Source organism: Rhizobium sp. BT-226 (assembly GCF_025847085.2).
GTDB classification, from domain to species: domain Bacteria; phylum Pseudomonadota; class Alphaproteobacteria; order Rhizobiales; family Rhizobiaceae; genus Rhizobium; species Rhizobium sophorae.
In genome coordinates this window covers 1,846,111-1,903,324 of the sequence record NZ_JAOYTI010000001.1, presented here as the reverse complement: position 1 = coordinate 1,903,324, position 57,214 = coordinate 1,846,111, and the positions used below count along the sequence as shown (strand labels likewise).

Here is a 57,214-nt window from a genome sequence, read left to right as displayed (position 1 = left end):
TGGGCGTGCTGGCCGCGCTGACCGGCGTCTGGCTCACCGGTGGAGACAACAACATCTTCACCCAGATCGGTCTTGTGGTGCTAGTCGGCCTATCCGCCAAGAACGCGATCCTGATCGTGGAATTCGCCCGCGAACTGGAGTTCGAGGGAAGAACGCCGCGGGAGGCCGCGATCGAGGCCAGCCGCCTTCGCCTTCGCCCGATCCTCATGACCTCGCTCGCCTTCATCATGGGTGTTGTGCCGCTCGTCGTCTCCACCGGCGCCGGCGCGGAAATGCGCGCGGCCATGGGTGTCGCGGTCTTCTCGGGCATGATCGGCGTGACCTTCTTCGGCATCTTCATGACGCCGGTGTTCTATGTGCTGCTGCGGCGGCTGACGGGCAACCGTCCGCTCATCCAGCACAAGCCGGACGAACACAAGGAAGAAGAGGCGGAGGTCATCCGGCTCGCGGCGGAATAAACGGAATTCAACCTTCCTTTGTCGAGTAAATCGGGCGGGAACTTCGGTTCTCGCCCGTATCGTTTTCAAGGAGTGTGCGCGGCCTTCGAACAACGCCCTCCAGGGCGTGTGACAAAAATGCGTTACGTCCGTCAAAACGGTTTGCAACGATGGACGAGGGGACTATCAAAGACGGACAACAGTTGGGAGGACTGAATGACGAGTTCGAGAGAAGGTCATGACGGCAGGCGGATCGCCTTTCTCGGCACCGGCCTGATGGGCGCGCCGATGGCTCGCCGGCTGCTTGGCGAGGGCTTTGCCGTCACCGTCTGGAATCGCGATGCCGGCAAGGCCGAGCCGCTTGCGGGAGACGGCGCGATCTGCGCGAAAACACCGGCGGATGCCGTCTCGGGCGCCGACGTCGTCATCACTATGCTGACCAACGCCGAGGCGGTGAAGGACGTGTTGTTCGACCGCGGAGCGGCCGATGCGATGGCGCCTGGCACAACCGTCATCGACATGAGTTCGATCGCCCCGCATTTCGCCCGCGACCATTCGGCGAGGCTTGCCGACCGCGGCATCCATCATGTCGATGCGCCGGTATCAGGCGGCGTCGTCGGGGCGGAAGCCGGTACGCTCGCGATCATGGCGGGCGGTGACAAGGACGTGGTCGACGGGCTTGCCGATGTCTTTGCGCCTATGGGGCGCGTGACCCGCGTCGGCCCAAGCGGGGCAGGCCAGCTTGCCAAGCTTGCCAACCAGCAGATCGTCGCGGTGACGATCGGCGCCGTCGCCGAAGCGATGATGCTGATCGAAGCGGGCGGCGGCTCGCAGGCGGCCTTCCGGGACGCCATTCGCGGCGGCTTTGCCGAGAGCCGTATCCTCGAACTGCACGGCAAGCGCATGGTCGAGCGGCAGTTTACGCCAGGTGGTTCGTCCAGCAACCAGTTGAAGGATCTGAATGCCGCCATGGAGACGGCCAAGACCCTGTCGTTGACGCTGCCGCTGACTGCGGCGGTGCATGCCGAATTCAGCGAATTCGTCGCCAATGGCAATGGCGAAAAGGATCACAGCGGCCTGCTCCTCCATCTCGAAGAGAAGAACGCCCGGCCGGGAGGAAAGAAGTGACGGACAGCCATTCGCCGAAGCGGCGCCTACGTTCGCAGGACTGGTTCGACAATCCCGATCATATCGACATGGCAGCGCTCTATCTCGAGCGCTTCATGAATTACGGCATCACGCCGGAAGAGCTGCGCTCCGGCAAGCCGATCATCGGGATTGCCCAGAGCGGCAGTGATCTTACGCCCTGCAACAGAGTGCATGTCGAACTTGCCAAGCGCGTGCGCGACGGCATTCGCGATGCCGGCGGCATTCCGATCGAGTTTCCGACACATCCGATCTTCGAGAATTGCAAGCGCCCGACGGCCGCACTCGACCGCAATCTCGCTTATCTCGGTCTCGTCGAAATCCTCTATGGCTATCCGCTCGACGGTGTCGTTCTGACCACCGGCTGCGACAAGACCACGCCTTCGGCGATCATGGCGGCTTCGACGGTCGATATCCCGGCGATCGTGCTCTCCGGCGGCCCGATGCTCGACGGCTGGCACGAGGGGGAGCTGGCGGGCTCCGGCACGGTGATCTGGCGGATGCGGCGGAAATATGCGGCAGGCGAGATCGATCGGGAGGAATTCCTGCAGGCGGCGCTCGATTCTGCGCCTTCCGTCGGCCACTGCAATACGATGGGCACCGCTTCGACAATGAATGCGCTGGCCGAGGCGCTCGGCCTTTCGCTGACCGGCTGTGGCGCCATTCCGGCCGCTTACCGCGAGCGCGGCCAGATGGCCTACCGCACCGGGCGACGCGCCGTCGAAATCGTGTTCGAGGATCTGAAGCCGTCGGATATCCTGACGCGCGAGGCTTTCCTCAATGCGATCCGCACCAATTCGGCGATCGGCGGTTCGACCAACGCGCAGCCGCATCTGGCTGCGATGGCGAAGCACGCCGGCGTCGAACTGTATCCCGACGACTGGCAGGTGCACGGTTTCGATATCCCGCTGCTGGCTAATGTCCAGCCGGCCGGCGCCTATCTCGGCGAGCGCTTCCATCGCGCCGGCGGCACGCCGGCGATAATGTGGGAACTGCTGCAGGCCGGAAAGCTCGATGGCAACTGTCGCACGGTGACGGGCAGGACGATGGCCGAGAACCTAGAGGGCAAGGAAGCGCGCGACCGCGAGGTCATCACGCCGTTCGCTGAGCCGCTGAAGGAGCGGGCAGGCTTCCTCGTTCTCAAGGGTAATCTCTTCGATTTCGCGATCATGAAGATGAGCGTGGTCTCGGAGGATTTCCGCCGGCGCTATCTTGAGGAACCCGGGCACGAAGGCGTCTTCGAGGGTAGGGCGGTGGTCTTCGACGGTTCCGAGGACTATCACAAGCGCATCAACGATCCCGAACTCGGCATCGACGAGAATACCATCCTCGTCATCCGCGGCGCCGGGCCGATCGGCTGGCCGGGTTCGGCTGAGGTCGTCAACATGCAGCCGCCGGATCATCTCCTGAAGCGCGGCATCCGCAGCCTGCCGACGATCGGCGACGGCCGCCAGTCGGGCACGGCGGACAGTCCCTCGATCCTCAACGCCTCGCCGGAAAGTGCCGCCGGAGGCGGCCTCGCCTGGCTTCGTACCGGCGATATCATCCGCATCGACTTCAATCACGGGCGCTGCGACATGCTGGTCGAGGACGCCGAGATCGAACGGCGCAAGGGTGATGGCATCCCGCCAGTGCCGCCGGATGCCACCCCGTGGCAGCAGATCTACCGCCGCTCGGTTACGCAATTGTCGGACGGCGCGGTTCTGGAGGGAGCGACGGAATTCCGCCAGATCGCAAAAAACCCGCCGCGGCACAATCACTGATCTTGAAGGTGCCGCAGACTGCAAGTTCTTTGATCCAAAAGGGGAAAGTCGTAACGAACAGTTCACCTAGTCACTAGTTCGGTCATCAGGACAAGGCTTCATTAATGCCGGCTTGAGACCATATTGCCGTTATGCAAGCTTCTAAGGCTGGGACCGCTTTGCCAGAGAACAAAGCCACACGATCCGAACACGAGTTTCAGGATCTTCTGCGTCGGCTCGAACTCGCTCTCGATGCATCCCGGATCGGTGTCTGGGAGCACAGCATCGAGCAGGACGGGATCTTGTGGGATGCGCAGATGCATCGTCTCTATGAAACCGGCGAGACCTGCCGGCTGGTGCCGGCATCGCTTTGGTCGAACGCCATCCATCCCGATGATCGCGAGCGGGCCGAACGCGACTTCGAGCAGGCGATCGCGACGCGCGGCGCCTATAATTCACAATTCCGGATCGTATTGCCGAGCGGCGAAATCCGCCATCTGCGTTCGCGCGCGCATTTCTATGTCGATGCAGAGGGTCTGCCCTCCTTCATCGGCGCCGAATGGGATGTGACGGCCGACGTCCTGCTCAACGCGGAACTCGCGCGGCAGAAGGTGGTGGCCGAGGCGAGGGCGCTGGCGCTGGAAGAAAGCAAAGCCCGCATCGAGCATGTCGCCGATCACGACTATCTTACGGGCCTGCCGAATCGGCGCCTTCTCGACAAGCGGCTGGCGGAACTGCCGGCCGACAAGAGAATCACGACACTTGGCGTGCTGCATCTCGACCTCGACCAGTTCAAGCAGATCAACGACAGCCACGGTCATGCGGCAGGCGACGCCGTGCTCAGGGCCGCGGCCCTTCGCGTCACTGCTGCCATTCCTGCGAATGGCATGGTCGCCCGTGTCGGCGGCGATGAATTCGTCATCGTGCTGGTCAATTTCACCGATCTCACCGAGCTGAAGCTGATCACCGAAGACGTCCAGCGCCGGCTGCGGAAGAAGATCCGCTTCGGCCAGGAGATGCTGCAATCCGGCGCCTCGATCGGCGTTTCCTGGAGCGGCGATCGGCGGGCGCGCAACCTGCTTGCCGAATCCGATCTGGCGCTCTACCAGGCCAAGAAGCTCGGGCGCAACCGCGTCGAATTCTTCACACGGCAATTGCAGGAGGATCTGCGCTCCAAGCGTCGCCTCGCCGAAGAGCTGAAGCTCGGGCTGGAGCGCGGCGAGATCCTTCCCTATTATCAGGTGCAGCTCGACGCCCGAACCCGAGAAGTCATCGGCTTCGAGGCGCTGGCGCGCTGGAAACATCCCGAGAAGGGCGTGCTCGCCCCGGGGGTATTCCTGAAGATCGCCGACGAGCACGGACTTGCGGCGGAGATCGACGCGGCGATCCTCAAAAGCGTTCTCGAAGACCGGCTGTTCTGGCTGTTGCACGGCCTTGCGGTTCCGCGCATCGCCGTCAATATCTCGGCGTCGCGCCTTGCCGATCCGGCGCTACTCGACAAGCTGAGGAAACTCGACATCCCGCCCGGCGTGATCGTCTTCGAACTTGTGGAGACGATTTTCCTCGACGACAGCGACGAAAAACTGCTCGATCATATCGGCGATATCAAACAGATGGGCATCGACATCGAGATCGACGACTTCGGATCCGGCCATGCTTCGCTCATCGGTCTCGTCAAGCTGCGGCCGAAGCGGCTGAAGATCGACCGGCAGCTCGTCAACGAGGTCGTCACCTCCGCCGAGCAGCGGCGCGTGGTGGGTTCGATCGTGGAAATCGCCAAGGCACTCGATGTCGAGGTGATCGCCGAAGGCATCGAGACCGAGGCGCATGCCGTCGTGCTGGCGCAGCTCGGCTGCGACGGTCTGCAGGGTTATGCGTTCGGTTATCCCGCACCGGCGGCCGAGACAGACCGTCTTTTCTCATCGACGACGAGCGGGATCGAAAAGCAGAAGACCGCAATGGGCAGCTGAATGGCAGATGATCTGTCCACGGGCGACCTTCGGTGCGGCTTTTTATTCGCATCGGCTGGAAAGATAATTGAGGTGCAAGTAATTTTCTTGAGCTTGCAACGGCATTGTTTCATGGTAATGCGGAAACGAAGCTTTCTGTATTGCATCGAAAAATGATTATACGCGTCAAGTCCATGAGCGCGGCTCTCCATCGTTCGCAGGTGCAATCGGGAGCTGGGGCCTGACAATTGCTTTGCCGTTGCCGGGATGGGCTTGCGGGACATTCAATCTGGGAAAGTTGCATGAATTCGGAATTTGCCGTTCGTTCGATGCGGCCCGGCGAACTGGAACTCGTGCTCGAATGGGCGCGTCAGGAAGGCTGGAACCCTGGCCTCGACGATTCGCTTGCATTCAACGAGGCCGATCCGTCGGGATTTTTCGTCGGCTCCATCGGTGAAGTTCCCGTCGGTTCGATCTCGGTCGTCAAATATGGCGACACTTTTGCCTTCCTTGGCCTCTACATCGTCCATCCCGATTTTCGCGGCAAGGGTTACGGCAAGGCGATCTGGGCGACGGGCATCGCCAGCGCGGGAGACCGCACGATCGGTCTCGACGGCGTTGCCGCACAGCAGGACAACTACCGCAAGGCCGGCTTCGAACCCGCCTATTCCACCATTCGTTACGGTGGTGTCGCTACTTCCTTGCCTGTCTCCACGCTTGCCGCGCAGCCGGTGCTGGATTCACGCCTCGAAGGCCTGCAGCGATATGATTCGGCGATCTTTCCGCAGCCGCGGGATGCCTTTCTCGCCGCCTGGTGCACCGCCCGCAAGGGCCGTCGTTCGGCGGTGGTGCGCAAGAGCCACAAGATCCGCGGTTACGGCACGATCCGCCGCTGCTACGAGGGCTACAAGATCGGCCCGCTCTTTGCCAACGATGCCGACAGCGCCGCGGCGCTGCTTGCCGAATTGATCCCCGAGGCGAAGGGGGCCGCGGTCTTCATCGACATTCCCGCAGGGAACCGCGAGGCGGTCGCGCTTGCCGAAGGCATCGGTCTTCAACCGGTATTCGAGACGACACGCATGTATCGCGGACCGGCACCGGCCATCCCACTGAAGCACGTCTTCGGCGTGACGACGCTGGAGCTTGGTTAAAGCCTTTCCCGACCAGGAAGGCTTTAATCCATGGGTGAGGCGGGCACGGTCGGCGACGAAGCTTTCGGACGGCCCTTTTCGGCGATCGCGATGCCGCCCAAGGTCAGCACCAGTGCGATCACATGGAAAGACTGCAGCTGCTCGCCGATCAGGGCGACGGAGAGCAGCGTTCCGAACACCGGCACGAGATTGATGAAGAGGCCGGCCCGGTTGGCGCCGATGGCCACGACGCCCTTGATATAGAGGATTTGCGCCACCAGCGAGGGGAAGATCGCCGTGTAGAGAGTGATGACCCAGCCGGCCTGGTCCGGCCACTGCGCGGCACCCCGCCCGGCCTCCCAGAGGAGCAGCGGCAGCGAGGTCAGCATGGCGGCGAGCGCCGGGACCGCCATCAGCGTGCGCCAGTCGAGCGGCGGCTTCCAGCGCAGGAAGATCGTGTAGACCGAATAGGCGGCAATGGCGATCAGCATCAGCCCGTCGCCGCGGTTGAGGCTGAGTTGCAGCAGCGTTGCGAGGTCGCCATGCGCGGCGGTCAGAGCGACGCCGATCAGCGTCATGCCGAAGCCGAGACATTGCGCCAGCGAGATGCCGGTACGAAAGAACATGAAATTCAGCAGGAAGATCAGCATCGGGATGCCGGCCTGCTCGATGGCGACGTTGATCGCGGTCGTATATTGCACGGCCGAATAAAGCATGGCGTTGAAAAGGGTGTAGCCGATGACGCCGTAGAAGAGGAGCAGCGGCAGGTTCTTCCTCACCACCGGCCAGTCCTTCCGCAGCTGCGGTACCGAAATTGCGGCGATCATCGCGACGGCGAGGAACCAGCGCAGGAAGGTCAGCATCATCGGGCTGATATGCCCGAGCGCGAGTTTGCCGGCGACGGAATTGCCGCCCCAGCAGAGGGTGGCGACAACGAGGCAGATATAGGCCGTGGCTTGCAAGAGCGTTCTTCCCGTCTTTCCGCGATCGCCGAGCGGCGTTTTGTGACGGGAAATAGCCTGTCGGCTGCTGATTTGTCACGTAAAAAGCCCAATCTACTGTGACAACAGGGTCGCTTTCCAAAAAACAAAGCTCTATAGATGCGCGGGTTTGAGCAGGTGCGCGGTTCCGCGCCGGTAACAGGAAGAGTTGGATGACGAACGTAGTCGTGGTCGGTTCGCAATGGGGTGACGAAGGCAAGGGCAAGATTGTCGACTGGCTTTCGGAGCGTGCGGATATCGTTGTGCGCTATCAGGGCGGACACAATGCCGGCCATACCCTCGTTATCGACGGCACGAGCTATAAGCTCTCGCTGCTGCCGTCCGGCGTCGTGCGCCCGGGCAAGATGGCCGTCATCGGCAACGGTGTCGTCGTCGATCCGCATGCGCTGATCGCCGAGATCGGCCGGCTGGAGGCGCAGGGCGTGATGGTCACGCCTGACAATCTGCGCATTGCAGACAATGCGACGCTCATCCTGTCGCTGCACCGCGAGCTCGACGCGATGCGCGAGGATGCGGCGTCGAACAGCGGCACCAAGATCGGCACGACGCGCCGCGGCATCGGTCCGGCCTATGAAGACAAGGTCGGCCGCCGCGCCATCCGCGTCATGGATCTTGCCGATCTCGAGAGTCTTTCCGGCAAGGTCGACCGTATCCTGACGCATCACAATGCGCTTCGCCGCGGCCTCGGCGTTGCCGAAGTCAGCCATGAGGCGATCATGGAAGAGCTGACCTCGATCGCCGATCGGGTACTGCCGTTCCGTGACACCGTCTGGCTCTTCCTCGACAAGGAGCGCCGCAAGGGCTCCCGTATCCTCTTCGAAGGGGCACAGGGCAGCCTGCTCGATATCGACCACGGCACCTACCCCTTCGTGACCTCGTCGAACACCGTGGCCGGCCAGGCGGCAGCCGGTTCCGGCATGGGGCCTGGCTCGCTCGGCTATATCCTCGGCATCACCAAGGCCTATACGACACGCGTCGGCGAAGGCCCGTTCCCGACCGAGCTGAAGGACGCGATCGGTGAGTTCCTTGGCGAAAAAGGTCACGAGTTCGGCGTGGTGACCGGACGCAAGCGGCGCTGCGGCTGGTTCGATGCCGCATTGGTGCGTCAATCGATCGCCACCAACGGCATCACCGGCATCGCGCTCACCAAGCTCGACGTGCTCGATGGCCTCGAGGAATTGAAGATCTGCGTCGGCTATATGCTCGACGGCGAACAGATTGATCATCTTCCCGCAAGCCAGGGAGCGCAGGCTAGGGTCGAACCGATCTACATAACGCTGGAAGGGTGGAAGGAATCGACCGTCGGCGCCCGCAGTTGGGCGGACCTGCCGGCACAGGCGATCAAATATGTTCGCCAGGTCGAAGAGCTGATCGGGGCGCCTGTCGCGCTCCTTTCCACCAGCCCGGAGCGGGATGACACGATACTTGTGACCGATCCATTTGAGGATTAAGCTCACGGGTCACTGTGGAGGATGGTTCGGTAGGGTACCGGGCTTCTTGAGAAAGTACTGATGGCGGATTTTATTGCAGTCATTCGGCGGGCCGTCGACGGCCTGGCTGAAAATACCCCCGAGATGCGGGTGAAGGTCTACGAACGTGCGCGCGGCGCAGTGCAGCGGCAGCTCGAGAATATGAAGCCGCGTCCGCCGGAAGCCATGCTGCAACGCCAGCTCGAAAAGCTCGAGGCTGCCATCCGCGAAGTGGAAGGCGAACACTCCGAGGCGATGCCGCTCGATGAGCCGGTTGCGGCTGTCACCGCGCCGGAATCTTTCGCAGAACAAGCGGTTCCCGACGAAAGCGAACCGGCGCCGGCGCCGGAGACGGCTGTCGAGGAACCGGTCTACGAAGCCTATGCGGAACCGCAGGCGGCCGAGGCAGTAGACGAGCCCGATCACGTGGAGGCCGCCGCACCAGAGGAGGCTGAGGAAGAGGTCGCTGCCGAGGAGCCTCTTTCCCCTGAAGCATCCGTTTCGGCGGAAACCCCTGTTTCCGCTGAGACACCGGTTTCGCCGGAAACATCCGGTGCGGCCGAGACATACTGGCATCCCTCGCATGAGGAGGAAGCGCCGGCCGAGGAATGGCATGCCCGCGAGGCGCGCGACGTCGCTGCCGAAGACGTGTCGGCCGAACATGACGGCTGGGAAGCGCCACCTGCCGAGCATCGCGATGAGCAAGCCGACGAAGACCGTGCCGACGAGCAGCATCCCCTGGAAGCCGACGAGAACGCGGACGAACCTGCGGCCGTGGAAAGCGAGGAGCCGGAGGCCGAGGAGGCTTCCGAGCCCGTCGAGCCGTTGCAGCCGATCACCCGCGGCATAGACCACGCATCCAATCGCCTGGTGGAGCCGGTCGCCGATTTCGATCGTCCGCAGGAGTTCGTCGAGCACAGCCGCGAGGAGCCGTTGCAGGCCGAAGCTGCCGCGCATTTCGACCCCGTCTGGACCGAGCCCGTTGCCGAAACGCCGGCTCCGGCGCCCAAGGATGCCGAGACCGAATGGGCGGAAGAGGAACTCCGGCAATATTCGGAGACGGCGCCGGCGCCGATTACCGCCGATGCCTCGGCGCGCGCCTTCGAGGAGGTGATATCGAGCCTCGAAAAGGTGGCACCCGCGGCCGTCATGCCGACCGCCAAGGAAAGTTTTTCCTGGGAGACCGCCGCCTTCGACGATCTGCCGCCGATCGAGGCCGGCAACAACAAGAAGACGCCAGTTGCTTCGCATTTCGACGATGTCGATATCTTCGCGGAAGTGCACAACGGCAAGCCGGCGCCTGCTAGCGGTGCGCCGAGCGAGGACTGGCGAGAGGCGAAGGCGCTGCGCGGCTACGACCGCCGCGGCTCTGTCGCCGCTGATGACGATGACACCAATCCGTCGATGGATATCGATCAGATTGTTGCATCGAAGCTGCAGGGCAAGAGCTTCCGTATGGAGCCGAAGCGCCGCCGCTTCGGCCTCGGCACCGTGATCACGCTCATCTTCGCACTCATCCTGATCGGTGGCGGCGCCTATGCCGGCTGGACGAACAGAGAGGCGCTGGTGGCGATGGTCGACGGGCTCGTCAGCTCGGCACCGTCGCAGGCGACCAGGAACGAGTCGGCAACGCCGCCGGCTGGCGCGGCGACGCCTGCCCAGCCGGGCGCGGTGACGCCAGCCCAGCCGACCACACCAGGAGCGCAGAATACGCCAGCGGCGCCGGCGCAGCCGAACCCACAGGTAGCGTCTGTGAACAATGACGGCGCTGCGGCCAATTCGAAATTCACCCAGCGGCTGCTGACCGATGGAACCGAGGTCGACAGCGGACCGGCGACGGTGCCGGGAACGCCGACCGCGGAAGGAAAATCGGTCGCCGAACAGAATGTGGCGGCAGCCGATACGCCGCCTGCCAGCGCGCAAGGCGACGCGGCACCCGCCGACACGCGGACGTCGGACGGCCCGGCGGCATCGCCGCCGCAGACTGCGCCCGTCGGTTCGTCGCAAAAGATGTTCCTCTATGAGGAGCGCATCGGCCAGAGTTCGCCGACGGCGATCGAAGGATCGGTCGTCTGGAGCGTGCAGCACGAGGCCGGCCAGGATGGCCGGCAGGAGGCGACGGTACAGGGCAATGTCACTGTTCCCGAGCGCAATCTCTCGGCTCTCGTCACCTTCAAACGCAATTCCGATCCGTCGCTGCCGGCAAGCCATCTCGTCGAGATCGTCTTCTCGGTGCCGCCGAATTTCGAAGGCGGCAGCATCGACAGCGTCCAGCGCATCTCGATGAAGCGCACGGAGCAGGACCGCGGTGACGCGCTGATCGCGGTTCCGGCCAAGATTACCGACGATTTCCACATGATCGCGCTCAACGATTATCCTGATGCGCGCAAGGCCAATCTCGACCTGATGTCGACTCGCAACTGGATCGATATTCCGATCACCTATCGCAACGGCCGCCGCGCGCTACTGACGATGGAAAAGGGCGGTACGGGAACGGACGCCTTTAATACCGCGATCAAGGAATGGACTGCGCTCGGGGATGTGTCGACGAGCCAGTGAGGCGGTTATGAGCGGGTGAGGCGTAGGCTTCATTGCTTTTGTATGAGAGCGGCGGCATCTTGCTCCCTCTTCTCCCCAGCGGGGAGAAGGTGGCCCGCAGGGTCGGATGAGGGGGCCACACGACACGCCCTTCATTGCCCTTCGCTTGCGCTCAGCGCCTCGCTTCTGCGTCGCTCGCCCCCTCATCTGCCTGCCGGCATCTTCTCCCCGCTGGGGAGAAGGGATATGCGGCAGCGCCTCGGTCCCTAAAAAACGTCTGCAGAAGATCAGATGGGGCCACACGGCACGCCCTCCAATTGATCAAACAAAAACACCACCTCCCGCGTCGGGGAGGTGGCGTTTACAATTATCAGTTCACGGTGATCAGGCCGTGGCTTCGACGACCCGGACGGCCTTGGCGCGTTCCAAGGCTTCCTTGCGGACGGCGTCCTGCACCTTTTCGAAGGCGCGGACCTCGATCTGGCGAACGCGTTCGCGACTGATGTCGAATTCCGTTGAAAGGTCTTCCAGGGTCACTGGATCCTCGGCGAGGCGGCGAGCCTCGAAGATGCGGCGTTCGCGCTCGTTCAGCACGCTCATCGCTTTCGCCAGCATACGCCGGCGAGTGTCGAGCTCATCCTGTTCGATCAGCACGTCTTCCTGGCTGTCATGGTCATCCACCAGCCAATCCTGCCATTGGCCGCCGTCACCTTCGGCTGCCTTGATCGGCGCGTTCAGCGAGGCGTCGCCGGAGAGGCGGCGGTTCATCGAAATGACCTCCTCCTCCGAGACGTTCAGTTTGGTGGCGATCTCCGAGACGTGCTCCGGCTTCAGGTCGCCGTCATCGATTGCCTGGATGCGGCCTTTCAGCCGGCGCAGGTTGAAGAACAGGCGCTTCTGGTTGGCGGTCGTGCCCATCTTCACCAGCGACCACGAACGCAGGATGTATTCCTGGATCGAAGCCTTGATCCACCACATGGCATAGGTGGCGAGGCGGAAGCCGCGCTCGGCATCGAACTTCTTGACGGCCTGCATCAGGCCGACATTGCCTTCGGAGACGACTTCGCCGATCGGCAGGCCGTAGCCGCGATAGCCCATCGCGATCTTCGCAACAAGGCGAAGATGGCTGGTGACGAGCTTGTGGGCGGCATCACGGTCACCATGCTCGGCATAACGCTTGGCGAGCATGTATTCCTGCTGCGGCTCCAGCATCGGGAATTTGCGGATTTCGTCGAGGTAACGATTGAGACCGGCTTCACCGGCGGTAATGGACGGCAAGGTATTTCGGGCCATAGTGCACCCTCCTAAAGTGAATTCCGGTTCCCGATGGCAACGCATCCTCGCGTTAAAAAAGGCAAACCGGGACGTGCGGCTCTACTGCGAGCCCGCACTAAGTCAATATACAGATAAGTGTGGCGAAACGGCGGTTCAAGGTGCCGCTCACGCAGGTGTGAGTTGGGCAGGCAGCATTCGGAGCCCGGCTTTATCGCCGTAGCGCTTCGACCAATTCGACCATATCATCCGGCAGCGGCACCTCGAAATGCATGATTTCGCCGGTGCGGGGATGCTCGAACTGCAGCATGAAGGCATGCAGCGCCTGGCGGCCGAAACCGTTGACGACCTTGCGGATCTCTTCAGGCAGGATATTGGCCTTGGTCTTGAAGCCGGCGCCGTAAACCGTATCGCCGAGCAGCGGATGGCCGATATGGGCCATGTGGACACGGATCTGATGGGTGCGGCCGGTCTCAAGGCGGCACTCGACCAGCGAGGCGAGCGCGGTTGCGTCCGGCTTCTCATGGAAGCGCTCGATCACCTGGTAATGCGTGATCGCCTCGTCGGCGTCCTGGCTGTCGGGGCGTTTGACGGCGCGGCGCGTGCGGTCGCCGGTGGCGCGGCCGAGCGGCGCGTCGACCGTGCCCGACAGCGTGCGCGGCCGGCCCCAGACGACTGCCTGATAGGCCCGCTCCAGCGGCATGGTGCGGCCATGGTCGGCAAATTGCAGCGACAGGTGGCGATGGGCAATGTCGTTCTTGGCGACGACCATGACGCCTGTCGTGTCCTTGTCGAGACGGTGGACGATGCCGGGGCGGCGCACACCGCCGATGCCGGAAAGCGTATCGCTGCAATGGTGGATCAACGCGTTGACCAGTGTCCCGGTCCAGTTGCCGGACCCGGGATGGACGACGAGACCGGAAGGCTTGGAGATGACGATGACGTCGTCGTCCTCATGGAGGATAACGAGCGGGATGTCCTCGCCCTGCGGCGTCGGGTCTTCCGGCTCGGGCAGCGTGATCTCGAAACTGTCGCCCGTGCGCACCTTGCGCTGCGGGTCGGTGATGGGTTCGCCGCGCAGAAAAACCTGGCCGTCCTTGATCAGCGCCTTGATGCGGCTGCGCGAAAATTCCTCGCCGACCTGCGCCGTCAGCCAGGCGTCCAACCGGCCTTCGGCAGTTTCATCGGCGGTCAGGACTTTTCTATTGCCGGCTGCTTGTTTAAAGGGGTCGCTCAAGACGCTTCTTCTCCGACGTATTTTTTTAGAACGGGACGCACAGATGACAGCAATCGAGCCAGACGACCAGGAAGAGAAGCCCCTTGATCCGGCGATGGAAAGTGTCCGGCGCAAGATGGTCCGCCTGCAGATCGTTTCCGGCGCCATCATGTTCGTCAGCCTTATGGCGGTCTTCGGCGCGGTTGTCTACAAGGTGATGCACAGCGAGCCGAAGGAGACGACGTCCGCTGTTACCGCCTCCGGCGTGCCCTCGGATGCGCCGCTTGCGGCAACCGTTTCGCTGCCGCTCGGCTTCAAGGTGCAGTCCACATCCCTTTCGGCCGGGCAAATCCTGTTCTACGGCGAAACGGTCGAGGGCAAGAACAAGGCGCTGGTCTACGACCTCAGGACCGGCCGCACCGTCGCCGACGTCTCTGTTACCGGCAATTGAGGCCAGCATGGCCGCCGTCCCGATCGAGATCGACAGCGCCGACGATCCGCGCGTCGCTGAATTCCGCGAAATCCGCGAGCGCGACCTGACAGGCCGAGAGAACCGCTTCATCGCCGAAGGCACGGTCGTGCTGCGCATGCTCGCCGAGGCGCATGCGGCAGGCCGCGGCTTTTTCGCCGAGAAGATCCTGCTGCTGCGCAACCGCGTCGCGGGCGTGCTGCCCATCCTGGAGCGGTTTCCGGCCAATGTGCCGGTCTATGTCGCCGGGGCCGATGTGCTCGATGGCGTCGTCGGTTTTCATCTGCATCGCGGTGTTCTCGCGCTCGGCCGGCGACAGGATCGCGGGGAGGCGGCACTTCTCGACGGGCTGCCGGAACGGGCGCTGGTGCTCGTTGGCTGCGGCATTTCCAATCACGACAATGCCGGCTCGATGTTCCGCAATGCGGCCGCCTTCCGGGTGGATGCTGTGCTGCTCGACGAAACCTCCTGTGATCCGCTCTACCGCAAGGCGCTGCGTGTCTCGGTCGGTTCGGTGCTGAGCGTTCCGCACCGGCGTGGCGGCAAGGCGCTCGATGTCCTCGTGGCGCTTGCCGAACGGGGCTTTGCCATCTGGACGCTTTCACCGCACGGCAAGACCGATATCCGCGCCATTCCGGCCTCGACGCGCATGGCGCTCGTCGTCGGTACCGAAGGCGAAGGATTGCCGGAGGCGCTGCTTGCGCAGTTCCAGAGCGCGCGCATTCCACAGTCGGAGGAACTCGATAGCCTCAATGCCGCGACGGCGACGGGGATCGCGCTGTTTTCCATGGCTTCGGCGATGGGCCGGGTCTAACGCATATCCTCTTCAATCGGATTGATTTCAGGGTTCTGCGTGAATTCAAACATGGTGGTCAAACATGTTGGCGCGCCGCGCGTCCTATCAGGCGCGCGGGGGATCGGCCAGGATCGCGGCTGCCCTGTCGGCAAGGCTGACACGATCGTTCGGGTTCTTTTCCGCAGCTTCGACGAGCAGCGTGCGGATCGGCGACGAGGGACCCTCGTTCAGGGCGGTCAGCGCCACCATATTGGCGGCGATCGAGGCGATCTCCTCGCGGATCGCACCATCGCGTCCGGCGACGGCTTTGGCCTTTTGCAGGCGCTCGGCCAGCGCGGCGCTGCGTTTGCGAACATCTTCGCCGATCTCAGCCGTGACGACGGCGGTGTCGAGCGCGGACGCGGTCGCGTCTTCGGCCGTCATTTCCGCCGGCAGCTCCGCGACCATCCCGGCAAGGCCGGCGTCGCGCAGCACCCGGTTGACCTTGCGGATCTCGGCGTTGGCCGCCTTCAACTGCTCCTTCAACTTGGCGATCTCCTGCTGGCGGCGAGCGACCAGGTTTTCCTTTTCTGTGGCGGTAGCGCTCTCGCGGGCGGCCTTATCCTCCAGGCGGATCACCATATGCTGCTGCTGCGTCAGTTTCTGTTCGGCATCCTTGGCGCGCTTCTGCAGCAGGCTGACGTCCTGGCGCAGTGTGTCGCGTTCGTCGCGCAGTGCGTTGACGCGGAATTTCAGGCTCTCCGCCTCCGTCTCGCGCGCGGCCAGGTCTATTCTCAGCCCATCGGCCTGTTCACCGAGCTTGCTCAGCCGCGTCCGCATCGTCGCCAGTTCGCTCTCCTTGTTGGCAGCGGACTGCTCGGCAATATGCAGATTGGTCTTCAACTGGCTGATATAGTTCTCGTCCTTGCGCAGATGCGAGCGCTGGTCGGCCGCCTCGACATGCATCTCGCCGATCTGGGCCTGCAATTCGCCGATCTCGGCGGCAAGCCTGCCGGCATCGACGGCGAGGGCGTCGTGGCGAAGCTGGAACGACAGGGATTTCTCGCGCTCACGCAAAAGGTCCTGGGTGGTGCGGGCGTTTTCGGCGGCATAGAGCGCGCGCACCATGTCTTTCTGGGCGCGAACCTCCTGCGGGCTCAGCGGCATCGTCGCTTTCAGCCGGTTCTCGGTATACCAGACGATGCGGCGGTGAACGGCGGGCGAGACCAGAAAGACGAGGAAGGCCGCGGTCAGGAAGCCCAATCCGAACAAGAGAGCATATTCGATCACAGCGCGGCCATCGGTAAGAAGGTTGATAACGAGGTCAGCCGCGATGATTAAGCACGCGTGACGCGCATGGCAAGGCCGCCGGTGGGGATGGCGGCAGATTCCAGCGGCTTTGCGGCCTCAGAAGGGGTTCCAGGTCGGCGCCTGGGTGATCTTGAGATAGCCGACATTGACGCCGAGGCGAGCACCGACGCCGGTGCGGATCGGCACGACCAGCACGTCGTTGTTCTTGAGCAGCGTCATGCCGAAGCCGGCGATCACATAGGCCGAGCCGCTGACGCCGCCGAAGCGGGCATAGATGCCGTTGACGGAGGGCAGGTCATAGACCAGCATCATCACACGCGAGCCCTGGCCGCCGTAATCGAGGCCGAGCGAGGGGCCCTGCCAGTAGAGATTATGTTCGCCGGCGTTCTTGGTGTTCAGCTGGCCTTCGCCATAGGTAAGGCCGGCGATGAAGGCGCCGCCGCCTTCCTGTCCGAGGATATAGCCGTTCGGCAGACCGTATTTCTGGAAGGCACTCTCGACGACCTTGGCAAGTCCGCCGCTGGCGGAGCCGAAGAAGGAGTGGCCGGCGTCGACGATTTCCTGCATCGTGTACTGGCCGTTGTCCTGGGCGGCGGCCGGCCCGGCAACCATCAGCGAGGAGAAGATGAGGGCCGAAAGGAACCTGCAGAAGCCGATGAATCGGTGCGGAAATCGAGGGCGCATGGTGTCATCCGTTCGTCGTTTGGCTGAGAGCGGGCAACCGCTCGCGGCGATTGGTGCATTTTGCGCCGATGATCTTAACAATCGGTTTACCAAATATGGTGTCATTATGGCACCGAGTACGATCGCAAACTTCGCGCAATTTTGATGAAGCATATTCCGGGCGCAATGAAATTGCCGCCCATCAGGAGACAATGATGTCCAAGAACCCCAATCTCACCCTGTCCGGCCCGGATCTGGCCGCGCTTCTTTGCAGCCGCGTTTGCCACGATGTCATCTCGCCGGTCGGCGCGATCAATAACGGGCTGGAACTCCTGGATGAAGGCGGCGCCGATTCCGATGCGATGGACCTGATCCGTACCAGCGCGCTCAACGCTTCCGTCCGCCTGAAATTCGCACGTCTCGCCTTCGGCGCGTCGGGTTCCGTCGGCGCATCGATCGACACCGGCGAGGCCGAGCGTGCAGCCAAGGATTTCGCCGTGGCCGAGAAGAAGACCGAGGTGATCTGGAACGGACCGCGCGCCATCGTCGCCAAGAACCGTGTCAAGCTGCTGCTCAATCTCTTCCTCGTTGCCTATTCCGCCATTCCGCGCGGCGGCGTGCTCGAGGTAACGCTCGAAAATCCCGAGTTCGATGCGAGGTTCAAGCTGACGGCCAAAGGCAAACTGATGCGCTTGCCGCCGAAGTTCGTCGAGATATCGACGGGCACTATCGAGGAGGCGATCGATGCCCATTCGATCCAGCCCTATTACACCGTGCTTCTGGCGCAGGAATGCGGAATGACGCTTGATCACAGCGCCAGCGCCGACGAACTGGTGTTCACCGCAGTGGCTGCGGCCGCCTGATTCCTGCGCGTAAAACGAGTATCGGTGGTCGCGCGGTAACGATTCCTTAGCCTGATCGACCTATGCTTGGCTGTTGTTTAGAGGCCCTTGCAAGGACAGATGCAGGGGTAAAGGAGCGGCCATGCAAAGGTTCATGATCACCGATAATTCGGACATCGTCCGCAAAGTTGGCAAGCGCATTCTCTCCGAACTCGACTTTCTCGTCAGCGAGGCCTCCAATGCCGGCGAGGCGCTGCAGCGCTGCCAGGCGGAGCTGCCGGAATATCTGATCGTCGATTCCGGCATGGAAGGCGCCCTCGACCTCATCGCTGCCGTCCGTGCCATGGAAGGCGGCAAAGAGGTCAAGATCTACTACTGCGTCGTCGAGGCGGATCTGAAGAAACTGATGGCGGGCAAACGGGCCGGTGCTACCGACTTCCTGCTGAAGCCGTTCGATCGCAAGATCCTGACCGCCGTTTTCGGAAACCGCGCGATCGCCGCCTGACGGGCAGATCTCTTCCGCCGATATCCGCACCACCGGAGCATGATGCCGCGTGCAAGCGGTTTCGGCGACCAGAGGATTTCAGGCCGATCCAGCCTGAGATCCTGTGCTGCGAGGGCGGATTCTTATTACCGCAGGCAGAAACGAAAAATCCCGCCGAAAAGGCGGGATCTTCGTTTATCCGATAAGGGGGATCGGGAAAAAGTATCAGGCGGTTTCGGCGTATTCGGCACCATCCGGCTCGCGAAGAACGTACCCACGGCCCCAGACGGTCTCGATGTAGTTGGCGCCGCCGGCAGCGTTGGCGAGCTTCTTGCGGAGCTTGCAGATGAAGACGTCGATGATCTTCAGTTCCGGTTCGTCCATGCCGCCGTAAAGGTGGTTCAGGAACATTTCCTTGGTGAGGGTGGTGCCCTTGCGGAGCGAAAGCAGCTCCAGCATCTGATATTCCTTGCCCGTCAGATGGACGCGCTGGCCGCCGACTTCGACCGTCTTGGCATCGAGGTTGACGATCAGCTCGCCGGTCATGATGACCGACTGGGCGTGGCCCTTGGAGCGGCGGACGATGGCGTGGATGCGGGCGACGAGCTCGTCCTTGTGGAACGGCTTGGTCATGTAGTCGTCGGCGCCGAAACCGAGGCCGCGAACCTTGTCTTCGATGCCGGCCATGCCCGACAGAATGAGGATCGGCGTCTTGACCTTGGACAGCCGGAGAGTGCGAAGCACTTCATATCCGGACATGTCGGGCAGGTTCAGATCGAGAAGGATGATGTCATAATCATACAGCTTGCCCAGATCGACGCCTTCTTCACCGAGATCGGTGGTATAAACATTAAAACTCTCTGATTTCAGCATCAACTCGATGCTCTGCGCCGTCGCGCTGTCATCCTCGATTAGAAGTACCCGCATAATTATCCCCTTTACCGCCGCCGAAAGGTGGTCTGGCCCCCTACACGATACCGAACACGCTACGTGATTTGGAAGCTGCCACGAAATGGTTAACAAATTCTAATTCACTCTGGCAAGGAGTATCGAATTTATTAAATAATTTTTCCATTTCTCTGTTTTCCAATAGGAATCTCAAAAAGGTGCTCCTCAACTTTAACATTAGGAAACAGCGCTAAGTGATTCATCCGACTCGCCAATGAAAAGGTTCGAACTTCATGCCTCGGCATTTACCGACCCTTAAATCATCGGGCCTATCATTAACGATGCCCGTAAACGAAAGGTTACCAGCGGTAGGTATTTGTTAATATCGCAGGAAATTTTTTAGCAAACCGTGTCAAAGCGGCGCGCAGGGCGGTTTCAAGTTGAGCCGGGGTCTCGCATCACGGGAGTAATGCGTATGAAGTCGCGAGAAAGTCTCGTTCGCCTGAAGGAATTTCAGGTGAACGAAAAACGACGTCAGTTGCAGCAGTTGCAGATGATGATGTCCGAATTCGAACGGATGACGAAGGATCTGGAGAGCCAGATCGTCGTCGAGGAAAAGAAGTCCGGTATTTCCGACCCGAATCACTTTGCTTATCCGACCTTCGCCAAGGCCGCGCGTCAGCGGGCCGACAACCTGCAGGTTTCGATCAAGGAACTGAAGATGCAGGAAGAGACGCTGGAAATGGCGCTCGAGGAGATGCAGGCGGAATATGCAAGGGCCACAGCGCTGGAAGAGCGTGACGGCGGCGCCCGAGCAAGGGCGTAAGAGAAACGGCGGGCGCCGGCTTCGGCGCCCTGGGATCGCCACTGAGAAGCCATGTATGATGGGCGCGCTGTCCGTTATACATGGCTTTTGGTGTTTGCCTTACGGCGTCGCTCCCATCGGAAACGAGATTCGTCACCCGCGGGGACGATTTGTCTTATGCATGTTCTTGTCCCAAAACCCGCTGTGCGCTTTTGGGCGACATGCATTAATTCACGACATCCTTCCATTCCGGATGGCGTTGCGCCTGCGCCTTGAAGAATGGGCAGAGCGGGATGATCTTCCAGCCGCCGGTGCGGGCTGCCTCCACGGCGTGGAGCGCCAGTGCCTGGCCGACACCTTTGCCGCGCAGCGCATCGGGAACGGCCGTGTGATCGATGATGACCAGCTTAGGCGATGTGCGTGAATAGGTCATCTCCGCCTCGTGCCCTTCGACCTTAGCCGCGTAGCGGCCGCCGGAGACGCCTTGCTCACTTCGAATGTCCATTGTCTTTCCTCATAACCGATATTGTCGTAGCAGACCGTGACATGGCGGCGCGGTCGTGCCAAGCCGTGGAGGCACTACAGGCAGGAGACAGAGTGTTCATGCAAAATGCCGGATCGATAAGAGGTTCAGAGCAATGAGTGCGCTTTCGATGGCTCGCCCCGTGCTTCTCGTGGCCGCGCCGTTCTTCCTGGCGCTCGGCCTCGTCTTGCCGCTGGTCCATTTCGAGACGTTTTATTTCTTCGACACAACGCCGTCGCTCATCGAAATCATCGTCTCGCTTTGGCAAGGCGGGGACGGGTTGCTGGCGGCAATCGTCGCCCTGGTTTCGATCCTGCTCCCGTTTCTGAAGATGATCGGCATCGCCGTGGAGGCGATGGGGATCACCGCAGAAGCGACGGCCGCCGGGGGTGGGGCCGGCAGCCTGTTCTATCGTCGCGTCGTACCGCATCTGTCCAAGTGGTCGATGATGGATGTGCTGCTCGTCGCGATCGTCATTGCGGCGGCGAAGACGACGGGGCTAGCGGATGCCTTCACGCAGCCCGGCCTCTGGTGCTACGCGGCCTCGTCAATGATTTCGGGCCTTCTTCATTCCCTCATGGGAGATGCGTCCGGCCCGAAATAAATGTCGTCGATGCTGGGATGTGATCAGTGACGATATTGCTGAATGCGCGTGGTGCGCAGGCCGGCAAGACCGTGGCTGTTGATCGACGACTGCCAGGATAGGAATTCTTCGACCGTGAGCGTGTAACGCTCGCAGGCCTCTTCCAAGCTCAACAAGCCACCGCGGACAGCCGCGACAACCTCTGCCTTCCGGCGAATCACCCAGCGCCGCGTATTGGGCGGCGGAAGATCCGCGATCGTCAGGGGGCTGCCATCGGGGCCGATGACATATTTTACTCGGGGACGTATCATTTCGGTCATTGGACTCTCTACACAACGCAAGACCACGAGCCCCACTCTAGCCTGCCACATTTAAAAATTGCCTAAACCCATCGTAAGACTTTGATAACAAATTTAGACGCCCGCCCTGGCCGGTGACGTGGGGCGGCTGCCTGCCGCTACGTCAATTTGTAACGCCTGCATGGAAGCCATGCGGAATAAATATTAGCTGATTTCCGGGGACGATCTTACAAGGGCGGCAACATAAGAATGGGCGCAAGACTTCGTCTCCGTTCTTCCCGCTGTATCAGCCAGTTCGCGTTTTTGATGCTTCGTATCCTCGGGCAGAAGCCGTCTTTGTTGATGCCCTGGCGCGAACTTTTCGCCGCCGGCAGCGAGGCCGAGCCGAAGCTGGCCATACGAGGATACGAGGATGAAAAGACGTGAGCGCGCAGTCGGCGACTGCGCTGAAGATACTGTATTTTCGCCTTCGCAGGCCGACGGCGCGAGGGTTTCGGACGACGACGGCAAGGAACGGCTCGACGAGATGGCGAAGCTTGCGGGCTTCGATTTCTATCTGCTCTCGGCTTTCCCGCGGGGCGCCCGCACGGCTTTCACCGAAAACCGGCTGATCAGCAATTGGCCGCAAAACCTTGTCGGCTTTTACGAGGTTGCCGATCTCTTCTATTGCAGCAGACTGGTGACCGCGATGAAGCGGACGATCGTCTGCGAGGAGGGTCGTTTGCGGGTAGCGCCGCCATTCAGGAAAACCGTAAACTTAGCGTGCTCTTTCAGATGCATGGACTGAAGAATACCTTCGCCTTCACGCTGCACGACGCTGACCTGAAACAATACATCTTTGCTTCTCAGGCGGCTGTCCTATGCCCATGCGAGAGCAGGCGATCGCGCTGCTCTACGGCTGCATGGGAGTTTCTGGACAAGGTTTCGCGTAGCCGCAGCGTGGAGGATGGTCCGTTGGAGACGCTCACCCGGCGCGAAATCGAATGCCTGCGACGCGGCCTGATTCCTTAAATCGGAATCGATTTAAGGAATCAGGCCGCAATTCAAAATGCTACAGCGTTCTTTGCGCCTCTAAAAAGACGCGCGGTGCTGTAGTCGGCGGCCGCCAAGAGCAGCGACGAGATCGCGATCATTCTCGATCTCCCGTCGCATGCGGGTCAGCTGCATGCAGGCGCTCGGCAGAGCATTCCGGTACCGGTTGCTCCAAAGCGCGAGGAGCAAATCTGAAAGACCGCGACGCGCTTTAGAAGCCTTTTCCGCGGGTCAGCTCCGACACGACGGTTCCGGCAATGATGCGCATATCCATCCCGATCGAGAAATTCTCGACGTAGTAGAGATCGCTGGCGATGCGAGCACGGGCCTTGGCCGGACGATCGGTCGGACCACGCAGGCCGCGCATCTGGGCAAGACCCGTCATGCCGGGGCGCATCGCATGGCGCTGATGGTATTCCGGCACGAGCTCTTCGTAGAGCACGCCGCCGGCGCGCATGCCGATCGCATGGCAGCGCGGACCGACGACCGACATGTGGCCTAGCAGCACGTTCAGCAGCTGCGGCAACTCATCGACATTCGTGCGGCGTAGAATGGCACCGACGCGAGTGACGCGCGGATCGTTCATCACCGTCTGGGCAACGCCGGAGACGTCGCAGAGGTCGGTGCGCATGGAACGGAACTTGTAGACCTTGATGGCCTTGCAGTTCTTGCCCCAGCGGGTCTGCTTGAAGAGCACCGGCCCCGGGCTGTCGATCTTGATCAGCAGGGCGACGAACAGAAGGAAAGGGGCGAGGACGAGGAGGGCGCTCAACGACGAAACAATGTCGAACGCCCGCTTCAGGATCAGATCCACCAGCGGCGCCTGCGGCGCATCGCTGTGGATAACAGGGGTCTGGATCTTCAGGCTCGGCTGCTGGCGGCGGCTCGGCCGGAAGGACTCTGTCGAAATGCTGTTGTTTAATTCCGTGATGCTCAAGGATCGTACTCTGTTGTCTTCGAGGGGGCGCGGCGGCAATAGGCGATCAATGGTTTACCCTGTCACCAGGGCTGCACTTAGGTCTTGGTAACCCTACTAAAACGGAAAAATGCGACAATTGTGTAATGGTGTCCAGAGAAATATCGCATTGCAGCAAATCTTTCGCATTTGCGTTAAGTTGAGGCAAGCTCATGATATTTCGTTAATAATTGAAATTTCCTCAAAGTTTCTAGGCCTTTGGAGGGGTTCGCCGGGGGCTGGCGACGTGCCGTTTCGACACGTGGCCCATGGCTATCGAACGGATTTCTTAACGAAAGACGAGGCGAAATTTTTCTGATGAAGATATCGATCATTGTCGAAGCCGTGTCAGAATGTGACAAAATCAAGGCAGAATTGGTGGCGGTATAGCGTCTGGAAAAGATACAGAGCGACGAGTTCATGGCCAGAATCACTTGATGACGTCCGATCGCGCGAATCACTCCACAGCTGGAAACAGCTGGAAATGGGATCGTGGACGTGCTTTCGCGGGGGAGGAATTTGGCGCGTAAGGGGCGCCCGGAGGTCGATCGAGGATCGTCGCGGCGCGCCTGGACGCGTGGCGACGATGCAAGGGATTGCGCCGCCTGCCGATCTTCAGCGATTCCCGCGGGTGATCACGCTGGTTCGAGGACGCGTTTCCTGCCGCCCCAGGAGATGAAGTTCGGGTTGGCGAAGTCGAAATCGGCCGCCGGTCCCGTCTTGCCGTAGGTCAGCGGCGTTCCGTCCAGCGTCACCGTCGAACCGCCGGCGGCACGCAGCACGGCATCGCCGGCCGCAGTGTCCCATTCCATCGTTCGGGTGAAGCGCGGATAGACGTCGGCCTTGCCTTCGGCCAGCAGGCAGAATTTCAGCGAGGAGCCAATATTGGTGCATTTGAAGATCGCGTGGTCGGCGAGGAAGCTTCCTGTCTCCGGGCTGTTGTGGCGAAGGCTTGCAAGCGCCAGCCTGTCGTCCGGCTGTTCGCGCACCGTGATTGCACTGCGTGCGCCAACCGTGAAATCGTCCATGACGACGAGCCTTTCGGCGTGGCCGCGTTCTCCCGAGAAGGCAAGTCCCAGCGCCGGCGCGTAGACGATGCCGGCCACCGGGGCGCCGTTCTCGATATAGGCGATGTTGACGGTGAATTCCTGTCGTCCGTCGACGAATTCACGGGTGCCGTCGAGAGGGTCGACGAGGAAGAAGCCTCGGCCGGCGATGTCGGGCACCTTGCCGGCGGCGACCGATTCTTCCGCCACGACGGGTATTTCGGGATAATCTCTGGCGAGATGAGCGAGGATGATACGTTCGGCCTCCTCGTCGGCGACCGTGACCGGACTTGCATCCGCCTTCATGGCGACGGGGAAGCCTTCGCGCAAGACCGTGATGATGGCCCTGCCGGCTTCGAGCGCCGCCTTTTCAAATGTCCTCAGCATTGTCCTTTTGCCGTTCGCCACGCGGCCGAGCACCCCGCTGTCGCTCGTCCGCAAACCATCCCTGTCACAACCAGATACTCAAGTTTATATGGTGTTCCCCGTCGTGCTCCGCATCCCTCAATACGCAGCCTGATGATGCTACCATAAGTTTTCAGCCTTGTCAGACGAAGATGCGGCATCGCTGGTGAAATGGCATTCGTCAAAGCGGCCGCCTTGGGGTCGGAATTTGCTCCATCTTCCAATTCTGTGGAATAGCCTACGCAGCAAGCAGTGCAGGAAATCGAGGGCGATATCTCCGGATGGTTAACCCAGTGGCGGTTTCTGGCTAAAAATAGGCCCCGATCTGCCGTTTTTCTGTGGATTTTGGTTCAAAATGCGCCAGTTAACCCTGTTTCCGCAAGAATCTGTCGGAGTAAACCCTTTTTGTCTTCACATTTTCGACGAAACCGCTATGCATTCGGCCTATGAGGTTCCCTGAAACGGGGAACCAAAGAACCAAAAAGAGATGCAGCATGTTTCGCTCGCATCCAGGGGAAAACGACATATGGAGTATTTCGTCCAGCAGCTCTTAAACGGGCTGACGCTCGGATCCATCTATGGCCTTGTGGCTATTGGCTATACGATGGTTTACGGCATTATCGGCATGATCAATTTCGCCCATGGCGACATCTTCATGCTCGGTGGTTTCGCCGCTCTTATCGTCTTCCTCGTCCTCACATCCATCTTCGCGGGTCTTCCGGTGGCCGTTCTGCTGCTGGTGATGCTGGTCGTTGCGATGCTGATGACGAGTTTGTGGAATTGGACGATCGAGCGCGTCGCATACCGACCCCTGCGCGGTTCCTTCCGCCTGGCGCCGCTGATTACCGCGATCGGCATGTCGATCACGCTGTCCAATTTCATCCAGGTGACGCAGGGTCCACGCAACAAGCCGATCCCGCCGATGGTGAGCTCGGTCTACCAGTTCGGCAACATCTCGGTGTCGCTGAAGCAGATCATCATCATCTTGATCACGGTCGTGCTGCTCTCGGTCTTCTGGTACATCGTCAATCGTACGGCACTCGGCCGTGCCCAGCGCGCCACCGAGCAGGATCGCAAGATGGCAGCGCTGCTCGGCGTCAACGTCGACCAGACGATCTCGATCACTTTCGTTATGGGTGCGGCGCTCGCGGCCGTGGCCGGTACGATGTACCTGATGTATTATGGCGTCGCCTCGTTTAACGATGGCTTCACGCCCGGTGTGAAAGCCTTCACGGCAGCCGTTCTCGGCGGTATCGGTTCGTTGCCCGGCGCCGTCTTCGGCGGCCTCCTTATCGGCCTTATCGAATCGCTGTGGTCGGCATACTTCACCATCGCCTACAAGGACGTCGCGACCTTTGCGATCCTGGCTTTCGTGTTGATCTTCAAGCCGACCGGCATCCTCGGGCGGCCGGAAGTCGAGAAGGTATAACGTCATGGCAAACATCGAAAATTCTGCAGGCAAGCCCGATGCCGGACTTGTCCGCAAAGGCCTTACCGAAGCTCTTTTCGCCGCCGTCCTTTCGTTCGGCATGTTCGTCCTCTATGTCGGCCTCAAGACCGACCAGAACATCAGCAACGAGTTGATCATTGTCCAGCGCTGGGGCCTGCTTGCGATCTTCGTCGCGGTCGCTGCCATCGGCCGCTTCGCCATGGTCGTTTTCATCAGGCCGAATATCGACCGCCGCAAGCTCAGCAAGGCGCGCGGGGGCGAGCTCGACATCTCGACAGAGAAGAGCTTCTTCCACCGGCATTTCCTGAAGATCGCGCTGATCGCGCTGCTGCTGTATCCCATGGTAGTGGTGGCGATCAAAGGCCCTCAGGGCTCGCTGACATATGTCGACAATTTCGGCATCCAGATCCTGATCTATGTGATGCTCGCCTGGGGGCTGAACATCGTCGTCGGCCTCGCCGGCCTGCTCGACCTCGGCTATGTCGCCTTCTATGCCGTCGGCGCCTACTCCTACGCACTGCTTTCGAGCTATTTCGGCTTGTCCTTCTGGGTGCTGCTGCCGCTTTCGGGCATCCTCGCAGCACTCTGGGGCGTCATTCTCGGCTTCCCGGTGCTGCGCCTGCGCGGCGATTACCTTGCCATCGTGACGCTCGCCTTCGGTGAAATCATTCGTCTCGTCCTCATCAACTGGACTGAAGTGACGAAGGGCACCTTCGGTATATCGAGCATCCCGAAGGCAACACTGTTCGGCATTCCCTTCGATGCGACGGCCGGCGGTTTTGCCAAGCTCTTTCACCTGCCGATATCCTCGGCCTATTACAAGATCTTCCTGTTCTATTTGATCCTGGCGCTCTGCATGCTGACGGCCTATGTCACCATCCGGCTGCGCCGCATGCCGATTGGACGTGCCTGGGAAGCTTTGCGCGAAGATGAAATCGCCTGCCGTTCGCTCGGCATCAACACGGTGACGACCAAGCTCACCGCCTTTGCGACGGGCGCAATGTTTGCCGGTTTCGCCGGCTCGTTCTTCGCCGCCCGACAGGGCTTCGTCTCGCCGGAATCCTTCGTCTTCCTGGAATCGGCCGTCATTCTCGCCATCGTCGTTCTCGGCGGCATGGGGTCGTTGACCGGCATCGCGATCGCCGCCATCGTCATGGTCGGCGGCACCGAATTGCTGCGCGAGATGAGCTTCCTAAAACTCATCTTCGGACCGGATTTTACGCCGGAACTCTACCGCATGTTGATCTTCGGCCTCGCCATGGTCGTCGTCATGCTGTTCAAGCCGCGCGGCTTCGTCGGCTCGCGTGAGCCGACAGCCTTCCTCAAGGAGCGCAGGGCGATATCCGGAAGCTTCATCAAGGAGGGCCATGGTTGATGAGCCCGGTAGTAACGAACACGATGTCTGATGACACTCTTCTCAAGGTCGAACACCTGTCGATGAAGTTCGGCGGGCTGATGGCCATCAACGACTTCTCCTTCGAAGCCAAGCGCGGCGATATCACCGCGCTGATCGGGCCGAACGGCGCCGGCAAGACCACCGTTTTCAACTGCATCACCGGCTTCTACAAGCCGACGATGGGGATGATCACGTTCAACCAGAAGAGCGGCAAGCAATATCTGCTGGAGCGCCTGCCGGACTTTCGCATCACCAGGGAAGCCAAGGTGGCGCGTACCTTCCAGAACATCCGGCTGTTCTCCGGCCTGACCGTTCTTGAAAACCTGCTGGTCGCCCAGCACAACAAGCTGATGAAGGCATCGGGTTATACGATCCTCGGCCTTATCGGTGTCGGCCCCTATAAGCGGGAAGCGGCCGGGGCGATCGAGCTTGCCCGTTTCTGGCTTGAGAAGGCCGACCTGATCGACCGCGCCGACGACCCCGCCGGCGATCTGCCCTACGGCGCCCAGCGGCGTCTCGAAATCGCCCGTGCCATGTGCACCGGCCCGGAACTGCTTTGCCTGGATGAACCGGCCGCCGGCCTCAACCCACGGGAATCGGCAACGCTCAACGCGCTGCTGAAGAGCATTCGCGCCGAAACCGGAACGTCGATCCTGCTGATCGAGCACGACATGTCGGTGGTCATGGAAATCTCCGACCACGTCGTCGTCCTCGAATATGGTCAGAAGATTTCCGATGGCACACCGGATCACGTGAAGAACGATCCGCGGGTCATCGCGGCCTATCTCGGTGTCGAGGATGAAGAAGTGGAAGAGGTGATCGCAGCCGTCGAGCAGCTCGAAGGAGGCGCAAACTGATGGGCGATGAAGTAATGACGGGTCAACCGCTCCTTCAGGTGAATGGCGTCGAAACCTATTACGGCAATATCCGCGCGCTGGCCGGCATCGATGTCCACGTCAACAAGGGTGAGATCGTTAGCCTGATCGGCGCCAACGGCGCCGGCAAGTCGACACTGATGATGACGATCTGCGGCAGCCCGCAGGCCCGCACCGGTTCGGTGGTCTTCGAGGGCCGCGACATCACCCGCATGCCGACGCATGAGATCGCCCGGCTGCGCATCGCGCAGTCGCCGGAAGGCCGCCGCATCTTCCCGCGCATGACGGTTCTGGAAAATCTTCAGATGGGCGCCGGCCTCGACAATCTGAAACACTTCGCCGAAGACGTCGAAAAGATCTTCACGCTCTTCCCGCGTCTCAAGGAACGTCACGCCCAGCGTGGCGGAACACTTTCGGGTGGCGAGCAGCAGATGCTGTCGATCGGCCGCGCGCTGATGGCGCGCCCGAAGCTGTTGCTTCTCGACGAACCTTCGCTCGGTCTTGCGCCGCTGATCGTCAAGGGCATCTTCGAGGCGATCAAGAAGCTCAACGAGGCGGAGGGGCTGACCGTTTTCCTCGTCGAGCAGAACGCGTTCGCCGCCCTCAGGCTTTCTCACCGCGCCTACGTGATGGTGAACGGCAAGGTGACGATGAGCGGCTCCGGCAAGGAGCTTCTTGCCAATCCCGAGGTCCGCGCCGCCTATCTCGAAGGCGGAAGACACTAGGTCGAAAGGAGAGTTTGACATGCAGGGACTTTTCTTCGAATCGGATGCCGGCCCTCTTGTGGCGATCCGTGTCATCGTCTTGCTCTTAGGCTTCTGGACGGCCTGGCGCGCCGGTAAAGCGGTTGCCGAGGGCTGGAGCGATTATCCGCTGGTCATCGTCTATACATTTCTGCTCGCCTGGGCGATGCAGTTCCTGCATCATGCCCTGTTCAATGGGCCGATGCTCAACGCCTTCTACTACATCCTCGACTTCGTGACGCTGCTGGTGTTCTCGACGGCCGGCTTCCGCTACCGCCGCACCAATCAGATGGTTAACAACTATTACTGGCTGTACGAAAAGACTTCCGCGTTTTCGTGGAAGGACAAACATTGACAGTCCGTTGAAACTAGGCATGAATTGCCTTCCGAGTGGAACAGCTTTCCTGGCGCAGTCAATGGTGGGTAGTGCGCTGGGCCTTGGACCGGAACCCGCCCAAAAATTGGGAGTAATAATATGAAGAAGTCTCTTCTGTCGGCGGTGGCTCTGACGGCGATGGTCGCCTTCAGCGGCAACGCGTGGGCCGACGTTCTCATCGCTGTCGCTGGTCCGCTGACTGGTCCGAACGCCGCGTTCGGCGCTCAGCTCCAGAAGGGTGCCGAACAGGCAGCCGCCGACATCAACGCGGCTGGCGGCATTAACGGCGAGCAGATCAAGATCGAGCTCGGCGACGACGTCTCCGACCCGAAGCAGGGCATTTCGGTCGCCAACAAGTTCGCTGCTGACGGCGTCAAGTTCGTCATCGGCCACTTCAACTCGGGCGTTTCGATCCCGGCTTCGGAAGTCTATGCCGAAAACGGCATCCTCGAGATCACCCCGGCCGCGACGAACCCGACCTTCACGGAACGGGGCCTCTGGAACACGTTCCGCACCTGCGGCCGTGACGATCAGCAGGGTGCCATCGCCGGCAAATATCTTGCCGATCACTTCAAGGACGCCAAGATTGCTGTCGTTCACGACAAGACTCCCTACGGTCAGGGCCTTGCCGACGAAACCAAGAAGGCTATGAATGCCGCTGGCGTCACGGAAGTCATATACGAAGGCATCAACGTCGGCGACAAGGACTTCTCGGCCCTTATCGCCAAGATGAAGGAAGCCGGCGTCTCGATCATCTATTGGGGTGGTCTGCACACCGAAGCCGGTCTCATCATCCGCCAGGCGGCCGACCAGGGCCTGAAGGCGACGCTGGTTTCCGGCGACGGTATCGTTTCGAATGAACTGGCCTCGATCGCTGGCGACGCCGTCGCCGGTACGCTGAACACCTTCGGCCCCGATCCGACGGCGAACCCTGCGAACAAGGAACTCGTCGAAAAGTTCAAGGCCGCTGGTTTCAATCCGGAAGCCTACACGCTCTATTCCTACGCTGCGATGCAGACGATCGCCGAAGCCGCCAAGGCTGCCGGTTCGCTGGATCCTGAGGCCGTTGCCAAGGCCATGAAGGAAAAGGGCCCGTTCCCGACCGTTCTCGGCGACATTTCGTTCGACGAAAAGGGCGACCCGAAGATTCCTGGCTACGTCATGTACGAATGGAAGAAGGGTCCGGACGGCAAGTACAGCTACTTCCCGCAGGGCATGTAAGCCTCGCTCCCTTTATGGGACATGATTATCGAAGCCCGGTTCCGACCGGGCTTCTTTCTTTTTTGCGGGTGTTTCAATTCCGGCCTGGCTACAGTGCCACAATCGCTCATCGATCGATCCCACGAAGACGGCGCGTTATGGCGCCCGGCAGCTCGCTTCGCTGGAGGTTGCTGACGGCGAAAAACGGTACGATCCAGAGGGGCGGGCTTGACGTTTACGAGGCGGAACCTGATGTGCCGGAGTCGCTTCGGCGGATGGAGACCGTCATGGTCCCGCGGTATCTCGGCAGCGCCACGGAACTAGCCTCCATCACCCTCTTACATCTCGTACAGCACGTGCGTGGCTTTCACGGCGGCCGAGGCGCGGTTCTCGACGCCGAGCTTCACGTAAATCTGTTCGAGGTGTTTGTTCACCGTCCGCGCCGACAGTCCCAATATTTCGCCGATGTCGCGGTTGGCCTTGCCCTTGGCGATCCAGAGCAGCACTTCGGATTCGCGCTGGGTGAGCGAGAAGCGCTGACGCAGCACTTCATCGTCGCTGCGCTGATTGGCGGCGGTGAGGCGGAAGAGATATTCGTCAGGGCCGATTGCGCCGAGGAAGGCGAGCTGCAACGCTGCCTGGCCGGCATGGGCGATCGAGATGATGCCGTCGCGCACCGCGGTGACGCGGTCGCGCATCCAGCCGGCGATATGGCGGACAACGATTTCCATGCCGTCGTCGCTTCCCATGGCGGCATTGACCAGCCGTGTCGCCTGCGGCGTTGACCAATGGATGGCGCCGTCGCCCTTGACTGCCAGCAGATGGCGTCCGGCTGCGTCCAGAGCGATCCGGGCGCTCTGGGCCGAGCGGGCATTGCGCAGATGAACACGGATGCGGGCGCGCAGTTCGTCGATGTTGATCGGCTTGCTGAGATAATCGACGCCGCCGGATTCCAGTGCGTGCACGACATGCTCGGTCTCGGTCAGACCGGTCATGAAGATGACAGGCACCTGCGCCACCGCAGCATTCGCCTTCAGCCGGCGGCAGGTCTCGAAGCCGTCCATGCTGGGCATGACTGCGTCGAGCAGGATGAGATCGGGCGTGATGCGCTCGACGATACCAAGTGCCGCCGTGCCCGATGTGGCGATCAGCACGGAGAAGCCGGATTGTTCGAGCGCGTCGGTCATGAAGCCGAGTGCTTCGGCGGAGTCGTCGACGAGCAGAACGATGTCGCGGGGAAGGGCCGGCTCAGCCAATGGATTCCACCTTTTCGTCGAAGTCGTGTAGGAAGGTCATGAAGCCGGCGAGATCGAAGGCGGCGACATAGGCGCGAAGTTCCTCCGTGAATGGCTGATTTGCCTCCACCTTGGCAAGGTCCGACAGCTTGGCTTCGATGCCTCTGATATAGCCGATCTCGCCAAGCCGCAGCAATTCCTGCACATGAGCAGCGCCTGGGCTCAGCATCGGTGCTTCGATCTTGACAGGAACGGCTGGCGTGGCATCGGCATAGATCCACGTCAGGCCAAGATGCAGGGCGAGCTTGTCGCGTAGCTGGCGGATGTCGACCGGCTTGCCGATCGCATCATTGTGGCTGTCGTCACTGTCGCTGAGAACCGCCGCATCACCGATATTGGCTGAAAGCATCAGCACCGGCGCCGTCTGGCCGGCCTCGCGCAGGCGCGAGACGAGCTGCCAGCCGTTCATGCCGGGCATCAGGATGTCGACGAGGAAGAGGTCCGGCATGATGCCCTCGATCAGCGTCAGGCATTCGCCGCCGCCTGCCGCCGTCAGCACGATGAAATCGAGCGGCGCCAGGATTTCGCGCATCATCTCGCGATGGTCCTCGTTGTCGTCGACGACGACGAGCGTGCGGCGCGGGCCGTCGTAGCCGGCGATACGCTTTTCCTGCGGTGCCGCGGCTGCAGCGCGCATGACGGCGGACAGCATCAGCCGGACGCGGAAGGTCGAGCCTTCGTCCTTCATGCTCGAAACCGAAATCTCGCCGCCGAGCGTGTTGGTCAGAAGCCGGGTGATGGTGAGGCCGAGGCCGAGCCCCGGCATCGGCCGCACGCTTTCGGCCTCACCACGCTGGAAAGGTTCGTAGATACGGGGCAGGTCTTTCTCCGTGATGCCTCGGCCGGTGTCGGCAACGGTGAAGGTCGCGACCTGGCTGCGATAGCCGACATCGAAGGTGACGCTGCCCTCGTCTGTGAACTTGATGGCATTGGAGAGCAGGTTGACGAGGATCTGGCGTAGGCGTTTTTCGTCGGTGCGGACGAATTGCGGCAGCGCGGCTGAGCGCTCATGGACGAAGGCCAGCCCCTTTGCCTGCGCCTGCGGGCGGAACATATCGACGATCTGGTCGAGAAAATCCTGGATGTTGATCTCGTTGGAATAGACCTGCAGGCGGCCGGCCTCGATCTTGGAGATATCGAGCAGGCCGTCGATCAGCCCGGAGAGGTGTTCGGCGCTGCGGCGGATGACCTTGATCGAGGATTGGCGCGGTGCTGGGATGGTCTCGTCGCGTTCGAGGATCTGGGCGTAACCGAGCACGGCGTTCAGCGGCGTGCGCAATTCATGGCTGAGCCCAACGACATAGCGGCTCTTGGCGCGGTTGGCGGCCTCGGCGGTTTCCTTGGCGTTCTGCAAGGCGGCGTCGGTCTTCTTGTGGGCGGCGATTTCCTTCAGCAGCAGCGTGTTCTGGCGTGAGGATTCCTCCTCGGCAACCACGCGGCTGTCATGGGCGAGCACATAGAACCAGCAGACGACGCCTGAGATCACCGAGAAGACGAAGAAGACGATGAGGATGGTGCGGTTGACGACCTCACCCGTCTCGGGCGAGGCGGAGGCGACCTGATGGGCGATCATCGCCAGGATTGCGCCGATGGCGGTCAATGCCAGCACGACGGCGATGCCGTAGCGGCCAAGGCGCGTCGTCAGCTTCCCCAGAATGGCGTCCGGCAGCAGCGCCTTGGCGACGGTGCCGACCTGCGCGTTGAAACGGGCAGCCGGCTTGCACATGTCGTGGCAGCGGCTGTCGAGCGAGCAGCAGAGCGAGCAGATCGGCGCGGCATAGGCCGGGCACCAGGCCATGTCCTCCGGCTCGAAGGGATGCTCGCAGACCGAGCAGGTGATGTTCGTCAGGTTCTTCCAGCTCTGGCGCGGCTTGCGGGCGAGATAGAACTTGCCCTTCGTCGCCCAGGCGATGACAGGCGAGGCGACCACTGCGATGACGAGGGTAATATAGGGAGCAAGCGAGGCGGCGATCTCGCCGAAGGCGCCGAAATGGGCAATCAGCGATATCGTCGCCGACAGCGTCATGGCGCCGAGGCCGACCGGGTTGATGTCGTAGAGGTGGGCGCGCTTGAACTCGATGCCGGGGGGAGCCAGCCCCAGCGGCTTGTTGATGAAGAGATCGGCGGAGATCGTGCAGAGCCAGGCCATGGCGATGATCGAGAAGATGCCGAGCGTCTCCTCCAGCAGCCGGTAGATGCCGAGTTCCATCAAAAGCAGGGCGATTGCAACGTTGAAGACCAGCCAGATGACGCGGCCGGGATGGCTGTGGGTCAGCCGCGAGAAGAAGTTCGACCAGGCGAGCGAGCCGGCATAGGCGTTCATCACATTGATCTTCAGCTGCGAGACGACGACGAAGGCGGCCATCAACAGCAGTGCGGCATTATGCCAGGGGACCATGTAGCCGAAGGCGGTCAGGTACATCTGCGCCGGGTCGGCGGCGCGATCGAGGGGGACGCCTGAGGTGAAGGTCAGCACGACCAGGAAGGAGCCGGCAAGCAGCTTCGGCGCGCCGATGATGACCCAGCCGGGCCCGGCGAGAAAGATGGCGAGGCGATGGCGCCACTTGCGCTGCGGGTCCGGCGGCAGGAAGCGCAGGAAGTCAGCCTGTTCACCGATCTGCGACATCAGCGCCAGGATGACGGCAGAAGCAGCGCCGAACTCCACCAGATCGAATTCAGCGACAGTGCCGGGCGGGCCGGAGGCATGGCGGATGCCGGCAAAGGCACGCCAAAGATCGAATTTTTCCCAATCCAGCAAGGCGATGAAGATGAAGGGAAGGATATTCAGCACGATCCAGAAGGGCTGGGTCATCAGCTGGAACTTGCTGATCAGCCGCACGCCGTGCGTCACCAGGGGGATGACCATGACGGCGCTGATGATGTAGCCGATCCAGAGCGGGATGCCGAGGGTGAGCTCCAACGCCCCGGACATGATCGAAGCCTCGATCGCAAACAGCATGAAGGTGAAGCTCGCATAGATCAGCGAGGTGATGGTCGAGCCGATATAGCCGAAGCCCGCGCCGCGCGTCAGCAGATCGATGTCGACGCCGTGGCGGATGGCGTAGCGGCTGATCGGCAGGCCGATCGCCAGCATGGCGATCGAGGCGACGATGATGGCGTAAAAGGCGTTGGTGGTGCCGTAGGAGAGGGTGATCGCGCCGCCGATCGCCTCCAGCGCCAGGAAGGAGATCGCGCCGATCGCCGTCTGCGAGATGCGTTGCGAGGAGAAATGCCGGGCGCTCTTGGCAGTGAAGCGCAGCGCATAATCTTCCAGCGTCTGGTTGGCGACCCAGCGATTATATTCGCGTCTCACCGGAATGATGCGTTGGCGCGCTGCCATGTCTTCCTTTCCGGCATTCCGGTTGGGCTCATCGTCTCTCCGGCAGTTTTGGCGGGATGGTTGGGAAAGGCAAGAGGGGGGCACCGCCTGGTTCACAGAATGGCAATATTTTTGCAATTGATCTGTCACATGAGAGCTCTAACTCTCCCGGCGTTCGTTCAACCACTTCGGGTATCACCATGTCTGTTTTAAGCCTTTGCCGCCTGAGCACCGCCCTCGTCTGCCTGCTTTCCATCGTGCCATCGCTTGCCAGTGCCGAGCAGTCCACGGCGGCGAAAGCGCCTTATGCGCAGGCCGGAAACACCAACAAACGCGGTGACGCCTGCTTCTCGACGGTGGACACCAACGCCGCCGTTCATCTTCTCTCCGGCTTCCTCGAAATCTGGACCCCGCGCACGCCTTTCGTCGATGCGGGTGTCGAAGCCCCGGCCAAGGACAATTGCCCGGCAGTCGCCAAGACGGATTGGGATGGTATTCCCGCCAGCAAGACCGACGGCCATATCGTCAACCAGGCGGTCCACGACGCCAACATTGCCTATGTCGTTAATGCGACGCGGGCGCGGACGGCCGATCAGGCGATGGCCGCCTATCTCGACGATCGGCGCGGCAAGAATGCCAGTATCGTCGATGGCCTTGGTCCGCTGACAGATGCCTGGAAGGCCGGCTCGAAGCAGACCACCACGATCACCGAGGTGGCGGCCGACGCGGTGACGGTCAAATATGACGACAAGGGCAACAATCGCGGCGCCGGCAGCAAGCCGGACACGGAAAACAAGACCGATGCCAATCCCGACATGGGCCTTGCAATCGACTTCATCAACGCCGCAAGCGGCGACGGCTCGACGGAGCCTGCCAAGCGCTATTTCAAATATGGCCGTCCCTATCGCTGGAGCCAGGATGTGTCGGTCGTCCCGACGCTGGAGCCTGCCAAAAGCGGCAAGCCGGTTGAAGACGGCGGTTTCCCGAGCGGGCATACGGCGGAAGCCTGGCGGGATGCGCTCGCCATGGCCTATCTCGTACCGCAGCGCTTTCAGGAAATGATCACGCGCGCCGGCGAACTGGGCGAAGACCGCATCCTCGCCGGCATGCATTCTCCTCTCGACGTGATGGGCGGCCGGATGCTCGGCATCGCCACGGTCGTCTACAATCTGAACAAGGCCGACAATTCAGCATTGAAGAGCCATGCCTACGCCCAAGCGCAGGCATGGCTCATCGCCAAATCAGGCGTTGCGGATGCGGGTGCGCTCGAGGTTGCCGCCCATGCGGCACCGCTGGCTACAGATCGCTTCGCTGATCATGACGCCAATCGCGCTTACGTGCTGCAGCGGCTGAGCTACGGCCTGCCGACGATCCATGCGACCGACCAGCCGGCGCGCGTGCCGCAGGGCGCCGAAGCGCTTCTCGAAACGCGTCTGCCCTATCTGGATGGCGAACAGCGCCGCGACGTGCTCAAGACGACGGCGATCGCCTCGGGTTATCCGCTCCTCGACGATGCGGAAGGTTACGGGCGCCTCAACCTGTTTGCTGCCGCCGACGGTTACGGCGCCTTCGAACAGGACGTGACCGTGACGATGGATGCCGCAAAGGGCGGCTTCGATTCGATCGATACCTGGCGGAACGATATCGGCGGCAAGGGCAAGCTGGTGAAGCGCGGCAGCGGCATTCTCGGGCTTTCGGGCGCCAACAGCTATGCCGGCGGCACCGTGCTGGAAGACGGCGTACTGGTGGCCGGCTCGCCCTCGGCGTTCGGTCGTGGCGCGCTGACGATCAATGGAGGTTCGCTCGTTCTGGCGGCCGACAAGCCGTTGACCGTAAGCGGCGATTATCAGCAGCTCGCCAATGCCACGGCGAAGTCGGCCCTCGGCGCGAACGGCGCAGGCACGCTGGTCGTCGAGGGCAAGGCGGTGCTGGCCGGCGACCTCGACGTGACGCTTGTCGACGGCTATGTCCCGACGCCCGGAACCAAGATCGAGATCCTGAAGGCGGGCGCCGTGGCCGGCACCTTCGGCAAGTTCACCGTCTCCGGCCATAAGGCGACCGTCTCCTACGGTCCGACATCCGTCACCTTGACGATCGACGGATAATTTCCCGGCATTTGATCGCGACAAGGCATCTCCCTTTGCGGGGGATGCCGCTTCTCTCCCTGACCTGCCTGTTTGCCCCCGCGCCTACGTCATTTTGCGTATGTGTTTTTGCGATGCAGCACCCGATAGTTCTTTAAGCAACAGTTAATCTCCGTTTCCGGTCTGTTGCGGAACAAGAAGAGGGGAGTTCAACCATATGAATCTCAAATCCACTATTACGGGCGCCGCGCTCGGCGCCGTCATGGCGGCTTCGGCCGCCTTCAGCGGTGCGGTTGCTGCCGACGACACGATCAAGGTCGGCGTGCTGCATTCACTTTCCGGCACCATGGCGATTTCCGAAACCACGCTGAAAGACGCCATGCTGATGCTCATTGACGAGCAGAACAAGAAGGGCGGCCTTCTCGGCAAGAAGCTCGAGGCCGTCGTCGTCGACCCGGCTTCCGACTGGCCGCTGTTTGCCGAAAAGGCACGCGAGCTGATCCAGAAGGACAAGGTTGCCGCCGTCTTCGGTTGCTGGACGTCCTCGTCGCGCAAGTCCGTTCTGCCGGTTTTCGAAGAGACCAACTCGATCCTCTTCTACCCGGTCCAGTACGAAGGCGAAGAGTCCTCGCGCAACATCTTCTACACCGGTGCTGCTCCGAACCAGCAGGCCATTCCTGCTGTCGACTACCTGATGGAAAAAGAAGGCGTCAAGCGCTTCGTTCTCGAAGGTACGGACTACGTTTATCCGCGCACGACCAACAAGATTCTCGAGGCATACCTGATTTCGAAGGGTATTCCGAAGGAAGACATCATGACCAACTACACGCCGTTCGGATTTTCCGACTGGCAGACCGAAGTTTCCAAGATCAAGGAATTCGGTTCGGCCGGCAAGAAGACCGCCGTCGTCTCTACGATCAACGGCGATGCCAACGTTCCGTTCTACAAGGAACTGGGCAACAAGGGCATCAAGGCAACCGACATCCCCGTCGTCGCCTTCTCGGTTGGCGAAGAAGAGCTTGCCGGCCTCGACACCAAGCCGCTCGTCGGCCATCTCGCTGCCTGGAACTACTTCGAATCGGTCGAAAGCCCGGCCAACAAGAAGTTCATCAAGGACTGGCACGCTTTCACCAAAAACGACAAGCGGGTGACGAACGACCCGATGGAGGCTGCGTATATCGGCTTCAACGCATGGGTTAAGGCCGTCCAGGCTGCCGGCACGACCGATACCGACAAGGTTCTCGACACCATCATCGGCGTCAGCGTTCCGAACCTCTCCGGCGGCTATGCGACCGTCATGCCGAACCACCACATCACCAAGCCGGTGCTGATCGGTGAAATCCAGGCCGACGGCCAGTTCGAAATCGTCCAGCAGACACCTGCCGTCGTCGGCGACGAATGGTCCGACTTCCTGCCTGATTCCAAGGACCTGATCTCCGATTGGCGCAAGCCGATGTCCTGCGGCAACTTCAACGTTGCTACGGGCAAGTGCGGTGGCAAAGGCTCCTGAGTTACAACCCCGATCCGATGATTGCCTGAAGGCTTCCGTCCGGGTTTGATCCCGGGCGGAAGCTCCGTCCCAGCGATTGCGCCGCGAGGCCAACACTATCAAGGGCGAGAAAGCCGATGTATCGCGCCATAAAGATTTTCCTCATCACGGTTTGCCTGGCATTTTTTGGCCTGACATTTTCGGGCGTGATGATCTCGAGCGAAGTCCAGGCCCAGGACGATATACACGTGCTTATCGACGCGCTCGGCGTCGGCGATTTCCCGGAACGCGAAGTGGCCATCAAGGCGCTGGTCGCTTCCAAGGATCCGCATGTCAGCCAGATCCTGCAGCAGTTGAGCGATGGCCTTCTCTACGTCAATTCCGATGGCGGCCCGGTTCTCCTCCAGGGCGGTACCGATGACGAACCGACCTATTCCGATCCGATCACCGGCGAAGCCGCTGCCGATGTCGATCCGGATCTGATGACGAAGGTCAAGATCAACAACGCGCTTCGCGGCGTCATTGCCGCCGCCACCAGCCAGTTGACGCTGATGAGCCCGGACCGTTCCGCGCGGCTTGCCGCGGCGCAGGGCTTGCTGAAAGATGCCGATCCCGCCAATCTCGACCTGCTGAACTCGGCGCTTGCGGCCGAAAAGGACGCTGAGATCAAGAATACGATGGAAGCGGCGCGCGCAGTGCTGCTGCTCAAGACGGATGCGAGCGTCGAAGACAAGAAGGCTGCGATCGATACGATCGCGGCGCGCGGCAATCGCGATGCGCTGACCATCCTGACGACCACACTCGAAACCGCGCCTGATGACCTGAAGCCGGCGATCCAGGCGGATATCAGCTCCATCAATCGCAGCCTGGCGCTGTGGGATATCGTCCAGAACATCTGGTACGGATTGTCTCTCGGCTCGGTACTGCTGCTTGCCGCGATCGGCCTTGCCATCACCTTCGGCGTCATGGGCGTCATCAACATGGCGCATGGCGAAATGGTGATGATCGGCGCCTATACGACCTATGTCGTGCAGGAATACATTACCTCCGCCTTTCCTGAACTTGCCGATTATTCGCTGGCCTTTGCCGTGCCTGCGGCCTTCGTCTTTACCGGCTTCGTCGGTCTGGTGATCGAGCGCGCCGTCATCCGCTATCTCTACGGCCGGCCGCTCGAAACGCTGCTCGCCACCTGGGGCGTGTCGCTCATCCTGCAGCAGGCGGTGCGCAGCATCTTCGGCCCGACCAACCGCGAGGTCCGCAATCCCACCTGGATGTCCGGCGTCTTCGATCTCGGCGGGCTCTCCATCACCTGGAACCGACTGTGGATCATCGTCTTTTCGATGGTCGTCTTTGTGGCGTTGCTCCTGCTGCTCAAGCGGTCCGCCTTCGGCCTGCAGATGCGTGCCGTTACGCAGAACCGGCGCATGGCGTCGTCGATGGGCATCCGCACTGGCTGGGTCGATGCCTTCACCTTCGCGCTCGGCTCGGGCATTGCCGGCATCGCCGGCGTGGCGCTCAGCCAGATCGACAATGTCTCGCCGAACCTCGGTCAATCCTACATCATCGACAGCTTCATGGTCGTCGTCTTCGGCGGGGTCGGCAATCTCTGGGGTACACTGGTCGGTGCACTCTCGCTCGGCGTCGTCAACAAGTTCCTCGAGCCCTTCGCCGGCGCCGTGCTCGGCAAGATCCTGGTGCTCGTCCTCATCATTCTCTTCATCCAGAAGCGTCCCCGCGGGCTCTTCGCACTCAAAGGAAGGGCGGTGGAAGCATGATAACGGCCTTCCTTCTCCGATCACTCGATCGCAAGATCGTCATTGCCATCGCCCTCCTGCTTCTGGTCGCTGTCCTTGTACCGGTCCTGAACCTGATGACGGGGCCGACCAATCCGCTGCACGTGCCGACTTATATCATGTCGCTGTTCGGCAAGTATCTGACCTATGCGCTGCTGGCGCTGGCGCTTGATCTCGTCTGGGGCTTCTGCGGCATCCTCTCGCTCGGCCACGGTGCCTTCTTTGCGCTCGGCGGCTATGCGATGGGCATGTACCTGATGCGCCAGATCGGTACGCGCGGCAGCTACGGAGATCCGATCCTGCCCGACTTCATGGTGTTCCTGAACTGGAAGGATCTGCCCTGGTTCTGGTACGGCTTCAACCATTTCTGGTTTGCGGCGCTGATGGTGCTCGTCGTGCCCGGCCTGCTCGCCTTCGTCTTCGGCTGGTTTGCCTTCCGCTCACGCGTCAACGGCGTCTATCTCTCGATCATCACCCAGGCGATGACCTATGCGCTGCTGCTGGCCTTCTTCCGCAACGACATGGGCTTCGGCGGCAATAACGGCCTTACCGATTTCAAGGACATTATCGGTTTCAACGTCCAGGCTGGCGGCACGCGTGCTGTCCTCTTTGCAGCAACTGCGATCTTCCTGGCGCTGTCGCTGCTGCTCGCCTCGGCGATCGTGCGCTCGAAGTTCGGCAAGGTGCTGGTCGGCGTGCGCGATGCGGAAAGCCGCACGCGCTTCCTCGGTTACCGCGTCGAGCACTTCAAGCTCTTCACTTTCGTCGTCTCGGCGATGATGGCGGGTATTGCCGGTGCGCTCTACGTGCCGCAGGTCGGCATTATCAATCCCGGCGAATTCGCCCCTGCCAATTCGATCGAAGTCGTCATCTGGACGGCGGTGGGCGGGCGGGCGACGCTGATCGGCCCGATCATCGGCGCGATCCTCGTCAACGGCGGCAAGACGATCTTCACCGGCCTCTTCCCGGAGTTCTGGCTGTTTGCACTCGGCGGTCTCTTCGTCGCCGTCACGCTATTCCTGCCGAAGGGCGTCGTCGGCACGATTGCGCAATATCTCGGCAAGCGGAAGGTCGTCTCCAAGGCGGCACCACCGGCGGCTGAGGAAGACGGTATCGAGCCGAAAATCCAGGCAGCGGAGTGAGCGCCATGATCCCTGACGTCAAACCCAACAGCGTGCTTTATCTCAACGGCGTTTCGGTTTCCTTCGATGGCTTCAAGGCGCTGAATTCGCTGTCGATCGTCATCGAACCCGGCGAGCTTCGCGCCATCATCGGCCCGAACGGCGCCGGCAAGACGACGATGATGGATATCATCACCGGCAAGACCAGGCCCGACGAGGGCGAGGTGTTCTTCAACGGCACGATCGACCTCACCAAGAGGGACGAGGCCGATATCGCCCAGCTCGGCATCGGCCGCAAGTTCCAGAAGCCGACGGTCTTCGAAAGCCATACGGTGTGGGACAATCTGGAGCTGGCGCTGAACCGCCGTCGCGGCGTGTTCTCGACACTGTTCTACCGGCTTTCGGGCGAGGATAATGCGCGCATCGAGGAAATCCTCGAAACGGTGCGGCTGACGCACCGCCGCGACGAATTCGCCGCCAATCTCTCGCACGGGCAGAAGCAATGGCTGGAGATCGGCATGCTGCTGGCGCAGGAACCGAAGCTCCTGCTGGTTGACGAGCCGGTGGCCGGCATGACCGATGCGGAGACGGCGGAAACCGCGATCCTGCTCAAGGATATCGCCAAAACCCGGTCGGTCGTCGTCGTCGAACACGACATGGGCTTCATCCGCGACCTCGGCGTCAAGGTGACCTGCCTTGCGGAGGGATCGGTGCTGGCCGAAGGGTCGATCGATTTTGTGAGTTCGGATCCGAAGGTCATCGAGAACTATTTGGGGCGGTGAGCGTCGTGTTTGCCGGATGCCCCTCACTCTAACTCTCTCCCCGTAAACGGGGCTAGGGGACGTGCCATGCGAGAGGTGGACGAGGGACGGACAGGTCGTGGCATATTCCCTTCTCCCCGCAAGCGGGGAGAAGGTGGCGGCAGCCGGATGAGGGGCAGCGGCCTGCTCTGATAGCAGTTTGAATGTAAAGGGAAACCGATGCTGACAGTCGAAAACGCAAACCTGCATTATGGCGCCGCTCAGGCGCTGCGCGGCATCTCGATCAAAGCGGAGATGGGCAAGATCACCTGCGTGCTGGGGCGTAACGGCGTGGGGAAGAGTTCTCTTCTGCGCGCCGTTACCGGCCAGCATCCGCTGTCGGCCGGCACCGTCACCTTCAACGATACCAAGCTGAACGGCTTGCCGCCCTTTGCCCGCGCCAAGCAGGGCATCGGCTATGTGCCGCAGGGCCGCGAAATCTTCCCACTGCTCACCGTCAAGGAAAATCTCGAAACCGGCTTTGCTCCGCTTGGCCGCCGCGACCGCAACATCCCCGATGACATCTTCAGTCTCTTCCCGGTGCTGAAGTCGATGTTGTCGCGTCGCGGCGGCGATCTTTCCGGCGGGCAGCAACAGCAGCTGGCGATCGGGCGCGCCATGGTGACGCGGCCGAGGATTCTCGTGCTCGACGAGCCGACCGAGGGCATTCAGCCATCGATCATCAAGGATATCGGTCGGGCGATCCGCTACCTGCGCGACTCTACAGGCATGGCGATCCTGCTCGTCGAGCAATATCTCGACTTCTGCCGGGAGCTGGCCGACTACGTCTACATCATGGATCGCGGCGAAATCGTGCATGAAGGGCTTGCCGAGACGCTGGATACACCGGAGGCCCGCCGCCACCTGACTGTCTGACTGGCAGATGCCGCATTTTGCAGCAGAGGGCGCGGCGCTGGAGAACCTTCCGCCGCCGCCAAAGGTCTGCTCGGGACGGCATAGGAATTGCTTGCTTTCCGCAATCCGCGCGCTTGAATGAAAAAAGGCGCGACCGAAAGGGACAATATGACGATTGCGGCGGCAGGCACGAGACCGCAAAGAGCGGAAGGGCGCGGGCATCTGGCGGCAAAGCTGTTCGATGGCCGCACGCGCATCCGCGAACTCTATCAGGAGGGGGCAGCGAAGATCCGCCTGCCCGATACCTTCGATGCCTCGATGGAAGCCGTCATCATCAATACCGCCGGCGGGCTGACGGGCGGCGATCGGATGGATTGGAGCGTGGATGCCGGCGCCGGTACGCGCATCGACGTCACCACTCAAGCTTGCGAGAAGATCTACAAGGCATCGGCCGGCATCGCCGAGGTGGCGACCAGCATCAAGGTTGGAGCCCAAGCCCGTGTCGACTGGCTGCCGCAGGAAACGATCCTCTTCGACCGGGCCGCACTTTTCCGCCGGCTGGACGTCGATCTTAACGAGAGTGCCGAATTTCTGGCCGTCGAGGCCGTGCTCCTCGGCCGCAAGGCGATGGGTGAGACGGTGGAGACCGGGCTCTTCCGCGACCGCTGGCGCATCCGCCGTTCGAACCAACTGATCCACGCCGAGGAACTCAGACTTTCCGAAGGTGTAGCAGCCCTTGCCGCGCGCCAGGCCGTGCTCGGCGGGCAGGTGGCCTTTGCGACGTTGCTTTATGCCGGGCCGCTTTCGGAAGCCTATCTCGGCAAGGTCCGGCCGTTGGTCGAAGGATCGATGGGCGGTGCGAGCGCTTGGAATGGCAAACTCGTCGTCCGCCTTGCCGCAGCCGATGGCTTCTTGCTCAGAAAAATCCTGATCCCGGTCATTTCCACCTTGCGCAACGGTGCGCCTGTGCCGAAAGTCTGGAATCTATGAACCTAGGCATGCAGCAGATGGACAAGCGATGAACCTCACTCCGAGAGAAAAAGACAAGCTGTTGATATCAATGGCGGCGATGGTGGCGCGGCGGCGGCTGGAGCGCGGCGTCAAGCTGAACTATCCCGAAGCGATCGCACTGATCAGCGACTTCGTCGTCGAAGGCGCCCGCGATGGCCGCCCGGTTGCCGAGCTGATGGAAGCCGGCGCCCACGTGATCGGCCGCGACCAAGTGATGGAAGGCGTTGCCGAGATGATCCACGACGTGCAGGTGGAAGCAACGTTCCCGGATGGAACCAAGCTCGTCACTGTGCACGAACCGATCCGGTGAGGAGAGAAGAATGCTCGAGCTCAGGCCCAATTGCGAATGCTGCGACAAGGATCTACCGCCGGATAGCACCGAGGCACGGATCTGCACCTATGAATGTACCTTCTGCGCCGATTGCGCAGGCGGCGTGCTAAACGGTGTCTGCCCTAACTGCAGCGGCAATCTCGTCGCGAGGCCTATTCGGCCGGCGGCCATGCTTGCCAAAAATCCGGCGTCGACGAAGCGTGTGCTGAAGGCTGAGGGCTGTGCGCCCAAGGCGGCTTGAGGAGGACGAGATGATTCCAGGCGAGATCATTGCCGCAAGCGGCGACATCGAACTGAATGCCGGCGCGCAGACGGTGACGCTGGAGGTTTCCAATACGGGCGATCGGCCGGTGCAGGTCGGCAGCCACTATCATTTTGCCGAGACCAATGCGGGGCTTTCCTTCGATCGCGCGGCGGCGCATGGCAAGCGGCTCGATATCCCGGCGGGGACGGCGGTGCGCTTCGAACCGGGGCAGACTCGCTCGGTAACGCTGATCCCGCTTTCCGGCAAGCGCGAGGTTTACGGCTTCCGCCAACTGGTGATGGGCAAGCTTTAAAAACAATAGACGGGAGGAATGAATGCGTTTGAATGTCTGCCTCGTCGGGGCTGCGATGCTGCTGGCGGTTGGTAGCGCCTCCGCCGAGGATATCGATTGCAACAGTCCCAAGACGCAATCGGACATGACTGCCTGCGAGGCGGCGCGCCATGAAGCCGCCGACAAGGCGCTGAATGCGCAATACAAGAAGACTCGCGCCGTCTTGGCGGCGATCGACAAGGACCTAGACGGCGATATGAAGGGCGCAGAGCAGGCGCTGGTCAAGGCCCAGCGCGCCTGGATCGATTATCGCGACGCCGAATGCGACGCCTTCGGCTTTCAGGCCCGCGGCGGCACGATGGAGCCGATGCTGGTCGCCGGATGTCTCGCCAATATCACGGACAAACGCACGAAAGAGCTGAAAGAGCTCGAAGACACGATGAGCAACTGAGGTGATCAGGAAGATTATGATCGTCGGCAATGGTGAGGTCGCAGACGCAGAGGCAGGCATCATCGATGCCGCCGATTTCGTCGTCCGCTTCAACGATTGCCGCTCCTATGGAGCCGGCGGCAGCCGCACGGATGCCGTTGCGGTCTGCAACACTGGCAGACCGGCAAAGGCGATGCTCGGTTCGCGTGAGTGGCACGCCCATCCGGGCGTGGTGTCGGCTGGCGAAATCTGGAGCGTGCGCGACCCGGAAAAATTTGCCGCGATGCGGGCGCCGCTTGCCGTCTCGCATCCGGAACTCGACGATTTCTGCGACGACTATACGAATGAGTTCACTGCCTTCTGCGCAAACACCGGCAAGAGGCACGTCGTCATCGGCCAGGCGGTTCACGAGGCCGTCGATGCCTCGCTTTCAGCCTTTGCTCCTTCGCCCTATGTCGTGCCGAGCAGCGGTATGATCGTCATTGCCGAGGTGCTGAACACATATGCCGAGGCCGAGGTGACGCTTGCCGGCTTCGGCCACGCCGGCTGGGAATGGCACCCGTTTTCGGCCGAACGACAACTGGTCGATAGCTATATTGCCGCTGGCCGCCTCAAGCGGCTCGGCGGAAAAACACTTGTCTCTTCCTCCCAAGGAGCCTGATAGATGCCCTACAAGATCTCGCGCGCCGCCTATGCCGGCATGTTCGGACCGACCACTGGAGACAAGGTGCGCCTTGCCGATACGGAGCTCTTCATCGAGATCGAGAAGGATTTCACCACCTATGGCGAGGAGGTGAAGTTCGGCGGCGGCAAGGTGATCCGCGACGGCATGGGCCAGAGCCAGGTGACACGGGCGGATGGCGCGGTGGATACGGTCATCACCAATGCGGTGATCGTCGATCATTCGGGCATCTACAAGGCCGATATCGGGCTCAAGGATGGGCGCATCGTCGCGATCGGCAAGGCCGGTAATCCCGACATGCAGCCGGGTGTCAACATCATCGTCGGCCCGGGCACGGAGGCGATCGCTGCCGAAGGCAAGATCGTCACCGCTGGCGGCATGGACAGCCATATCCATTTCATTGCGCCGCAGCAGATCGAGGAGGCGCTGATGTCAGGCATGACCTGTATGCTCGGCGGTGGCACTGGTCCTGCACACGGCACGCTCGCCACCACCTGCACGCCCGGTCCCTGGCATCTCGCGCGCATGATCGAAGCGGCCGACGCCTTTCCGATGAACCTCGCCTTTGCCGGCAAGGGCAATGCTTCGCTGCCGGGGGCGCTGACCGAAATGGTGCTGGCTGGCGCCACCTCGCTGAAGCTGCACGAGGATTGGGGCACGACGCCCGGCGCCATCGACTGCTGCCTGTCGGTGGCCGACGAATACGACGTGCAGGTGATGATCCACACCGATACGCTGAACGAAAGCGGCTTCGTCGAGGATACGATCGGCGCCATCAAGGGCCGCACCATCCATGCTTTCCACACGGAAGGGGCGGGCGGCGGGCATGCGCCCGACATCATCAAGATCTGCGGCCAGCCGAACGTCATCCCCTCGTCGACCAATCCGACGCGTCCCTATACGGTCAATACCATCGCCGAGCATCTCGACATGCTGATGGTCTGCCACCATCTGTCGCCGTCGATCCCCGAAGATATCGCCTTTGCCGAAAGCCGCATCCGCAAGGAGACGATCGCGGCGGAAGACATCCTGCACGATATCGGCGCTTTCTCGATCATCTCGTCCGATAGCCAGGCCATGGGCCGTGTCGGCGAGGTGGCGATCCGCACCTGGCAGACGGCCGACAAGATGAAGCGTCAGCGCGGCCGGCTGAAGGAGGAAAAGGGCGACAACGACAATTTCCGCGTCCGCCGCTATATCGCCAAATACACGATCAACCCGGCGATCGCCCATGGCCTCAGCCGTGAGATAGGCTCGGTCGAAGTCGGCAAACGTGCCGACCTCGTATTGTGGAATCCGGCCTTCTTCGGGGTGAAGCCCGATATGGTGCTGCTCGGGGGCTCGATCGCAGCCGCGCCGATGGGCGATCCGAACGCTTCGATCCCGACGCCGCAGCCGGTTCACTACCGGCCGATGTTTGCCTCCTACGGCAAGAGCCTCACCAATTCCTCCGTCACCTTCGTCAGCCAGGCGTCGCTCGATGCCGGCCTGAAGGGCCGGCTCGGAGTCGCCAAGGAACTGGTCGCGGTGAAGAATACGCGCGGCGGCATCTCCAAGGCATCGATGATCCACAACGACCTGACACCCGAGATCGAGGTCGATCCAGAGACCTACGAGGTCAGGGCAAACGGTGAGCTGCTCACTTGCGAGCCGGCGACGGTGCTGCCGATGGCGCAGCGCTATTTCTTGTTCTAGGCCCACGTCCCATGTGCAGCGGACGACCGCGATGAGGACAGGTATCCGCTGGTTGTCTCGGATCGTATTCGTGATAGTGCTTTTGGCGGCCTGCGGGACCTTCATTCCCCGGCCGCTGATTGCGCCGGTCAAGGCGTCGTCTGCGGCGGTGACGCATCGGATTCTCCTGCTGTCAGGCCCGATACATACCGATATTGCCATTCCGCTCGACGCGGAAACGCGGGCTGCCTTTTCCTTCCTCGACAATACCGATTTTCCGCTCGGTCATCCGAGCGCGGAGTGGCTCATTATCGGCTGGGGCGGTCGGGCCTTCTATTTGGAAACTCCTACATGGGCGGAGCTGAAGCCGCTGCCAGTGTTGCGCGCGCTGACGATCGACCGTTCTGTGCTGCATGTGGACCTTGCCGGTCATATCACCGAGCCGCAGCCCAGCGTTACGGCATTCAATGTCAGTGAGGATCAATTGGCGCAGCTGCGCGACTTTATCTCCGAGAGCTTCGTGCGCGACGCGGGCGCGGTGGTGCCGATTGCGGGTGCGGGTTACGGCGAGATCGACCGGTTCTTCGAGGCCAGGGGATACTTCAACGCCCTCTTAGGCTGCAACACCTGGACTGCCGCTGCCCTGCGCTCGGCTGGGCTTCGAACCGGCATATGGAACCCGCTTCCACAAGCATTGCGGTTATCTCCCTCTGTCTACAATTGAAGCATTCGCCGAGCGGTCTGTTCGTAAACGAAATTGTGAACACGACTCTCCGTACGGTTGTAAAAATCCGTGTGAAACCCTGTGTTTTCTCCAGGTAAACCATTCTGGAACAGCTCAACCATAAATCCCGAAAAAGGCATTTTATGTCAATGATATAGGTGCTCGCATGTTCTGTACGATTCAGGGATTGGACGCTTGCAGCCCCTGCTAGAAAAAATCTGCCCACTGAATCGTCCAGAACCTGTCAAATTTTAACGAGTCAATTAAGACACCCACAGCAATTGGGCTCTTATCAATGCCTGGAAACGCCGAGCAGGAAGGTTGATTCTCATGAGGAACTGGATGTCGCTGCAGGCCGATTTCGGCGATCTTCAATACCGCAGGAACGTCTATGTCTTCGCCTTGAAGATGGCTTTTCTTGCCGTCATTCTCTCAGGAGTCATTATCGCATTGACGATGCCGTCGCTCGATCTTCTCGGGCTCCTGCCGGTGACGCTCGCCCATGCAATCGGCTTCAGCGTCATCTTATCCTGGCTGATCGGCGGTACCGTTTCCGGCATGCTATCGCTGTTTGCCGGCTTTGCCATGCGCGACCTCGCGCTCTCGCGGGCGGAGTTCGAAAAGCTCAGCCGCACGGATACACTCTCCGGGCTGCTCAACCGGCGCGCCTTTACCGAGGCGCTTGAGAATACCGATGGCAATGCGTCGCTGGTCATTTTTGACGTCGACCGTTTCAAGGCGATCAATGACCGCTTCGGGCATGGCTGCGGCGATGCCGTCATCATCGCCGTTTCGTCCATGCTCACATCCGCCTTCGATGAGATGTCCGTCGTCGCAAGGCTTGGTGGGGAGGAGTTCGGCGTTATCGTCTCCGGCGAGCCGCTGGAGGCGCGGATGGAACGCATCGAAAGCGTCCGAGCCCGGATCGCCAGCGGCGCCATCAGGGCCGAGGGGCATGATATCCGCATCACCGTTTCCGGCGGCGTTGCCGATCTCGTCGCCGGGCGCAACAAGCAGGCGGTCTATGCCTCCGCCGACCGGGCGCTCTATCTCGCCAAGGCGCTCGGGCGCAATCGCGTCGTACACGAACGGGAAGGTCTGCATCACGCCTGGCACGGGCTCGTCGATAATGGCGTCGATGGCAAGAATAGAGGACCGGAGAGCGACAATGTGATGCAGGCTTACGGAATATAAAAGGCGAAGCCGGACGAAAGGCCATTGGTGCTTGCATCGGGAAGAGCTATTTTGCATGGTCGTCCTCTCAGAAAAACGGACATGTCATGCAGCGCGTCACCTCCTATCTTCCCGCCGGAACCCCTTCCTCCCATCCGATCGCTCAGGTCAAGCTGCCGCATGATCTGCGCCATCTGCGCCGCAAGTTGCTGCATCTGGAAAATGGCGAGATGGTCATGCTCGATCTCAAGGATCCGGTGCTTTTCGCCAATGGCGACCTTTTGGTCCGAGACGACGGCGAACTGATCGAGATCCTCGCCGCTGACGAGAAGCTCTTCGAGGTTCGCGGACGCGACCGCACGCATCTGGTCGAGCTCGCCTGGCATCTCGGCAATCGGCATCTTGCCGCCCAGATCGACGAAGACCGCATCGTCATCCTCCGCGATCATGTCATCCGCACCATGCTGCAGGGCCTCGGCGCCGTCGTCCTCGATATCAATGAGCCGTTCCAGCCGGCGCGCGGCGCCTATCATTCCCAAGGCGGGCATTCTCATGGGCATGATCACGATCTTACGCATAGTCACGGCCATGACCACGATCACGAACATGGCTACGAGCATGAGCATGAGCACCGCCACGATCGCGGCCATGATCATGACCATGGTCATGACCACGGACATCACGACCATAAGCACGACTGAGCCTTAATGACTAGTGATCGCGAGCTGCAGGCATTGCTGCGCCTGACGGCATGGCTCTCGCCGGCCTTTCCGATCGGCAGCTTTGCCTATTCGGGTGGGCTGGAGCGGGCAGTGGCCGACGGGCTGGTTACGGATTCGAGCTCGCTTGCGACCTGGATCGGCACGCTGATCGGCAATGGTTCGGTCTGGAACGATGCAGTGCTTCTGGCTGAAAGCCACAGGCACCAAGCGGAAGCCGCGCGTCTTGCCGAGATCGCCGCGCTCGCCGAGGCGCTTGCCGGATCACGCGAGCGCCATCAGGAAACGATGTTGCTCGGCGAGGCTTTCCTCGCAGCGGCGCGGGCCTGGCCGGACGATGTGTTCGAGCGGCTGCCCGACAAGGTCGCTTATCCCATTGCGGTCGGGGCGGTAACGGGCGCCCATGACATAAGGCCCGAGAAGGCGCTCGCCGGCTTCCTGCACGCCTATGCCTCACAAGCGGTTTCATCCGGCATCCGCCTCGGCGTCGCCGGGCAGAGGGATGGCGTTGCCGTACTTGCCGGTCTCGAAGATCGTATCGCGGAGGTTGCCCGGAGGGCGTCTGCCTCGACGCTCGACGATCTGGGTTCGGCGACGGTGCAGGCCGATATTGCCAGCCTGCGCCACGAGACGCAGGCGACGCGGCTGTTCCGCTCGTGATTGTTCGAAATATCGCTGCGGCGAGAGCAATTCCAGCAAAAGTGCGCAGCGGTTTTGCGTCCGGAATTGCGTGAAAACAAAGAGATAGAGCGCTTGGTTGATTCGAAGAAAAACAAGCGCTCTAAGTCATTTGACGGTGGCGCGGGCGGGCGGCTTCGCTATCATCGGGGTTCGATTGGAGTAAGACACATGAAATCAAGAAACGGACCTTTGCGTGTTGGCATTGGCGGGCCGGTCGGCTCGGGCAAGACGGCGCTGACCGAAAAGCTCTGCAAGGCGATGCGCGACGATTATTCCGTCGCCGTCGTCACCAACGATATCTACACGACGGAGGATGCCGAGGCGCTGGTGCGGATGCAGGCATTGACTTCGGACCGCATCGTCGGCGTCGAGACGGGCGGCTGCCCGCATACCGCCATTCGCGAGGATGCGACGATCAATTTGCAGGCGATCGCCGGCCTCAACCAGCGGATCCCCGATCTCGACGTCGTCTTCATCGAATCCGGTGGCGACAATCTGGCAGCGACCTTTTCGCCTGATCTTGCCGATATCACCATCTATGTCATCTCTGTCTGCCAGGGCGAGGAAATCCCGCGCAAGGGCGGGCCCGGCATCACCCGGTCGGACCTGCTCGTCATCAACAAGAAGGATCTGGCGCCCTATGTCGGCGCCGATCTCGAGGTGATGGACCGGGATGCGACGCGCATGCGTGCGAACCGCCCCTTCGTCTTCTCCGACATGAAGCGTGGCGACGGCGTCAGCTCGATCGTCAACTTCCTCAGGGAGCAGGGCGGGCTCTAAGACGGGATAATTTGGCGGTCAGACCTGCCGCAGCAGGTTGACGTCGGTAATGGCGATCGTTCGGCCACGCACCGTTACCCCTTTCGTCTTCAGCGTCGAGAAGGCGCGCGAGAGGGCCTCCGGTGCGAGGCCGAGTTTGCGGGCAAGCAGGTTTTTCGGAAACGGCAGCCGCAGCGAAGCGGTCGCACCGTTCTCGACGCAATGGGTCAGCAGATAATGTGCCACGCGCTGCGGCGCGGTCTGCATGCGGTCGCTTGCCAGGCATTCCATCGTCGAGATCAGATGCAGCGACAGGCTGCGCATGATCGCCTTGCCGATCCGCGGCCGTTCCTCGAGCAACAGCCGGACATTAGTGATGTGGAAGCGCGCCAGTACGGCATTATCCATCGCCTGCGCGCAGTAGCGATAGGTTTCGTCGGCGTGGATCAGGCATTCGGCGAAACCGTCGCCGGGCTCGCAGATGCGAATATCGGCCTGCCTGCCGTCGCCGTTGTGGCGATAGAGCCTGACGTAACCGCTGAGCACGCAATAGAAATAGGCCGCCTTGTCGCCCTCCTCGAAGAGAACGTCGTGCGGGTCGCAGAGGCGAACTGTTGCGCAGGTGTGTAGGGCTTCAGCCTCCTTGTGGTCGAGCCCGGTCATGAAGGCGACCTTGGCAAGTACAGCGGCCTCATGGCCGTTGAATGTCAGCTTTCTGTTCATCTCCCGGTCTCCTGATATGGCCGGACTTTCAATTCCTTAAGGCTGCCGGGCAAAATACGGGAAGGAGCCGAAGGCGGAGTTGATTTTGGTCAACGCCAAGAAATGAACTACAAAAACGAAACGGGCCGGGAGAACGCTCCCGGCCCGTTCATTTCCTGGTTTTTGCTTATTCCGCTGCGAAGGGCGGCAGGCGGAGTACGTTGGTGTCGTTGCCGTTGGCGGTCTTGCGTTTGCTGTCCGGCTTTTCGATCGCGGTCAGGCGTTCCTCCAGCGAGTCGATGTCGTCGCGGTTCTCGCGGGTGACGCGGGTGAGATCCTCGCGCGATAGCGGCAGCTCTTCGTCGTCCTTCTTGCCGACCAGGCGACCGAAAGCCCAGCCGAGCAGGCGGGAGAGGTCGTCCATGATCAGGAAGAAGGAAGGCACGACGACGAGCGAGAGCACGGTCGAGACGATGATGCCGCCGATCACCGCGGTCGCCATTGGTGCGCGGAACGAGCCGCCTTCGCCGACACCGAGTGCCGAAGGCAGCATGCCCGCCGACATGGCGATCGAGGTCATGATGATCGGTCGGGCGCGCTTGCGGCCGGCTTCGACCATGGCCTCGACGCGAGCCATGCCTCGGTGGCGCATCTCGATCGCGAAATCGACGAGCAGGATCGCGTTCTTGGTGACGACACCCATCAGCATCAGGATGCCGATCATGACGGGCATAGACAGCGGGTTGCTGGTGATGATCAGTGCGACTGCGACGCCGCCAATGGCGAGCGGCAGCGAGAACAGGATGGTGAAGGGCTGGATCACGTCCTTGAAAAGCAGGATCAGCACTGTCAGCACCAACAGGAGGCCCATCAGCATGGCGTTGACGAAGCTCTGCTGCATCTCGGTCTGCACCTTGGTGTCGCCGCTTTCGGCAAGGTGCACCGTGGCCGGGATGTTGGCCCCATTGACGATCTCGCGGAAGCGGGCCGAAGCCGTGTCGAGCGCCACCCCCTGCGGCAGGTCGGACCCGATCGAGACGACGCGGTAACGGTTGTTGCGCTTGATCGAGCTTACGCCTTCCGAATAGTCGATATTGGCGACGCTTGCGAGCGGAACAGTGCCGCCGCTGGCGGTCTGGATCTTGAGCGCCCGGATGGCCGAGAGATCGCGGCGCATGTCGAGCGAAGTCTGGACACGGATCGGGATCTGGCGATCGTCGAGCGAGATCTTGGCAAGAGCTGCATCGACATCGCCGATGGTGGCGACGCGGATCGTCTCGGAGATCTGCTGCGGCGTGATGCCGAGGCGGGCTGCCTCATCCTTGCGCGGATGAACCTGCAGTTCAGGACGGGGCAGGGCGCCGTCGGCGCTGACATTGGCAAGCAGCGGATCGGCGCGGAGCTTGGATTCCAGAATGCCGACGGCGTCGTTCAGGTCCTTGTCGTTCTTGGAGAGGAAGTTGAAGGAGAGGTCGCGTTCGCCGCGGTCGTTGAGCTTCAGGATATGGACGTCGGGAATGTCGTGCAGCTTGGCGAAGACTTCCTTTTCGATATTCCATTGCGGACGTTCGCGGCCGTGGACTTCCACCTTCGGCAGCATCGGGCCGATGACCGGGATATGGCCGAGTACGTCGTTGACCATCTTCTTGACCAGCGATTGGTCGAGCTTGTCGAGTGCCAGCGTGACGGTCGCGCGGCGCAGTTCGAGATCACCCTTCGGCGATGCGCCGCCGAGAACGAAGACGCTATCGACGCCGTTGATGTCCTTGACCCTGTCGTAGATCGCATCCGTCGTCTTCTCGGTGTCGTCAAGCCGTGCATTCGGCGGCAGCTCGACGGAGAGAACGATACGCGAGGCATCTTCCGGCGGCAGGAAGCTGCCCGGAACCTGCATCAGCAGGCCGACGGAACCGACGAGGAAGACGAGCGCCGCAATCAGCGTCGTATAACGCCAATACCACTTGCGGGTGGTGCCGGTGACAAGGCGCGTATAGCCCTTCATCAGCAGGCTGTCATTGTCGTGATGGTCTTCCATCGCGTCTTCGGCGCGCATCAGATAGGCGGCCATCATCGGGGTGATGAGGCGCGCCACCATCAGCGAGAAGAAGACGGAGAAGGCGACGGTCAGGCCGAACTGGATAAAGTACTGGCCCGGAATGCCCGGCATGAAGGAAACCGGCACGAAGACGGCGATGATCGTGAAGGTGGTGGCGATGACGGCGAGGCCGATTTCATCAGCCGCCTCGATCGCCGCTCGGTAGGGCGTCTTGCCCATCTTGATGTGGCGGGCGATGTTTTCGATTTCGACGATCGCATCGTCGACGAGAATACCGGTCGCAAGTGTCAAGGCGAGGAAGCTGACTAGGTTCAGCGAGAAGCCCATCATGTCCATGATCCAGAAGGTCGGGATCGCGGACAGGGGAAGGGCGATTGCCGAAATCAGCGTTGCGCGCCAGTTCCGGAGGAACAGGAAGACGACGATGACGGCGAGCAGCGCGCCTTCGAGCAGCGTATGGATGGCGGCTTCGTAGTTGCCATAGGTGAAATAAACCGAATCGTCGATCAGTTCGATCTTCACGTTCGGGTTTTCGGCCCGCACCTTGTCGAGGCTTTGACCCACGGTTTCGGCGACGCTGACCTCGCTGGCGCCCTTGGAACGGAAAACGCCGAAGGTGACGACCGGCGTAGCGTTGAAGCGCGAGAAGGATTTCGGCTCCTCATAGGTGTCCTTGATGACGCCGAGATCGGACAGCTTGACGAAGCGGCCGTTCGGCAGCGCAATCGTCGTGTCGGCGAGTTCGGCGACATTGCGGGCGTCGCCCAGGACGCGGATCGCCTGTTCGCTGCCGGCCACCTGGCCGCGGCCGGAGCCGAGATCGATGTTGGTGCCGCGCAGCTGCTCGTTCACGCTGGCGGCGGTGATGCCGTAGGCGTTGAGTTTGTCGGGGGTGAGTTCGATGCGCACCTCGCGCTCGGCGCCGCCGTAGCGGTCGACGCGGCCGATACCGGCCTGGCCCTGCAGCGAACGCTTGATCGTGTCGTCAACGAACCAGGAAAGTTCCTCCAGCGACATGGCGGGCGAGGAAACGGCGAAGGTCTGGATCGCCTGGCCTTCGACATCGACCTTGGAGACGATCGGTTCTTCGACGTTTGCCGGCAGATCGCTGCGGATGCGGTCGATCGCGTCCTTGGTGTCCTGCACGGCCTGTTCGGTCGGCACTTCCATGCGGAACATGACGTTGGTCTGCGAGCTGCCGTCGGTCACCGTCGACTGGATCTCGTCGATGCCGGTGATTGAGGCGACCGCGTCTTCGATCTCCTTCGTCACCTGCATTTCGAGTTCGGCCGGCGAAGCGCCGCTCTGCGTCACGCTGATCGAAACCAGCGGCACGTCGATGTTGGGAAAACGGGTGATCGGCAGCGAGTTGAAGGACTGTATGCCGATGAACACCAGCAGGCAGAAGGCCAGGAGCGGTGCGATGGGGTTTCGAATGGACCAGGCTGAAAAATTCATCGGATGGTCTCTTTAGTTGGAAGCCGGGGGCTGTTCACGCACCGGGGTGATGTGGTCGCCGTCACGGACGTAAGCGCCTGCCTTGGCCACGACCTCGTCGCCGGTCTTCAATCCATTGACGATCTCGACATAGGCACCGTCCTGGATGCCGGTCTCGACCTTGGCGTATTTCACCACGCCATCCTCGACCCTGCGGGCGGAGGAGCCTTCGCTGCCGGTGAGCACGGCGGTGAGGGGAAGCGATACGCCCTCAGTCTCGCGCACGATGATCTCGGCGCTGCCATACATGCCCGAGCGCGCCTTGCTGTCGTCGTCGATGGAGATATGGACGAGACCGAGGCGGGTGACCGGATCGACGGTCGGCGAGACCAGGCGCACGGCGCCGGACAGTTTCTCGCGGCTGCCGGAGAGCGAAATCGCAGCCTTCTGACCGGCCATGACTCTCACGATATCACTTTCGGCGACTTCGGCGACGAGCTCGATATCGCCGTTACGGATGATG

General features: G+C 61.4%; 54 protein-coding genes (2 of these 54 running past the window's edge). 39 read left to right on the top strand and 15 right to left on the bottom strand.

Translation table 11 applies throughout. The features are described 5' to 3' along the window. The 5 genes from OIU37_RS09620 to OIU37_RS09600 form a co-directional block, all read left to right on the top strand. Positions 1–458: the 3' end of an efflux RND transporter permease subunit gene (locus tag OIU37_RS09620; protein ID WP_164022934.1), read on the top strand. It extends 2,743 nt beyond the left edge of the window; 458 of the gene's 3,201 nt are visible here — the last part of the coding sequence; the start codon falls outside the window, past its left edge; it ends in the stop codon at positions 456–458. A gap of 195 nt (positions 459–653) precedes the next feature. Further along, the gene (locus OIU37_RS09615; RefSeq protein WP_264257314.1) at positions 654–1,565 is read left to right on the top strand and encodes an NAD(P)-dependent oxidoreductase; all 912 of its coding nucleotides are present in this window, start codon (positions 654–656) and stop codon (positions 1,563–1,565) included. Next, positions 1,562–3,346 (top strand): IlvD/Edd family dehydratase, encoded by a 1,785-nt coding sequence (locus OIU37_RS09610; protein ID WP_264257312.1) that lies wholly within the window; start codon positions 1,562–1,564, stop codon positions 3,344–3,346. The genes OIU37_RS09615 and OIU37_RS09610 overlap by 4 nt, the downstream gene beginning before the upstream one ends. A gap of 131 nt (positions 3,347–3,477) precedes the next feature. Continuing rightward, a complete protein-coding gene (locus tag OIU37_RS09605) occupies positions 3,478–5,295 on the top strand; it encodes a bifunctional diguanylate cyclase/phosphodiesterase (RefSeq protein ID WP_264257310.1) in 1,818 nt (605 codons plus the stop codon). 281 nt (positions 5,296–5,576) lie between these two features. Next, the gene (locus OIU37_RS09600; RefSeq protein ID WP_182210358.1) at positions 5,577–6,425 is read left to right on the top strand and encodes a GNAT family N-acetyltransferase; all 849 of its coding nucleotides are present in this window, start codon (positions 5,577–5,579) and stop codon (positions 6,423–6,425) included. 23 nt (positions 6,426–6,448) lie between these two features. Here OIU37_RS09600 and OIU37_RS09595 read toward each other — a convergent pair whose 3' ends face one another. Further along, a complete protein-coding gene (locus tag OIU37_RS09595) occupies positions 6,449–7,366 on the bottom strand; it encodes a DMT family transporter (RefSeq protein WP_171605367.1) in 918 nt (305 codons plus the stop codon). 191 nt (positions 7,367–7,557) lie between these two features. Here OIU37_RS09595 and OIU37_RS09590 point away from each other — a divergent pair, with 191 nt between their 5' ends. Then, on the top strand, positions 7,558–8,856 hold the full coding sequence (locus OIU37_RS09590; RefSeq protein WP_264257307.1) for an adenylosuccinate synthase: 1,299 nt from the start codon (positions 7,558–7,560) through the stop codon (positions 8,854–8,856). Between the two features lie 60 nt (positions 8,857–8,916). Further along, positions 8,917–11,433: a hypothetical protein gene (locus tag OIU37_RS09585; protein WP_264257306.1), complete on the top strand. Its 2,517-nt coding sequence runs from the start codon at positions 8,917–8,919 to the stop codon at positions 11,431–11,433. A 363-nt stretch (positions 11,434–11,796) separates the two neighbouring features. Here the strand turns inward: OIU37_RS09585 and rpoH are convergent, their stop codons facing one another. Together rpoH and OIU37_RS09575 are read right to left on the bottom strand one after the other, a co-directional pair. Then, positions 11,797–12,705 (bottom strand): RNA polymerase sigma factor RpoH, encoded by a 909-nt coding sequence (rpoH, locus tag OIU37_RS09580; protein WP_003542378.1) that lies wholly within the window; start codon positions 12,703–12,705, stop codon positions 11,797–11,799. 190 nt (positions 12,706–12,895) lie between these two features. Further along, positions 12,896–13,921 carry an RluA family pseudouridine synthase gene (locus tag OIU37_RS09575; RefSeq protein ID WP_171605370.1) on the bottom strand — a complete coding sequence of 342 codons (1,026 nt, stop codon included), beginning with the start codon at positions 13,919–13,921 and terminating at the stop codon, positions 12,896–12,898. A 43-nt stretch (positions 13,922–13,964) separates the two neighbouring features. Here OIU37_RS09575 and OIU37_RS09570 point away from each other — a divergent pair, with 43 nt between their 5' ends. After that, positions 13,965–14,351, top strand: a complete 387-nt coding sequence (locus tag OIU37_RS09570) for a hypothetical protein (protein WP_171605371.1) — start codon at positions 13,965–13,967, stop codon at positions 14,349–14,351. A 7-nt stretch (positions 14,352–14,358) separates the two neighbouring features. After that, entirely contained in the window at positions 14,359–15,183 is an 825-nt protein-coding gene (locus OIU37_RS09565; RefSeq protein WP_171605372.1) for an RNA methyltransferase, read from the top strand. 87 nt (positions 15,184–15,270) lie between these two features. On the opposite strand, the gene OIU37_RS09560 is transcribed toward OIU37_RS09565, so the two are convergent. Then, a complete protein-coding gene (locus tag OIU37_RS09560; protein ID WP_264257300.1) occupies positions 15,271–16,434 on the bottom strand; it encodes a hypothetical protein in 1,164 nt (387 codons plus the stop codon). 117 nt (positions 16,435–16,551) lie between these two features. Next, positions 16,552–17,139, bottom strand: coding sequence for a DUF1134 domain-containing protein (locus OIU37_RS09555; RefSeq protein WP_171605374.1), 588 nt, complete (start codon positions 17,137–17,139; stop codon positions 16,552–16,554). A 194-nt stretch (positions 17,140–17,333) separates the two neighbouring features. On the opposite strand from OIU37_RS09555, the gene chpT reads away from it, so the two are divergent. Continuing rightward, positions 17,334–17,981, top strand: a complete 648-nt coding sequence (gene chpT / locus OIU37_RS09550) for a histidine phosphotransferase ChpT (protein WP_027683349.1) — start codon at positions 17,334–17,336, stop codon at positions 17,979–17,981. Positions 17,982–18,102: 121 nt separating this feature from the next. After that, complete coding sequence (locus OIU37_RS09545) at positions 18,103–18,465, top strand: response regulator (protein WP_171605375.1); 363 nt, start codon at positions 18,103–18,105, stop codon at positions 18,463–18,465. 204 nt (positions 18,466–18,669) lie between these two features. Here the strand turns inward: OIU37_RS09545 and ctrA are convergent, their stop codons facing one another. Next, complete coding sequence (gene ctrA / locus OIU37_RS09540) at positions 18,670–19,371, bottom strand: response regulator transcription factor CtrA (protein WP_003542362.1); 702 nt, start codon at positions 19,369–19,371, stop codon at positions 18,670–18,672. Between the two features lie 436 nt (positions 19,372–19,807). Here ctrA and OIU37_RS09535 point away from each other — a divergent pair, with 436 nt between their 5' ends. Continuing rightward, on the top strand, positions 19,808–20,158 hold the full coding sequence (locus OIU37_RS09535) for a hypothetical protein (protein ID WP_003542353.1): 351 nt from the start codon (positions 19,808–19,810) through the stop codon (positions 20,156–20,158). A gap of 205 nt (positions 20,159–20,363) precedes the next feature. Here OIU37_RS09535 and OIU37_RS09530 read toward each other — a convergent pair whose 3' ends face one another. Continuing rightward, the gene (locus tag OIU37_RS09530) at positions 20,364–20,642 is read right to left on the bottom strand and encodes a GNAT family N-acetyltransferase (protein WP_171605376.1); all 279 of its coding nucleotides are present in this window, start codon (positions 20,640–20,642) and stop codon (positions 20,364–20,366) included. A 55-nt stretch (positions 20,643–20,697) separates the two neighbouring features. On the opposite strand from OIU37_RS09530, the gene OIU37_RS09525 reads away from it, so the two are divergent. Beyond that, positions 20,698–21,264 carry a paraquat-inducible protein A gene (locus OIU37_RS09525; RefSeq protein WP_240605237.1) on the top strand — a complete coding sequence of 189 codons (567 nt, stop codon included), beginning with the start codon at positions 20,698–20,700 and terminating at the stop codon, positions 21,262–21,264. 23 nt (positions 21,265–21,287) lie between these two features. Here OIU37_RS09525 and OIU37_RS09520 read toward each other — a convergent pair whose 3' ends face one another. After that, the gene (locus tag OIU37_RS09520; protein ID WP_007533628.1) at positions 21,288–21,563 is read right to left on the bottom strand and encodes a DUF1153 domain-containing protein; all 276 of its coding nucleotides are present in this window, start codon (positions 21,561–21,563) and stop codon (positions 21,288–21,290) included. Between the two features lie 228 nt (positions 21,564–21,791). Between OIU37_RS09520 and OIU37_RS09515 the strand changes: the two genes are divergently transcribed. Together OIU37_RS09515 and OIU37_RS09510 are read left to right on the top strand one after the other, a co-directional pair. Then, entirely contained in the window at positions 21,792–21,968 is a 177-nt protein-coding gene (locus tag OIU37_RS09515; protein ID WP_180694345.1) for a hypothetical protein, read from the top strand. Continuing rightward, entirely contained in the window at positions 21,955–22,329 is a 375-nt protein-coding gene (locus OIU37_RS09510; protein ID WP_264257223.1) for a hypothetical protein, read from the top strand. Before OIU37_RS09515 ends, OIU37_RS09510 begins: the two co-directional genes overlap by 14 nt. Positions 22,330–22,785: 456 nt before the next feature. Here OIU37_RS09510 and OIU37_RS09505 read toward each other — a convergent pair whose 3' ends face one another. Both OIU37_RS09505 and cysQ read right to left on the bottom strand, forming a co-directional pair. Next, positions 22,786–23,511 (bottom strand): sugar transferase, encoded by a 726-nt coding sequence (locus OIU37_RS09505; RefSeq protein WP_171605378.1) that lies wholly within the window; start codon positions 23,509–23,511, stop codon positions 22,786–22,788. A gap of 653 nt (positions 23,512–24,164) precedes the next feature. After that, positions 24,165–24,962: a 3'(2'),5'-bisphosphate nucleotidase CysQ gene (gene cysQ, locus OIU37_RS09500; RefSeq protein WP_180694346.1), complete on the bottom strand. Its 798-nt coding sequence runs from the start codon at positions 24,960–24,962 to the stop codon at positions 24,165–24,167. Positions 24,963–25,506: 544 nt separating this feature from the next. On the opposite strand from cysQ, the gene OIU37_RS09495 reads away from it, so the two are divergent. The 6 genes from OIU37_RS09495 (at position 25,507) to OIU37_RS09470 (ending at position 31,041) form a co-directional block, all read left to right on the top strand. Beyond that, positions 25,507–26,409, top strand: coding sequence for a branched-chain amino acid ABC transporter permease (locus OIU37_RS09495; protein WP_171605380.1), 903 nt, complete (start codon positions 25,507–25,509; stop codon positions 26,407–26,409). Positions 26,410–26,413: 4 nt separating this feature from the next. After that, positions 26,414–27,805 carry a high-affinity branched-chain amino acid ABC transporter permease LivM gene (gene livM, locus OIU37_RS09490; protein WP_171605381.1) on the top strand — a complete coding sequence of 464 codons (1,392 nt, stop codon included), beginning with the start codon at positions 26,414–26,416 and terminating at the stop codon, positions 27,803–27,805. Continuing rightward, positions 27,805–28,683, top strand: coding sequence for an ABC transporter ATP-binding protein (locus OIU37_RS09485; protein WP_240605234.1), 879 nt, complete (start codon positions 27,805–27,807; stop codon positions 28,681–28,683). Before livM ends, OIU37_RS09485 begins: the two co-directional genes overlap by 1 nt. Continuing rightward, entirely contained in the window at positions 28,683–29,426 is a 744-nt protein-coding gene (locus tag OIU37_RS09480) for an ABC transporter ATP-binding protein (protein ID WP_180694348.1), read from the top strand. The genes OIU37_RS09485 and OIU37_RS09480 overlap by 1 nt, the downstream gene beginning before the upstream one ends. Positions 29,427–29,445: 19 nt before the next feature. Continuing rightward, entirely contained in the window at positions 29,446–29,799 is a 354-nt protein-coding gene (locus tag OIU37_RS09475; protein ID WP_264257217.1) for a DUF6867 family protein, read from the top strand. A 120-nt stretch (positions 29,800–29,919) separates the two neighbouring features. Then, on the top strand, positions 29,920–31,041 hold the full coding sequence (locus OIU37_RS09470) for a branched-chain amino acid ABC transporter substrate-binding protein (RefSeq protein WP_180694349.1): 1,122 nt from the start codon (positions 29,920–29,922) through the stop codon (positions 31,039–31,041). 317 nt (positions 31,042–31,358) lie between these two features. Here OIU37_RS09470 and OIU37_RS09465 read toward each other — a convergent pair whose 3' ends face one another. Next, complete coding sequence (locus OIU37_RS09465; protein ID WP_182210367.1) at positions 31,359–32,276, bottom strand: DNA-binding response regulator; 918 nt, start codon at positions 32,274–32,276, stop codon at positions 31,359–31,361. Continuing rightward, complete coding sequence (locus tag OIU37_RS09460) at positions 32,269–35,655, bottom strand: ATP-binding protein (RefSeq protein ID WP_264257214.1); 3,387 nt, start codon at positions 35,653–35,655, stop codon at positions 32,269–32,271. The genes OIU37_RS09465 and OIU37_RS09460 overlap by 8 nt, the downstream gene beginning before the upstream one ends. 179 nt (positions 35,656–35,834) lie before the next feature. Between OIU37_RS09460 and OIU37_RS09455 the strand changes: the two genes are divergently transcribed. The 18 genes from OIU37_RS09455 to ureG all read left to right on the top strand — a co-directional run bounded on the left by OIU37_RS09455 (position 35,835) and on the right by ureG (position 52,517). Next, the gene (locus OIU37_RS09455) at positions 35,835–37,739 is read left to right on the top strand and encodes a phosphatase PAP2 family protein (protein WP_264257212.1); all 1,905 of its coding nucleotides are present in this window, start codon (positions 35,835–35,837) and stop codon (positions 37,737–37,739) included. Positions 37,740–37,935: 196 nt separating this feature from the next. Continuing rightward, positions 37,936–39,228: an urea ABC transporter substrate-binding protein gene (gene urtA / locus OIU37_RS09450; protein ID WP_168314313.1), complete on the top strand. Its 1,293-nt coding sequence runs from the start codon at positions 37,936–37,938 to the stop codon at positions 39,226–39,228. A gap of 116 nt (positions 39,229–39,344) precedes the next feature. After that, the gene (urtB, locus tag OIU37_RS09445; RefSeq protein WP_264257210.1) at positions 39,345–40,982 is read left to right on the top strand and encodes an urea ABC transporter permease subunit UrtB; all 1,638 of its coding nucleotides are present in this window, start codon (positions 39,345–39,347) and stop codon (positions 40,980–40,982) included. Beyond that, positions 40,979–42,142: an urea ABC transporter permease subunit UrtC gene (gene urtC, locus OIU37_RS09440; RefSeq protein ID WP_168314311.1), complete on the top strand. Its 1,164-nt coding sequence runs from the start codon at positions 40,979–40,981 to the stop codon at positions 42,140–42,142. Before urtB ends, urtC begins: the two co-directional genes overlap by 4 nt. A 5-nt stretch (positions 42,143–42,147) precedes the next feature. Then, the gene (gene urtD, locus OIU37_RS09435) at positions 42,148–42,903 is read left to right on the top strand and encodes an urea ABC transporter ATP-binding protein UrtD (protein ID WP_168314310.1); all 756 of its coding nucleotides are present in this window, start codon (positions 42,148–42,150) and stop codon (positions 42,901–42,903) included. 198 nt (positions 42,904–43,101) lie between these two features. After that, entirely contained in the window at positions 43,102–43,797 is a 696-nt protein-coding gene (gene urtE / locus OIU37_RS09430) for an urea ABC transporter ATP-binding subunit UrtE (protein WP_003542323.1), read from the top strand. 147 nt (positions 43,798–43,944) lie between these two features. Beyond that, positions 43,945–44,766 carry an urease accessory protein UreD gene (locus OIU37_RS09425; RefSeq protein ID WP_168314394.1) on the top strand — a complete coding sequence of 274 codons (822 nt, stop codon included), beginning with the start codon at positions 43,945–43,947 and terminating at the stop codon, positions 44,764–44,766. Positions 44,767–44,794: 28 nt separating this feature from the next. Then, complete coding sequence (locus OIU37_RS09420; RefSeq protein ID WP_064695492.1) at positions 44,795–45,097, top strand: urease subunit gamma; 303 nt, start codon at positions 44,795–44,797, stop codon at positions 45,095–45,097. A gap of 10 nt (positions 45,098–45,107) precedes the next feature. Beyond that, complete coding sequence (locus OIU37_RS09415; RefSeq protein ID WP_264257201.1) at positions 45,108–45,359, top strand: DUF1272 domain-containing protein; 252 nt, start codon at positions 45,108–45,110, stop codon at positions 45,357–45,359. A 10-nt stretch (positions 45,360–45,369) separates the two neighbouring features. Continuing rightward, a complete protein-coding gene (locus tag OIU37_RS09410) occupies positions 45,370–45,675 on the top strand; it encodes an urease subunit beta (protein WP_018243288.1) in 306 nt (101 codons plus the stop codon). A gap of 22 nt (positions 45,676–45,697) precedes the next feature. Beyond that, a complete protein-coding gene (locus OIU37_RS09405; protein ID WP_168314307.1) occupies positions 45,698–46,105 on the top strand; it encodes a lysozyme inhibitor LprI family protein in 408 nt (135 codons plus the stop codon). 16 nt (positions 46,106–46,121) lie between these two features. Beyond that, entirely contained in the window at positions 46,122–46,745 is a 624-nt protein-coding gene (locus OIU37_RS09400; protein WP_180695413.1) for a Urease operon accessory protein, read from the top strand. A 3-nt stretch (positions 46,746–46,748) separates the two neighbouring features. Continuing rightward, a complete protein-coding gene (gene ureC, locus OIU37_RS09395) occupies positions 46,749–48,461 on the top strand; it encodes an urease subunit alpha (protein WP_003561946.1) in 1,713 nt (570 codons plus the stop codon). Between the two features lie 31 nt (positions 48,462–48,492). After that, positions 48,493–49,164 (top strand): TIGR02117 family protein, encoded by a 672-nt coding sequence (locus tag OIU37_RS09390; RefSeq protein WP_264257197.1) that lies wholly within the window; start codon positions 48,493–48,495, stop codon positions 49,162–49,164. Between the two features lie 330 nt (positions 49,165–49,494). Continuing rightward, positions 49,495–50,358 (top strand): GGDEF domain-containing protein, encoded by an 864-nt coding sequence (locus OIU37_RS09385; protein WP_264257196.1) that lies wholly within the window; start codon positions 49,495–49,497, stop codon positions 50,356–50,358. Between the two features lie 86 nt (positions 50,359–50,444). After that, entirely contained in the window at positions 50,445–51,038 is a 594-nt protein-coding gene (locus tag OIU37_RS09380; protein WP_264257195.1) for an urease accessory protein UreE, read from the top strand. Positions 51,039–51,044: 6 nt separating this feature from the next. Next, the gene (locus tag OIU37_RS09375; protein ID WP_264257194.1) at positions 51,045–51,716 is read left to right on the top strand and encodes an urease accessory protein UreF; all 672 of its coding nucleotides are present in this window, start codon (positions 51,045–51,047) and stop codon (positions 51,714–51,716) included. A gap of 189 nt (positions 51,717–51,905) precedes the next feature. Then, positions 51,906–52,517 (top strand): urease accessory protein UreG, encoded by a 612-nt coding sequence (ureG, locus tag OIU37_RS09370; protein ID WP_171605398.1) that lies wholly within the window; start codon positions 51,906–51,908, stop codon positions 52,515–52,517. Between the two features lie 18 nt (positions 52,518–52,535). Here ureG and OIU37_RS09365 read toward each other — a convergent pair whose 3' ends face one another. From OIU37_RS09365 to OIU37_RS09355, 3 genes are all read right to left on the bottom strand, one after another. Continuing rightward, positions 52,536–53,219 (bottom strand): Crp/Fnr family transcriptional regulator, encoded by a 684-nt coding sequence (locus OIU37_RS09365; protein WP_264257193.1) that lies wholly within the window; start codon positions 53,217–53,219, stop codon positions 52,536–52,538. Between the two features lie 166 nt (positions 53,220–53,385). Further along, complete coding sequence (locus OIU37_RS09360) at positions 53,386–56,712, bottom strand: efflux RND transporter permease subunit (RefSeq protein WP_264257192.1); 3,327 nt, start codon at positions 56,710–56,712, stop codon at positions 53,386–53,388. A 12-nt stretch (positions 56,713–56,724) separates the two neighbouring features. Beyond that, positions 56,725–57,214, bottom strand: partial view of an efflux RND transporter periplasmic adaptor subunit gene (locus OIU37_RS09355; protein ID WP_240605229.1) — the end only. It continues 701 nt past the right edge of the window; the window shows 490 of its 1,191 coding nt (coding positions 702–1,191); its start codon lies beyond the right edge, outside the window; it ends in the stop codon at positions 56,725–56,727.

Bases quoted from the DNA above. Each gene is read 5' to 3' on its own strand.
- OIU37_RS09615 (WP_264257314.1), top strand. From the start codon at position 654: ATGACGAGTTCGAGAGAAGGTCATGACGGCAGGCGGATCGCCTTTCTC.
- OIU37_RS09605 (WP_264257310.1), top strand. From the start codon at position 3,478: ATGCAAGCTTCTAAGGCTGGGACCGCTTTGCCAGAGAACAAAGCCACA.
- OIU37_RS09600 (WP_182210358.1), top strand. From the start codon at position 5,577: ATGAATTCGGAATTTGCCGTTCGTTCGATGCGGCCCGGCGAACTGGAA.
- OIU37_RS09590 (WP_264257307.1), top strand. From the start codon at position 7,558: ATGACGAACGTAGTCGTGGTCGGTTCGCAATGGGGTGACGAAGGCAAG.
- OIU37_RS09585 (WP_264257306.1), top strand. From the start codon at position 8,917: ATGGCGGATTTTATTGCAGTCATTCGGCGGGCCGTCGACGGCCTGGCT.
- rpoH (WP_003542378.1), bottom strand. From the start codon at position 12,705: ATGGCCCGAAATACCTTGCCGTCCATTACCGCCGGTGAAGCCGGTCTC.
- OIU37_RS09570 (WP_171605371.1), top strand. From the start codon at position 13,965: ATGACAGCAATCGAGCCAGACGACCAGGAAGAGAAGCCCCTTGATCCG.
- OIU37_RS09565 (WP_171605372.1), top strand. From the start codon at position 14,359: ATGGCCGCCGTCCCGATCGAGATCGACAGCGCCGACGATCCGCGCGTC.
- OIU37_RS09555 (WP_171605374.1), bottom strand. From the start codon at position 17,139: ATGCGCCCTCGATTTCCGCACCGATTCATCGGCTTCTGCAGGTTCCTT.
- chpT (WP_027683349.1), top strand. From the start codon at position 17,334: ATGTCCAAGAACCCCAATCTCACCCTGTCCGGCCCGGATCTGGCCGCG.
- OIU37_RS09545 (WP_171605375.1), top strand. From the start codon at position 18,103: ATGCAAAGGTTCATGATCACCGATAATTCGGACATCGTCCGCAAAGTT.
- ctrA (WP_003542362.1), bottom strand. From the start codon at position 19,371: ATGCGGGTACTTCTAATCGAGGATGACAGCGCGACGGCGCAGAGCATC.
- OIU37_RS09535 (WP_003542353.1), top strand. From the start codon at position 19,808: ATGAAGTCGCGAGAAAGTCTCGTTCGCCTGAAGGAATTTCAGGTGAAC.
- OIU37_RS09530 (WP_171605376.1), bottom strand. From the start codon at position 20,642: ATGGACATTCGAAGTGAGCAAGGCGTCTCCGGCGGCCGCTACGCGGCT.
- OIU37_RS09520 (WP_007533628.1), bottom strand. From the start codon at position 21,563: ATGACCGAAATGATACGTCCCCGAGTAAAATATGTCATCGGCCCCGAT.
- OIU37_RS09515 (WP_180694345.1), top strand. From the start codon at position 21,792: ATGGGCGCAAGACTTCGTCTCCGTTCTTCCCGCTGTATCAGCCAGTTC.
- OIU37_RS09510 (WP_264257223.1), top strand. From the start codon at position 21,955: ATGAAAAGACGTGAGCGCGCAGTCGGCGACTGCGCTGAAGATACTGTA.
- cysQ (WP_180694346.1), bottom strand. From the start codon at position 24,962: ATGCTGAGGACATTTGAAAAGGCGGCGCTCGAAGCCGGCAGGGCCATC.
- OIU37_RS09495 (WP_171605380.1), top strand. From the start codon at position 25,507: ATGGAGTATTTCGTCCAGCAGCTCTTAAACGGGCTGACGCTCGGATCC.
- livM (WP_171605381.1), top strand. From the start codon at position 26,414: ATGGCAAACATCGAAAATTCTGCAGGCAAGCCCGATGCCGGACTTGTC.
- OIU37_RS09485 (WP_240605234.1), top strand. From the start codon at position 27,805: ATGAGCCCGGTAGTAACGAACACGATGTCTGATGACACTCTTCTCAAG.
- OIU37_RS09480 (WP_180694348.1), top strand. From the start codon at position 28,683: ATGGGCGATGAAGTAATGACGGGTCAACCGCTCCTTCAGGTGAATGGC.
- OIU37_RS09475 (WP_264257217.1), top strand. From the start codon at position 29,446: ATGCAGGGACTTTTCTTCGAATCGGATGCCGGCCCTCTTGTGGCGATC.
- OIU37_RS09470 (WP_180694349.1), top strand. From the start codon at position 29,920: ATGAAGAAGTCTCTTCTGTCGGCGGTGGCTCTGACGGCGATGGTCGCC.
- OIU37_RS09460 (WP_264257214.1), bottom strand. From the start codon at position 35,655: ATGGCAGCGCGCCAACGCATCATTCCGGTGAGACGCGAATATAATCGC.
- OIU37_RS09455 (WP_264257212.1), top strand. From the start codon at position 35,835: ATGTCTGTTTTAAGCCTTTGCCGCCTGAGCACCGCCCTCGTCTGCCTG.
- urtA (WP_168314313.1), top strand. From the start codon at position 37,936: ATGAATCTCAAATCCACTATTACGGGCGCCGCGCTCGGCGCCGTCATG.
- urtB (WP_264257210.1), top strand. From the start codon at position 39,345: ATGTATCGCGCCATAAAGATTTTCCTCATCACGGTTTGCCTGGCATTT.
- urtC (WP_168314311.1), top strand. From the start codon at position 40,979: ATGATAACGGCCTTCCTTCTCCGATCACTCGATCGCAAGATCGTCATT.
- urtD (WP_168314310.1), top strand. From the start codon at position 42,148: ATGATCCCTGACGTCAAACCCAACAGCGTGCTTTATCTCAACGGCGTT.
- urtE (WP_003542323.1), top strand. From the start codon at position 43,102: ATGCTGACAGTCGAAAACGCAAACCTGCATTATGGCGCCGCTCAGGCG.
- OIU37_RS09425 (WP_168314394.1), top strand. From the start codon at position 43,945: ATGACGATTGCGGCGGCAGGCACGAGACCGCAAAGAGCGGAAGGGCGC.
- OIU37_RS09420 (WP_064695492.1), top strand. From the start codon at position 44,795: ATGAACCTCACTCCGAGAGAAAAAGACAAGCTGTTGATATCAATGGCG.
- OIU37_RS09415 (WP_264257201.1), top strand. From the start codon at position 45,108: ATGCTCGAGCTCAGGCCCAATTGCGAATGCTGCGACAAGGATCTACCG.
- OIU37_RS09410 (WP_018243288.1), top strand. From the start codon at position 45,370: ATGATTCCAGGCGAGATCATTGCCGCAAGCGGCGACATCGAACTGAAT.
- OIU37_RS09405 (WP_168314307.1), top strand. From the start codon at position 45,698: ATGCGTTTGAATGTCTGCCTCGTCGGGGCTGCGATGCTGCTGGCGGTT.
- OIU37_RS09400 (WP_180695413.1), top strand. From the start codon at position 46,122: ATGATCGTCGGCAATGGTGAGGTCGCAGACGCAGAGGCAGGCATCATC.
- ureC (WP_003561946.1), top strand. From the start codon at position 46,749: ATGCCCTACAAGATCTCGCGCGCCGCCTATGCCGGCATGTTCGGACCG.
- OIU37_RS09390 (WP_264257197.1), top strand. From the start codon at position 48,493: ATGAGGACAGGTATCCGCTGGTTGTCTCGGATCGTATTCGTGATAGTG.
- OIU37_RS09385 (WP_264257196.1), top strand. From the start codon at position 49,495: ATGAGGAACTGGATGTCGCTGCAGGCCGATTTCGGCGATCTTCAATAC.
- OIU37_RS09380 (WP_264257195.1), top strand. From the start codon at position 50,445: ATGCAGCGCGTCACCTCCTATCTTCCCGCCGGAACCCCTTCCTCCCAT.
- OIU37_RS09375 (WP_264257194.1), top strand. From the start codon at position 51,045: ATGACTAGTGATCGCGAGCTGCAGGCATTGCTGCGCCTGACGGCATGG.
- ureG (WP_171605398.1), top strand. From the start codon at position 51,906: ATGAAATCAAGAAACGGACCTTTGCGTGTTGGCATTGGCGGGCCGGTC.
- OIU37_RS09365 (WP_264257193.1), bottom strand. From the start codon at position 53,219: ATGAACAGAAAGCTGACATTCAACGGCCATGAGGCCGCTGTACTTGCC.
- OIU37_RS09360 (WP_264257192.1), bottom strand. From the start codon at position 56,712: ATGAATTTTTCAGCCTGGTCCATTCGAAACCCCATCGCACCGCTCCTG.